Annotated in this window: 52 protein-coding genes and 2 pseudogenes (2 of these 54 running past the window's edge); 17 read left to right on the plus strand and 37 right to left on the minus strand. The window is 38.3% G+C overall.

The window, feature by feature from the left end; translation table 11 throughout:
• A protein-coding gene (locus tag J7W16_RS07130; RefSeq protein WP_210596579.1) for a YcdB/YcdC domain-containing protein crosses the window boundary here: on the minus strand, nt 1-713 show its 5' portion. The gene continues 709 nt to the left of window position 1, outside the view; only the first 713 of its 1,422 coding nucleotides appear in the window; the start codon lies at nt 711-713; its stop codon lies off the left edge, out of view.
• A gap of 259 nt (nt 714-972) precedes the next feature.
• Here J7W16_RS07130 and J7W16_RS22395 point away from each other — a divergent pair, with 259 nt between their 5' ends.
• The 3 genes and pseudogenes from J7W16_RS22395 (at nt 973) to J7W16_RS07140 (ending at nt 3,313) form a co-directional block, all read left to right on the plus strand.
• Nucleotides 973-1,101, plus strand: a complete 129-nt coding sequence (locus J7W16_RS22395; RefSeq protein WP_419095818.1) for a 50S ribosomal protein L34 — start codon at nt 973-975, stop codon at nt 1,099-1,101.
• Nucleotides 1,047-2,162: pseudogene (locus tag J7W16_RS07135) on the plus strand (DUF4085 family protein); the annotation flags it as partial. The gene J7W16_RS22395 and the pseudogene J7W16_RS07135, both read left to right, overlap by 55 nt.
• A gap of 122 nt (nt 2,163-2,284) precedes the next feature.
• The gene (locus J7W16_RS07140; RefSeq protein WP_210596581.1) at nt 2,285-3,313 is read left to right on the plus strand and encodes a GGDEF domain-containing protein; all 1,029 of its coding nucleotides are present in this window, start codon (nt 2,285-2,287) and stop codon (nt 3,311-3,313) included.
• A gap of 306 nt (nt 3,314-3,619) precedes the next feature.
• Here the strand turns inward: J7W16_RS07140 and J7W16_RS07145 are convergent, their stop codons facing one another.
• Nucleotides 3,620-3,970 (minus strand): hypothetical protein, encoded by a 351-nt coding sequence (locus tag J7W16_RS07145; RefSeq protein WP_210596582.1) that lies wholly within the window; start codon nt 3,968-3,970, stop codon nt 3,620-3,622.
• Between the two features lie 229 nt (nt 3,971-4,199).
• Here J7W16_RS07145 and J7W16_RS07150 point away from each other — a divergent pair, with 229 nt between their 5' ends.
• A complete protein-coding gene (locus J7W16_RS07150) occupies nt 4,200-5,360 on the plus strand; it encodes a DUF4317 domain-containing protein (protein WP_210596583.1) in 1,161 nt (386 codons plus the stop codon).
• Nucleotides 5,361-5,598: 238 nt separating this feature from the next.
• On the opposite strand, the gene J7W16_RS07155 is transcribed toward J7W16_RS07150, so the two are convergent.
• Nucleotides 5,599-6,399: a metallophosphoesterase gene (locus J7W16_RS07155; protein ID WP_246879912.1), complete on the minus strand. Its 801-nt coding sequence runs from the start codon at nt 6,397-6,399 to the stop codon at nt 5,599-5,601.
• A gap of 573 nt (nt 6,400-6,972) precedes the next feature.
• Between J7W16_RS07155 and J7W16_RS07160 the strand changes: the two genes are divergently transcribed.
• Nucleotides 6,973-7,575, plus strand: a complete 603-nt coding sequence (locus J7W16_RS07160; protein ID WP_210596584.1) for a hypothetical protein — start codon at nt 6,973-6,975, stop codon at nt 7,573-7,575.
• A gap of 128 nt (nt 7,576-7,703) precedes the next feature.
• Here J7W16_RS07160 and J7W16_RS07165 read toward each other — a convergent pair whose 3' ends face one another.
• The 3 genes from J7W16_RS07165 to J7W16_RS07175 form a co-directional block, all read right to left on the minus strand.
• The gene (locus J7W16_RS07165) at nt 7,704-8,021 is read right to left on the minus strand and encodes a hypothetical protein (RefSeq protein WP_210596585.1); all 318 of its coding nucleotides are present in this window, start codon (nt 8,019-8,021) and stop codon (nt 7,704-7,706) included.
• A gap of 12 nt (nt 8,022-8,033) precedes the next feature.
• The gene (locus J7W16_RS07170) at nt 8,034-8,507 is read right to left on the minus strand and encodes an SRPBCC family protein (RefSeq protein ID WP_210596586.1); all 474 of its coding nucleotides are present in this window, start codon (nt 8,505-8,507) and stop codon (nt 8,034-8,036) included.
• A 61-nt stretch (nt 8,508-8,568) separates the two neighbouring features.
• Nucleotides 8,569-9,123, minus strand: a complete 555-nt coding sequence (locus tag J7W16_RS07175) for a GNAT family N-acetyltransferase (protein ID WP_210596587.1) — start codon at nt 9,121-9,123, stop codon at nt 8,569-8,571.
• 215 nt (nt 9,124-9,338) lie between these two features.
• On the opposite strand from J7W16_RS07175, the gene J7W16_RS07180 reads away from it, so the two are divergent.
• Entirely contained in the window at nt 9,339-9,752 is a 414-nt protein-coding gene (locus tag J7W16_RS07180; protein WP_210596588.1) for a hypothetical protein, read from the plus strand.
• A gap of 120 nt (nt 9,753-9,872) precedes the next feature.
• Here J7W16_RS07180 and J7W16_RS07185 read toward each other — a convergent pair whose 3' ends face one another.
• The gene (locus J7W16_RS07185) at nt 9,873-10,289 is read right to left on the minus strand and encodes a hypothetical protein (protein WP_210596589.1); all 417 of its coding nucleotides are present in this window, start codon (nt 10,287-10,289) and stop codon (nt 9,873-9,875) included.
• A 337-nt stretch (nt 10,290-10,626) separates the two neighbouring features.
• On the opposite strand from J7W16_RS07185, the gene J7W16_RS07190 reads away from it, so the two are divergent.
• The 4 genes from J7W16_RS07190 to J7W16_RS07205 all read left to right on the plus strand — a co-directional run bounded on the left by J7W16_RS07190 (nt 10,627) and on the right by J7W16_RS07205 (nt 15,157).
• Nucleotides 10,627-11,298: a response regulator transcription factor gene (locus J7W16_RS07190; protein WP_210596590.1), complete on the plus strand. Its 672-nt coding sequence runs from the start codon at nt 10,627-10,629 to the stop codon at nt 11,296-11,298.
• A 2-nt stretch (nt 11,299-11,300) separates the two neighbouring features.
• On the plus strand, nt 11,301-12,305 hold the full coding sequence (locus J7W16_RS07195) for a sensor histidine kinase (protein ID WP_246879879.1): 1,005 nt from the start codon (nt 11,301-11,303) through the stop codon (nt 12,303-12,305).
• Between the two features lie 118 nt (nt 12,306-12,423).
• The gene (locus J7W16_RS07200; protein WP_210596592.1) at nt 12,424-13,191 is read left to right on the plus strand and encodes an ABC transporter ATP-binding protein; all 768 of its coding nucleotides are present in this window, start codon (nt 12,424-12,426) and stop codon (nt 13,189-13,191) included.
• Nucleotides 13,184-15,157 (plus strand): ABC transporter permease, encoded by a 1,974-nt coding sequence (locus tag J7W16_RS07205; RefSeq protein ID WP_210596593.1) that lies wholly within the window; start codon nt 13,184-13,186, stop codon nt 15,155-15,157. Before J7W16_RS07200 ends, J7W16_RS07205 begins: the two co-directional genes overlap by 8 nt.
• Nucleotides 15,158-15,489: 332 nt before the next feature.
• On the opposite strand, the gene J7W16_RS07210 is transcribed toward J7W16_RS07205, so the two are convergent.
• The 4 genes from J7W16_RS07210 to J7W16_RS22270 form a co-directional block, all read right to left on the minus strand.
• Nucleotides 15,490-17,076, minus strand: a complete 1,587-nt coding sequence (locus J7W16_RS07210; RefSeq protein WP_210596594.1) for a sensor domain-containing diguanylate cyclase — start codon at nt 17,074-17,076, stop codon at nt 15,490-15,492.
• Nucleotides 17,077-17,309: 233 nt separating this feature from the next.
• Nucleotides 17,310-18,317, minus strand: coding sequence for a DUF3231 family protein (locus J7W16_RS07215; RefSeq protein ID WP_210596595.1), 1,008 nt, complete (start codon nt 18,315-18,317; stop codon nt 17,310-17,312).
• A gap of 150 nt (nt 18,318-18,467) precedes the next feature.
• Nucleotides 18,468-20,177: an ATP-binding protein gene (locus tag J7W16_RS22610; RefSeq protein WP_210596596.1), complete on the minus strand. Its 1,710-nt coding sequence runs from the start codon at nt 20,175-20,177 to the stop codon at nt 18,468-18,470.
• 369 nt (nt 20,178-20,546) lie between these two features.
• Nucleotides 20,547-22,265, minus strand: coding sequence for a phosphotransferase (locus tag J7W16_RS22270; RefSeq protein WP_210596597.1), 1,719 nt, complete (start codon nt 22,263-22,265; stop codon nt 20,547-20,549).
• A gap of 267 nt (nt 22,266-22,532) precedes the next feature.
• On the opposite strand from J7W16_RS22270, the gene J7W16_RS07230 reads away from it, so the two are divergent.
• Complete coding sequence (locus J7W16_RS07230; protein ID WP_210596598.1) at nt 22,533-23,735, plus strand: S8 family peptidase; 1,203 nt, start codon at nt 22,533-22,535, stop codon at nt 23,733-23,735.
• 96 nt (nt 23,736-23,831) lie between these two features.
• Here the strand turns inward: J7W16_RS07230 and J7W16_RS07235 are convergent, their stop codons facing one another.
• Together J7W16_RS07235 and J7W16_RS07240 are read right to left on the minus strand one after the other, a co-directional pair.
• On the minus strand, nt 23,832-25,181 hold the full coding sequence (locus tag J7W16_RS07235; protein ID WP_210596599.1) for a jacalin-like lectin: 1,350 nt from the start codon (nt 25,179-25,181) through the stop codon (nt 23,832-23,834).
• 390 nt (nt 25,182-25,571) lie between these two features.
• Nucleotides 25,572-26,519 (minus strand): helix-turn-helix transcriptional regulator, encoded by a 948-nt coding sequence (locus J7W16_RS07240; RefSeq protein WP_210596600.1) that lies wholly within the window; start codon nt 26,517-26,519, stop codon nt 25,572-25,574.
• A 166-nt stretch (nt 26,520-26,685) separates the two neighbouring features.
• Here J7W16_RS07240 and melA (J7W16_RS07245) point away from each other — a divergent pair, with 166 nt between their 5' ends.
• Nucleotides 26,686-27,990, plus strand: a complete 1,305-nt coding sequence (melA, locus tag J7W16_RS07245) for an alpha-glucosidase/alpha-galactosidase (protein ID WP_210596601.1) — start codon at nt 26,686-26,688, stop codon at nt 27,988-27,990.
• Nucleotides 27,991-28,269: 279 nt separating this feature from the next.
• Complete coding sequence (locus J7W16_RS07250; protein WP_210596602.1) at nt 28,270-28,500, plus strand: hypothetical protein; 231 nt, start codon at nt 28,270-28,272, stop codon at nt 28,498-28,500.
• 482 nt (nt 28,501-28,982) lie between these two features.
• Here J7W16_RS07250 and J7W16_RS07255 read toward each other — a convergent pair whose 3' ends face one another.
• On the minus strand, nt 28,983-30,392 hold the full coding sequence (locus J7W16_RS07255) for a family 43 glycosylhydrolase (protein ID WP_210596603.1): 1,410 nt from the start codon (nt 30,390-30,392) through the stop codon (nt 28,983-28,985).
• Between the two features lie 430 nt (nt 30,393-30,822).
• On the opposite strand from J7W16_RS07255, the gene J7W16_RS07260 reads away from it, so the two are divergent.
• Nucleotides 30,823-31,656 carry a protein-glutamine gamma-glutamyltransferase gene (locus J7W16_RS07260; RefSeq protein WP_210596604.1) on the plus strand — a complete coding sequence of 278 codons (834 nt, stop codon included), beginning with the start codon at nt 30,823-30,825 and terminating at the stop codon, nt 31,654-31,656.
• Nucleotides 31,657-31,761: 105 nt separating this feature from the next.
• On the plus strand, nt 31,762-32,001 hold the full coding sequence (locus J7W16_RS22615) for a YjcZ family sporulation protein (RefSeq protein ID WP_472924496.1): 240 nt from the start codon (nt 31,762-31,764) through the stop codon (nt 31,999-32,001).
• A gap of 436 nt (nt 32,002-32,437) precedes the next feature.
• Here J7W16_RS22615 and J7W16_RS07270 read toward each other — a convergent pair whose 3' ends face one another.
• The 11 genes from J7W16_RS07270 to J7W16_RS07320 form a co-directional block, all read right to left on the minus strand.
• Nucleotides 32,438-32,920, minus strand: coding sequence for a hypothetical protein (locus J7W16_RS07270; RefSeq protein ID WP_419095820.1), 483 nt, complete (start codon nt 32,918-32,920; stop codon nt 32,438-32,440).
• An 854-nt stretch (nt 32,921-33,774) separates the two neighbouring features.
• Complete coding sequence (locus tag J7W16_RS07275; RefSeq protein ID WP_210596605.1) at nt 33,775-34,791, minus strand: SDR family oxidoreductase; 1,017 nt, start codon at nt 34,789-34,791, stop codon at nt 33,775-33,777.
• A gap of 90 nt (nt 34,792-34,881) precedes the next feature.
• Nucleotides 34,882-35,376, minus strand: coding sequence for a L,D-transpeptidase family protein (locus J7W16_RS07280; RefSeq protein WP_210596606.1), 495 nt, complete (start codon nt 35,374-35,376; stop codon nt 34,882-34,884).
• Nucleotides 35,377-36,405: 1,029 nt separating this feature from the next.
• Nucleotides 36,406-37,674: an FAD-binding protein gene (locus tag J7W16_RS07285; RefSeq protein WP_210596607.1), complete on the minus strand. Its 1,269-nt coding sequence runs from the start codon at nt 37,672-37,674 to the stop codon at nt 36,406-36,408.
• 205 nt (nt 37,675-37,879) lie between these two features.
• Complete coding sequence (locus J7W16_RS07290; RefSeq protein WP_210596608.1) at nt 37,880-39,187, minus strand: glycoside hydrolase family 27 protein; 1,308 nt, start codon at nt 39,185-39,187, stop codon at nt 37,880-37,882.
• A gap of 114 nt (nt 39,188-39,301) precedes the next feature.
• Nucleotides 39,302-40,186 (minus strand): helix-turn-helix domain-containing protein, encoded by an 885-nt coding sequence (locus J7W16_RS07295; RefSeq protein ID WP_210596609.1) that lies wholly within the window; start codon nt 40,184-40,186, stop codon nt 39,302-39,304.
• A gap of 324 nt (nt 40,187-40,510) precedes the next feature.
• Nucleotides 40,511-42,022: an alpha-glucosidase/alpha-galactosidase gene (melA, locus tag J7W16_RS07300; protein ID WP_210596610.1), complete on the minus strand. Its 1,512-nt coding sequence runs from the start codon at nt 42,020-42,022 to the stop codon at nt 40,511-40,513.
• A 124-nt stretch (nt 42,023-42,146) separates the two neighbouring features.
• Nucleotides 42,147-42,962 carry a carbohydrate ABC transporter permease gene (locus tag J7W16_RS07305; protein ID WP_210596668.1) on the minus strand — a complete coding sequence of 272 codons (816 nt, stop codon included), beginning with the start codon at nt 42,960-42,962 and terminating at the stop codon, nt 42,147-42,149.
• A gap of 55 nt (nt 42,963-43,017) precedes the next feature.
• Nucleotides 43,018-43,887 (minus strand): carbohydrate ABC transporter permease, encoded by an 870-nt coding sequence (locus J7W16_RS07310; RefSeq protein WP_210596611.1) that lies wholly within the window; start codon nt 43,885-43,887, stop codon nt 43,018-43,020.
• Between the two features lie 166 nt (nt 43,888-44,053).
• Nucleotides 44,054-45,388 carry an ABC transporter substrate-binding protein gene (locus J7W16_RS07315; protein WP_210596612.1) on the minus strand — a complete coding sequence of 445 codons (1,335 nt, stop codon included), beginning with the start codon at nt 45,386-45,388 and terminating at the stop codon, nt 44,054-44,056.
• Nucleotides 45,389-45,616: 228 nt separating this feature from the next.
• The gene (locus tag J7W16_RS07320) at nt 45,617-46,510 is read right to left on the minus strand and encodes an AraC family transcriptional regulator (RefSeq protein WP_210596613.1); all 894 of its coding nucleotides are present in this window, start codon (nt 46,508-46,510) and stop codon (nt 45,617-45,619) included.
• 547 nt (nt 46,511-47,057) lie between these two features.
• Here J7W16_RS07320 and J7W16_RS07325 point away from each other — a divergent pair.
• The gene (locus tag J7W16_RS07325; protein WP_210596614.1) at nt 47,058-48,590 is read left to right on the plus strand and encodes a BCCT family transporter; all 1,533 of its coding nucleotides are present in this window, start codon (nt 47,058-47,060) and stop codon (nt 48,588-48,590) included.
• A gap of 289 nt (nt 48,591-48,879) precedes the next feature.
• Here J7W16_RS07325 and J7W16_RS07330 read toward each other — a convergent pair whose 3' ends face one another.
• From J7W16_RS07330 to J7W16_RS07370, 9 genes and pseudogenes are all read right to left on the minus strand, one after another.
• The gene (locus J7W16_RS07330) at nt 48,880-49,593 is read right to left on the minus strand and encodes a rhamnogalacturonan acetylesterase (protein ID WP_210596669.1); all 714 of its coding nucleotides are present in this window, start codon (nt 49,591-49,593) and stop codon (nt 48,880-48,882) included.
• Nucleotides 49,594-49,638: 45 nt separating this feature from the next.
• Nucleotides 49,639-50,001, minus strand: a pseudogene (locus J7W16_RS22150) (pectinesterase family protein); the annotation flags it as partial.
• Nucleotides 49,899-50,513 carry a pectinesterase family protein gene (locus tag J7W16_RS07340; protein ID WP_210596615.1) on the minus strand — a complete coding sequence of 205 codons (615 nt, stop codon included), beginning with the start codon at nt 50,511-50,513 and terminating at the stop codon, nt 49,899-49,901. The pseudogene J7W16_RS22150 and the gene J7W16_RS07340, both read right to left, overlap by 103 nt.
• Nucleotides 50,514-50,525: 12 nt before the next feature.
• The gene (locus J7W16_RS07345) at nt 50,526-51,431 is read right to left on the minus strand and encodes a dienelactone hydrolase family protein (protein ID WP_210596616.1); all 906 of its coding nucleotides are present in this window, start codon (nt 51,429-51,431) and stop codon (nt 50,526-50,528) included.
• Nucleotides 51,432-51,842: 411 nt separating this feature from the next.
• A complete protein-coding gene (locus J7W16_RS07350) occupies nt 51,843-52,580 on the minus strand; it encodes a TspO/MBR family protein (protein ID WP_210596617.1) in 738 nt (245 codons plus the stop codon).
• Between the two features lie 116 nt (nt 52,581-52,696).
• Nucleotides 52,697-53,257, minus strand: coding sequence for a nucleotidyltransferase family protein (locus J7W16_RS07355; protein WP_210596618.1), 561 nt, complete (start codon nt 53,255-53,257; stop codon nt 52,697-52,699).
• A 107-nt stretch (nt 53,258-53,364) separates the two neighbouring features.
• Nucleotides 53,365-53,589, minus strand: a complete 225-nt coding sequence (locus J7W16_RS07360; RefSeq protein WP_210596619.1) for a hypothetical protein — start codon at nt 53,587-53,589, stop codon at nt 53,365-53,367.
• Between the two features lie 102 nt (nt 53,590-53,691).
• The gene (locus J7W16_RS07365; protein ID WP_210596620.1) at nt 53,692-54,180 is read right to left on the minus strand and encodes a hypothetical protein; all 489 of its coding nucleotides are present in this window, start codon (nt 54,178-54,180) and stop codon (nt 53,692-53,694) included.
• A gap of 158 nt (nt 54,181-54,338) precedes the next feature.
• Nucleotides 54,339-54,824 carry a GNAT family N-acetyltransferase gene (locus J7W16_RS07370; RefSeq protein ID WP_210596621.1) on the minus strand — a complete coding sequence of 162 codons (486 nt, stop codon included), beginning with the start codon at nt 54,822-54,824 and terminating at the stop codon, nt 54,339-54,341.
• A 245-nt stretch (nt 54,825-55,069) separates the two neighbouring features.
• Here J7W16_RS07370 and J7W16_RS07375 point away from each other — a divergent pair, with 245 nt between their 5' ends.
• The gene (locus tag J7W16_RS07375; protein WP_210596670.1) at nt 55,070-55,330 is read left to right on the plus strand and encodes a spore coat protein; all 261 of its coding nucleotides are present in this window, start codon (nt 55,070-55,072) and stop codon (nt 55,328-55,330) included.
• A 72-nt stretch (nt 55,331-55,402) separates the two neighbouring features.
• Here the strand turns inward: J7W16_RS07375 and J7W16_RS07380 are convergent, their stop codons facing one another.
• The 3 genes from J7W16_RS07380 to J7W16_RS07390 all read right to left on the minus strand — a co-directional run.
• Nucleotides 55,403-55,834 carry a DMP19 family protein gene (locus J7W16_RS07380; protein ID WP_210596622.1) on the minus strand — a complete coding sequence of 144 codons (432 nt, stop codon included), beginning with the start codon at nt 55,832-55,834 and terminating at the stop codon, nt 55,403-55,405.
• Between the two features lie 51 nt (nt 55,835-55,885).
• Nucleotides 55,886-56,758, minus strand: coding sequence for an SMP-30/gluconolactonase/LRE family protein (locus J7W16_RS07385; protein WP_210596623.1), 873 nt, complete (start codon nt 56,756-56,758; stop codon nt 55,886-55,888).
• A gap of 223 nt (nt 56,759-56,981) precedes the next feature.
• Nucleotides 56,982-57,671 carry the 3' portion of a hypothetical protein gene (locus J7W16_RS07390; RefSeq protein ID WP_210596624.1) on the minus strand. 453 nt of this gene lie beyond the right edge of the window, so only the last 690 of its 1,143 coding nucleotides appear in the window; its start codon lies off the right edge, out of view; its stop codon occupies nt 56,982-56,984.

A 57,671-nucleotide genomic window follows, 5' to 3' on the forward strand; every position in this document is an offset into this window, starting at 1 on the left:
ATCGCCTTATAAGAAGGAGACGAAAGTGGGATCGTTTTTTCTGAAACTTCATCGTCATGAATGATGCTCAACGTCGGTTCCAAGGCATTAGCCCTAAATGACATAAAAAATGGCTCTGGCTCATAAACGACACGAAGCCTCCCCTCTACCGAATCCCCACTCGAATAATGGTTTACAATCTGCAGCTGAAAATTAAGTTGGTTTTTAATATATTCAATTAGTTGTTCTTTAGTAATTAATGTTGTTGGTATTTCAGGAAGGTCTCTCAGCTTTGTATACGAGAATCCAACAATGACTCCATTTGAATCGACATTAATCATGCAACCAGCATGTCGTAGAGGTAAACCCATGACAAGCCGCTCATAGTAAAAGCGATAGAAATGACTTAGTTCCTTCCCTTCATAAAAGGTCAAATCTTCTAAGGCATCCGGATAGAATTTTAATAAGAATTGCTCCGCTCGTTCTCGTCTCTCTGCTATGTCTAAAGGAACGAGTTCGCAAGCATCATGATTGAGCTCCACCGATAACTTGATTAAATTCCCCTCTAAATCCAATTCTATTGAAATTCCCTCATCGCTTTCTTCTTTCACCCAAAAAAATAATGCCGCACCTTCTCCATTCTCTCCCTCAATATATTCTTCAATGAGCGGTTTAAAATCAGGTGGGATAGTGACGATTGCTAATGCCCGTCTTCTTAAATCTTCCTTTAACATACTATATAGGCACCTCCACAAGATAATAGTTATCCACTAAAAGATAGAATTTTGTCCCTCCTACTAGTCGACTTTATTAGGAACTGTTGCTTCGGCTTAAACTTGCTACGATTGCGTTTCTAATAATAGGTTTCTAAAGTTGATGCCATCGCTACTGCTCAGAATCTGTTCTCACCCATCTTGGGTAATTACACTATTTATCGAATCAAATATAGTATACTATTTTTACCAACTACATTGAGGTGAAAAATTATGTGGAATATCACGAAAGAAGCAAAAGATACATTCGTCAAAAATAATCTTCTTCCGATTCACGAATCAGACGACGAATGGGAAGGTGCTTTCAAAGAGGCGGAAGAAGAAGGAGAAGATCTTGTCAGCCGTTTAGTAGAAGAGCTCAATGAAATCAAATCAGAATTACGTCACGTCCTGCCAAGTCGCTTCATCCCATATTTAGAAGATGGTTCATTAAATCAACCGACACTACCCCAAGCCATCCGAGACGATTATCTTCAATGGACGAAAGAATCAGACGAGAAATTTCGTAAAGTGCTGGAGGCTGCGTCTGAACGTACAAATCAAGCTCTATCTTTCTGTCCAGTGACCGTACAAGAAATCTTTGCAGAAAGCTTACATGATTCAACGATTGAGCGAATTGAGCGAGAGCAGGATACACTTCATCTTTACGTTAATACAGACGGTGGATTTTCATCGAAAGCACTTATTCATTTCACTTTTAATGGTGTGATTTCTGAAGAAACGGATGAACCACTTCAGCTCGGACAATGGTTTATTTACGATGAATTACAGAAAACTGATAACGGATTTGCCTTTCGCGTCTTATTCGAATGTCCAGAAAGCCAGTGGACGATTGAGATGAAAGATCTTGACGCCCGTTATTTTTATCACCCAGCGGAATATACGAAATTAAGAGATGAAGAAAAGCTTGATTATATGTCAATGACCGAATACACAGCAAGATTAAATCCAGACTACCTCTACTGGTTTATCACACCAGATGTTGAGTGTGTCATTCAATCAATATCGGGGAGTATGCTGATCGAAAACGGGTCAATTGACTTCCAAGAAAATGAGATGATTGTAACAGTTGGTCGTGAGCATTATTCATATCATTTAAATGAGTATAATCCCATTTCATTTATTTATACGAACGTGTATGAGGACCCATATGAACATCTTAACGAACCTGTGCCCTCCGAAGATCTTGTAAAAGCAGCCTTAAGCAACGATCTTGAATGGCAGGTACGAGCATGGAACACAATGTATGCAAATCCTCATGAACTTGCCGAAAGTATCAATCAAGTATTATCGATATTGGAACTAAAGGAAGAGAATGAATTGATGCTAAGTGTGCATGCAGGGCATTTTCATAAGGAGGGAATCTTAAACGAAACCATTATTAAGAAATATCGAAACATTCTTGAGTAGCTGATTAGTGAAAGTACCTTGCTGAAGTTCAATGTGTGTTTTATACTAGGACTATATCCCGAATAATTCAGGCTGGACCTAGAGTATTTGCCCAATTACACCTGAATGGAAGGAACTAAATTTTGATAAATAAAGCAGATACATTCGACAACATTAAGAGAACCATTTACTTCTTTGCAAGCATCTTTATTTTGATCTATTTAACAGGTAATTTATTTTTAGTGGAAAACAATCAGCACATTGATTTGATCATCATTCTGCTGATTACATATTTTCTCATCAGCTTACTTTTACTAAAAAGCAAACGCTTCATTCGTTATCATGAACTAATCAATATTGCCTTAACAAGCACCTATTTAATCGGGGAGTTTTATCGTGTTATCCATGTGGAATTCCTGCAGCATCAGAACGAGTTGCTCGGGGACTTCATCATTTGGATGCCAGTGTATACAATTTATCTGTTTGTTGTTTTTGGTAAAAAATATGGATTACTCGCATCTTCATTCGTCTTTTTTATTAATTTATTAGTAAGTCTACCCTTTATTAATGAGTTAACAGGACAACAAATCGACTCTGTTATTCTTTATAATATGGCTTGCTTAATCTATATTTTAGTGATTTACTCCTCTCATATTTTTGTATCAAAATATGCTGAATTGCAGGCACTGGAGAAGTATGCATATTATGATACGTTAACAGAAATTGCAAATCGTAGAAAGAGTACACAGGTGTTTGAGCAATTAATTGAAGATGCACAATCAACCCCCAACCCATTTTCTATAATATTCGTAGATATTGATTATTTTAAATTGATCAATGACAAATATGGCCATGATACTGGAGACATTATTTTAAAGGAATTTTCTTCACTTATCCAACAACAGCTGTCAGCTAATGAGTTTGTCGGAAGATGGGGAGGAGAAGAATTCATTATTTTCACACCTACTATACTGCAAGAAGCGATTTATCAAGCTGAACAATTACGTAAAACGATTGAAGTGAATCAGTTCACGAACGTTCCAGCTGTTACTGCAAGTATTGGTGTAGCTAGTTATGCTAATCAAGACAACGTCGATTCTCTATTTAAGCGAGCTGACTCGGCTTTATATGAGGCAAAGAAAACGGGTAGAAATTGTGTGTGTAGTATGTAAATGGTGGTTTTAATGATGGTAGATGATAATGCAATTCTTAAAGGATAGGTATCACAGTATATTTATTGTATCCCTATCCTTCTTCATTTTCATCTGTTAATAATGAGCTTTGTATACAATCACATATATATTTTATTAGCTTTTTTTACCTCGCGTTTATCAATCTTTGTACTTACTAGTTTGTTCTTTCCTTTACTTCACCGTTATTTGATGTTCAGCAGCCCATTCAAGTGCGATCTCCTTTCCCACGAATCACATTGAGAAAAAGTTGTTGGGTAGCTTGATTCTCGATACATGTACCAACCATCATTCGACCTCGACTTGCAGAGAGATCTCTTCATCACTAGACTCTTGATAATTCTCAATCCATTTCTCTTTTCTATCAAATATAAAAATAAATAAGACAAGTTCACCAGCTACCATTAAGCCAACACCTAATACAAAACCCGCAATTAAAACAAACAAGCCCATGCCCCAGGCAAACGAAAACCAACAGAAAAATGCAAGGACACTTAGTCCCACATGCATGAAACCTGCAATGGTTGAGTGTATATCAAACTGTCCCGTTTCCCTTGTCATAAAGGAAGCATACAAAATACTACCATAGGTGGCTAATCCCATAAAAATGATATATAGTACAATTGCCAAAGCGATCATGTTCACGTCCTCCTTCTAGTTTTCATCGATTCATTCTTCTTAATCGGAAAAGCCCTTTGATCATTCATACGTATCTTTAATTAAGACAATAACTAAAAAAGAGAAATAATTGACTGTTAAACGTAATTCCACTCAACTCACACTGAATCTAGATAGAGCTTGTGTTAGAATAATAGAGGATATTTACGAACAATAAGCAAACCATGACAGCTTTAGGAGCGAATCATTCATGAACAAAAAAGATATTGGGCATTTCCGAAAACAATTTAAACTAGACAATGATTTACTTACGATTAATGAGATCTTTAATGTGTACATCATGAAGGAAACAAGCGAGGTGTATCATCACCAGAGTTTGCCGTTTGAGATGGTCGACCAAGATCAGCAAGAGCTATTTCTCAACAACTTCAAGAAGCTACTTACTGGGCAAATTGATGAAAAGTTATTTGAGCTCCGCTTCAAACGAGATGCTGAAAATAGCAGTCAGCTCATCCTCCATCAAGGCTTGCTAACTGATGTAGAGGGCTGGAAGCAGCAAATGCTTATCATCGTCGATAAAATGTTAAAGGATCGACAATTCGAAATGGATATTGTCATTACTTTTATCCGAGGTGAGTATTTCAAACCAACGAAACGAAGCAATGATGAAACCGAGGAAAGTGACCGTGACACGGTGTATTCCCACTCGTTTATTTTATGTAGTCTTAATCAAACACAGGACCCGAAAAAAGAATTGCTGTTTGACTATGTCGAGAAGGAATTTAAATATAATGTAGTTGTTGATCCGGTTATTAATCTGAACGCACCCGTCGGCGGCTTTCTGTTTCCTTGCTTTACTGATAACACATCGGATGTTAATCATATTCTCTACTCGGCTGGAAAAGCACATGAGCCTGACTATCATTTCATTGAAGAGATTTTAAATGCAGAAGAAATTATGACCGCCAAGGAAGATAAGATCGTATTTGAGGAGATCGTCAAAGATGTCACTGGCGATCAGTTAAATACCTCAACACTTGCTAATGTATACGAGGAGATTAATCGAGTCATTGAAGATAATGAAGAAGACGAACCACCGAAGCTCGATTACAGAGACGTCGAACGTGTACTGAAGATGAGCGGAATTGAAGATGTCAATTCCGAAAAGGTCGAGCAAGCATTTAAGAAGGTCATAGACGATGAGAAATATGAGCTAAAAGCAACGAATGTCGTCCCAAAATTTAAAACAAAATCAATTAAAATCAACACCAAGCTAGCCAACATCGCCGTTAGCCCGCAAGATTTAAAATATGTTAAGCAAGTCACCCTACAAGGAAAACGATATTTAATGATTGAGGTCGAAGAAGACACTGTCATTGAAGGATTTACGATGATTCCAGAGGCTTTTTAATAATAAAAGGACCAGCTCAGATTGTTGATGAGCTGGTCTTAATTTCCTTTAGGTTTATTTATTGATAGCTTGGCGTACCTATCGTCCATGGAAAGTTAATTTATGATACCATCTTCATGAAACAATTCTATCCTTTCTTGAACCCACTCATTATTTTCGATATTTCTCCACTCGATTATCATATAAATATTGCTGATGTCATTGATTGTAAGAAACTGGCCGCCTTGATCAGAAATAACTATTCAACACTCCCCAGCTTTACAACCACAATCTCTGGCAAATTAAACAGACGGAATGGAAAGAGGCTGTTCCCTAGGCCACGATTAACAATCATCTTCGTCTGTTCAGCTTCATACACACCAGCCGTATACTCCGGTAGTAGCCCTTGATGTGGTGCAATTAACCCACCTATGAATGGGAATCGAAATTGTCCACCATGTGCATGGCCTGAGAAGACAAGATCAATTCCGTACTCACTATAAAGAGTGAACAATTCAGGACGATGCGACAAAAGAATTTGAAAATGGTCATCATTTTTCTGGTTAGAAATTGCTTCCTGAATCCGTTTCTCTACTGCATCTCGTTCCGACTGCCCTTCTGCATTAGCAGGATCATCAATTCCTATCAACTGAATACTCTCATTACCATTCGTCAACAGCTCTACCGTATTTCTCATCACATGAACACCAATATCCGTTAACGCCGTCTCTAACTGAGCAAACTTCCCCGAATGCCATTCGTGATTGCCTGTCACATAATACACTGGAGCTATCTTAACAAGTTCTTCCATAAGAATTAAGCTAGGTTCCTCATTATATCTTCTAGAGTCAATTACATCACCAGTAAAAACGATCAAATCCGGCTTCGCTTTTTCAACTTTCTCGACAAGTCTTGATTGGCGATCGCCAAACGACTTACTATGTAGGTCTGATAATTGTACAATCGTATAACCATCAAATGCTGCTGGCACTTTTTTTGATTGAATTGAATGTTCACTCGTTACCAAAATATTGTTCTGAGAATATAAAAATAAAGCCATCAATATCACACTACCAACTAAAATAGCAATCCACTTCTTTTTTCTGAGAATCTTCAACTATGTTCACTCCTAACCTTTATAGCTTTTTCATAAAGATGATTGTACTTAAACGCTTTTTCGAAACCTTAGAATCCCGTAGAATAAATAAATCATGATTAAAAGCATGGCAAAAATCAACACCAAAGGATGGCGAATAATAACAATCATCAATACACAGGTCAGTAATACAACCCCCAAGCCTAAAACCAATCTCGTAAGCTCAATAGTCACGTCAGAAAAATCGGGCTCATCATGGTAAGTCCATCTGTACCCTAACAGCCTGAACTTCACTGGATTTTTATAACCCCAAATAAATAAACTATACACCCCAATTAAAAACAACGTAGTGAAAAAAAGTTCCAAACACAACACTCCTAGAATATAACTTAATATACTTAGACTTTGATCAAATAGTTTCGTTTTTTCATACTCTTTTTTAACTGCTGTTAACTCCAATTATTAAATGATTCTCTGCAACTTCCTTTAACATTTCATCAAGATGATGTTAGCATAATAATGAAAGGTGGAATGACAATGGATGGAAGTTCTTCTGAAACCGATAATAAACTAACAATGAAACTCTTAATTCTTTTTATAGGTCTAACAACATTAGGGGGAGCCTATTTAATCAATAGTATTTATCCATTCGGTTCAGAGTATTTATATTTGTACAGTTTGGTTGTTCTTTATGGGATATTAATTATTTTTGCTTTCATAAAACTACCAAAAGATCTATCGAAATATATCATTATTTTATTATTAATCATTATCGGACAACATACCATACGGTACCAGTATAAGAGTGAACAACTAGCTAATTTCACTACAATTTCAAAATGGAAAAGCGAACCTGAACTACAAGTGTATCGTCTATTCGATCTCCTCCAAGAAAACCTCTATCTAGAAAAGTCCCAAGAGGAAATTCAAGAGATCATGGGAGTTCCAAATAAGACGGAATATCAAGACGGAGAAACAGCTTATTCGTATATATATGAAGGCATCTGGGGTTGGAACAAATGGACAACCGTAGTAAGAATATATTTTGGTGAAGATAATATAGCGTATAATCACCGTTACGGAATCATTGATGCTGTAGAGAATCCAAATGACTTAAGACGCCCTCAATATGAAAATTGAGGGCATAGGATCTGATAACAACCTTTTTTATTTACAGACGTATTTATTCTTACTGATGTTCCTCAATATAGTTGTATTCACTTATATCGTTCGGACGACACCTTGTAGTAGTAGCACCCTATGCAAAATTAAAATGGATTTTCTCCTTTAATAAAAGGAACGAGAATGATATAAATTGAGACAATAAATAAGAGCCAAAAAATGTTTGATCTGAGCAATCTTTTATAGAATGTCACTTCCTTAAATAGAAAAACCCCCATGATTATCGTATAGATCACAAAGAGAAAGTACGAAATTCCGAACCAATTAACCCAAATATTCCCCATGAATTCAATCCCATAGCTCCCATAGAAACGCCCAGCAAAATCAGAAGTTAAATAAAGTCCTAATACGAGAAAAAATAATAATTCAATTGACCTTCCTACATCTTTTAAAAAAACGATCAAAAAACACTCACCTTACCCTTCGTCAGTAGATCCAACATTCTTTTCCGCCAGATTCTTCAGCTCTCTTGCTCTTAAAGCAATGAACTCTTTCATATATCTCTCCAAAAATAATTTGTCAGCTATCAAACCAATCATTCCAAACGGTGACTTATATTCGAAGATATCATTCATAACTGTACCGTCTCTATCTTTTAGAAATTGATGTGTGTGTGTAAATGATGCAAATGCTCCTTTTACCATAATATCAACAAACTGTATAGGCTTTTCCATTTGGATTACTTTTGCAGTTAGCCTTTGTTTTATGCCGAAATGAATTGCCTCCCAAGTAACCGTGTCACCCTTCTCTAGTAGTCCCCTCGTAACTCCATCAACAGCTCTTTCCTGGGTATTAGCTGTAGTTTTGATGTGTACGTCTACATTTCTTGCAAGGTCAAAGCAAACCTCTACAGGTGCCTTGATATATTCTTTATGAACTATAATAGGCAAGTGAACTCTCCTTTTAACGGCTGTAAGTGTAATAGCTTAACTCCTAACTTACAATTACGTGCTACTGATTTGAACTACCTTTAAAGGATAGTCTATGAAATGTATTAAGATATCTAAACAGCTCTTCTCCCGTTGTCTCCCTTAGTTGAGAAGTTAATGGGAAATACATTGCTTGATAGGCTTCCGGTACCCAAATATATTGATGGACATAATCTGTGAGAAGAAAGCCACATGATTGCCAGAAATGAATTCTTTTTTTGTTATTAGGTGTATCCTCTGCCTCTGTCTCAATCAGTAGATTACGATACCCTTCAGCCAAGGCCTTTTTTTGAATATCCTTTACAAATTGTTGTCCAAGTCCCTGCCCACGCTCATCTTTAGAAACTGCCAAATAATCAATAATCATCACACGATTAGTTGATAGTTTCCCTGTCAGAGCCATACCAACCGCTGTATTTCCTTTATAGCAGACATGTAAATCTGCAATTCCTTGGTCTAACATATGTTTAATAACCTTAACTGGCTTTGCTCCCCTATCTCCAAAAGCTTGGAAATAAAGTGGACCCACATCGTTCCAGATTTCTTCGTCGAACCTACTAAACGTTTTAATATTCATACGGATGTGCTCCTGTCTATCCTAGCTTGTTGCATGCTAAAAACACTGACCTATCGCTTTGAGTAAGCTGATCTCTCTCATAGTACTCTATATTAAGTTTCGAACCCAACAACTTATTTTTCTATATCACTTGCAATTTTAACAATAATTCCCTTATTGTTAAAGGAACTATTTTTATACATTGAGAACTATATCTTTGATCTGGACGAAATTCATTGAATACCAAACGTAAATTCATCTTAATTCTTGCGGTATTTTTAGTAATTGTAGTGGTTCATAACATCCTACCTAAGAACGAAGCTCCTACGCCTACAGTGGAAACCGAAGATAATAGTAGTGAGTTATATGGTTTTTGGGTCGCATTAGATTCATACATAGTCATTTCTGGAAAGGAAATGTTTCTAACAGAATACATTCGTAATGAAAGCCAAATTGATCACGGCAGGTTCACACTAACCTCCATTAATGAAAATCTGTTTCAAGCTGAATTCTTAGAATCTGGCAAAGCGTTTTCCTTGGAACTAACTGAGAATGGAAAGAAACTCACTATAGCTAATGACAAGAAAACAATAACTTACAAATACACCGAAGTAACCCCAGACGAGTATGTCTCACGTTATAACCAATAAAAGCACCCCAGACCGGGATGCTTTTTTCACGTGTGTTGTTATAACTATTTCAAAGTTAGTCATGCCAATAATAGCAAACAGCAAGGGTTTTTAGCAGAAATAGAATAAAGTATATCCAATCTAACCTTCAATCTGATCTATTAATTTGTCTTTTACACTTACACACTTCTTGTCACTGCATATAACAGCATGATCTATATCTAAAAATAAAGTAGCTTCCTTCTGCCCATCCACTAAATCATTTTCTTCAGACACTAGCTTGATCAAATAATCGCTTTCATAATTTCCGGTCTGATCAATCGGAGTTGAGTCTTCCAAGTATACGAGAAAGTCTTCTGCACTCTCGATATGAAGTAACGTAGAATCCTTATAAATCGCAACGCTCTTAAGATAGTCAAACTCCGTTGCGAACATATTATTATAACTAACTTCTAACTGAGATTTCACTGAACTTCCATCAACTAGAACACAGCCAACTAATAAGGGAGCATATAATAGAATAATGAGAAAACAAATCACTCTTTTTAAATAGGCCAATGAAAATTAACTCCCTTCTCTAGAAACAAGATCTTCGTACCTGTACTAACTCAATTCATTATTACTTGTTTACATCATTTCTCAATCTAGATAATACTTCCATCTTACTCTATTCTTAGGAGTATGTCTTTATAGTCACAGCGTCAATTACAAATTATTGCTCTCTTGCAGATAGATAGCTATGAACGTAGGATGTAACAAAACAAAATTCTTGATACACTACTGGAAAAACTTGTAGTTGTTTCTGCTATAATAATTTTGATTAAACTTCGAACGTTCATTTTACGGCTATACAGCTATTATTTACATACTTAAACTCACAGGAGATGTAAAATCCATGTATAAAATACTAATTGTTGAAGACGATGAGATTATTGCTAAGTCTATCAAAAATCACTTACAGTCATGGGGATACGCCGTTGAGTGTGTCGAAGAGTTTAAAGAGGTCATGACTCATTTTGTTGAATATGGTCCTCAGCTTGTGCTACTAGATATTTCATTAACCTCTTATAATGGCTTTCATTGGTGTAGCGAGATTCGGAAAGTTTCTAAGGTGCCGATTATTTTTATTTCCTCTGCTGCTGATAATATGAATCTTGTTATGGCCATTAATATGGGTGGTGATGACTTTATCCCGAAGCCATTTGATCTTACTATCCTTACTACGAAAGTACAGGCACTGCTAAGGCGTACGTATGAGTTTTCAACAAACAGTCAGCTTCTAGAGCATAAAGGGGCGATACTTAATATAAGTGATTCGACACTTATCTATCAGCAAAATAAAATAGAACTATCAAAAAATGATTTTAAAATCCTTCATATTCTACTTGAAAATAAAGGGAAAACAGTCACTAGAGATGCTCTAATGACTAAACTATGGGAAACCGATCATTTTATTGATGATAACACCCTTACGGTAAATATGACTCGTCTCCGTAAGAAGCTTGAAGATTTCGACTTAACTGGCTTTATAAAAACGAAGAAAGGCATAGGCTATTTGGTGGATTAATGATGAAACAATTGATTCTCTCCTATCTTAAACGTCAACTAGCAAACTATTCTCTATTCTTTCTGTTTGCAGGTGTTTTTGCCATTGTTTTTTCATTATATACCCTGCCAGTTGAACCAGTGCTTTATGCGACAATCATCTGTGCCTATATTGGTCTCATCTTTAGTTTGATCGACTTTTCAAAATATTACAAGCGTCATAGGCAATTAAATGATCTACAAAAAACGATCACATTGCATGTCGACACCCTTCCTTTTGCTAGAGACCAAATTGAACAAGATTATCTTGATTTACTTAAACGACTCCATGATGAAAAAGTATATGTGGTATCGAAAGCCGATCAAACTCAAACGAATTTAATCGAATATTTTACGCTATGGGTTCATCAAATTAAGACACCAATTGCTGCGATGGATTTATTAATTCAATCTCAGGAAAATGAAAAAGAGCATAATCCAGAATTATCTATCGAACTATTTAAGATTGAACAATATGTCGAGATGGTCCTACAATATTTGCGACTTGATCACATGTCCTCCGATTTATTACTAAAAAAATATTCACTCGATGATTTAGTTAAACAATCGATTCGTAAATATGCGAAGTTGTTCATCCGTAAAAAGATCCGCCTTTCTCTATCTGAGCTGAACTGTACCGTCTTAACAGATGAAAAATGGCTCGGATTTGTAATTGAACAATTACTATCAAATGCCATTAAATATACAAAAGAGGGCACAATTTCAATCTATATGGACACGAAGGCTGAACAAACATTGGTCATTGAGGATACTGGAATTGGTATAGAACTCGAAGATCTTCCTCGTGTGTTTGAGAAAGGATTTACAGGATACAATGGACGCTCTGATAAAAAGTCAACCGGGATTGGGCTCTACCTCTGTAAGGAAATTGCAACTAAGCTTTCCCACAAGATTAGTATCCAATCTGATGTTGGAAAAGGTACTAAGGTGCTCATTGATCTACAGCTGAATGAAATTAGGGTCGAATAAGAGACTTCCAACCTTACAACAATGCAAGGTTAACGATGTAAATGTAAGCTAAAGTTATGTTTGCTCGGTACCCTCCTTTTGTATACTTAACTTGAAATGAATGACGGAGGGTGAAAAGATGTTTATATTAGAAGCGAATAATGTAAAGAAGGTATATACTTCACGATTTGGCGGTAATCAAGTTCAAGCATTAGCGGATGTGAACTTTTCAGTTGAGAAAGGTGAGTATGTCGCAATAATGGGTGAATCTGGCTCAGGGAAAACAACCCTACTAAATATCCTAGCTGCACTTGATAAACCAACGAGCGGTGAGGTTTTGTTAAATGGTAAAAGCATTGTCTCTATTAAGGAAAAAGATATCTCCATGTTTCGTCGTGAAAACCTTGGCTTTGTTTTTCAGGACTTTAATCTACTTGATACCTTTTCGATCCAGGACAATATCTTTCTACCACTCGTTCTCTCTGGCAAGGCCTACCCTGAAATGAATACTCGGCTTACTCCAATCGCAAAAAAGCTTGGAATTGAAGCAATTATGCAGAAATTCCCTTATGAGGTGTCAGGTGGACAAAAACAGCGAGCTGCTGTCGCAAGAGCATTAATTACAAATCCTCAACTAATCCTTGCAGATGAACCAACAGGGGCTCTCGATTCTCATTCAACTGAAGGGTTGCTTCGAATTTTTACTGAGATTAATGACGAAGGCCAAACAATCCTAATGGTCACTCACAGTACAAAAGCTGCCAGTCACGCCAATCGTGTTCTTTTCATTAAGGATGGCAAGGTGTTTCATCAACTTTATAAAGGAAGCAAAACCACTGATGAAATGTACCAAATGGTTTCAAATACGTTGAACATCATCGCAACTGGTGGTGCTCGAAATGAGTAGATTTTTCTATGCCAAGCTAGCCATTACCAATATTCAAAAGAATGGAAAAACCTATTACCCATATATTTTCACGTGCATCGGAACGATCGCGATGTATTATATTATGCATTTTATCTCAATCAATGACGGTTTGAACAATATGTCAGGAGGAGATTCGCTAAAAATCATCTTGAACTTAGGAACCTATGTGATTGCGATTTTTTCAGTCATCTTCCTCTTTTATACGAATAGCTTTCTGATCAAACGTCGCAAAAAGGAATTTGGTCTATTTAATATCCTTGGTATGGAGAAAAAGCATATTGCTAGAGTGATGCTATGGGAAGCGTTCTTTGTTACCGTTACTAGCTTACTTTTCGGCTTGGTCACTGGTGTGTTGGCAAGTAAATTGATGTTTCTGTTACTACTGAAAATCCTCAATTTTACTGTCCCTTTTGGATTTGTAATCTCAGAGAAGTCCCTTTTAACTACGGTAGCTATATTTTTAGGGATATTCGTGCTAACACTGTTAAACAACCTTAGACAAATTCATCTAGCGAACCCAATTGAGCTCATTAAAGGCGGAGAGGTTGGAGAGAGAGAACCGAAAACAAAATGGCTGATGACACTTATCGGCATGATCTGCCTTGCAATCGGTTATTATATTGCTCTTACAACAGAATCACCATTATCTGCATTAAACATGTTTTTCTTAGCAGTGATTCTTGTGATTGTCGGTACATTTGCTCTATTTATTGCTGGCACGATCACCCTACTGAAAATGCTCCGCAAAAACAAAGCATTTTATTACAAGACAAAGCACTTTATTAGTATCTCTGGAATGATCTATCGAATGAAACAAAACGCAGCTGGACTGGCAAGTATTTGTATTCTTTCTACTGCAGTGCTTGTGATGCTTTCTTCAACCGTTTCTTTGTATGTTGGAATGGAGGATCTTCTGGATCAAAGATATCCAAAAGATATTACGATTTCTGCTAATAATCTATCGGAAGAGGCTTCAGAAGAATTGCGTAGTATTGTATTTGCCGAAGCTGAAACACAGGTTGATCTGAAGAATCCGGTTCATTATCGTTATCATTCCTTAGGTGCCTTTCAAAATGGTCATTCTTTTTTACTAAGTAATGATGAAACATCAATTAATAAGATGTCTCTTTTACATCTCATACCTCTAAGTGAATATAATCGCATGGAAAATCGATCGGTGAATCTAGAACCGAATGAAGTTTTGCTTGCAACACTTGATGGTAAAATAGCTGGTAACTCGATAACTATTGCAGACAGTACTTTTCAAATAAAAGAACGCGTCAATAACCTTACAATAGATGGATTAGGTCAATTTATGTTAGTTAATACGTACGTAATTATTATGCCAGATCCTGAAACCGTTCTTACTCTAAGTCAGTCTGCTGATGACTCTATAATTACAACTACAGACCTTTCTTACTATCTAGGATTTGATGCGAACGGTAATGTAGCTAACGAAATTGAATTAACAACAAGTATTAATAGCATTCTAAAAGAGAACTCTATCAATGGCCGTGCAGAAGGACTTGAAAGCTCAAAAGAATCTTTCTATTCTGTCTATGGTGGACTTTTCTTTCTTGGAATTTTCCTAGGCGGACTCTTCATTATGGCCACTGTCCTCATCATCTATTACAAACAAATCTCTGAAGGATTCGATGATAAGCACAGATATGAAATCATGAAAAAGGTTGGTCTCTCTAATGCCGAAATAAAGAAAACGATTCGAAGCCAAGTAGTCGTCGTCTTCTTCCTACCTTTGATCATGGCAGTTATCCATATCGCATTTGCATTTAAAATAATTGCTAAGCTACTCGCTTTATTAAATTTGACCAATGTTTCATTATTTGCGATTTCGACCGCAGGAACCATTATCGTCTTTGCCATCCTATATGCAATCGTCTATGTTCTAACGGCTCGAGTGTATTACCGGATTGTTAGCTCGTGAATTAAGTTAGAGAGCAGCTTTATTCATATCACTAATATAGTTAATAATCAAAAAAAGAGGCTGGGACAAAAGTGATTTAACTAATAGAAAATCCGAACAATGGTGGTTGGCAGACGTAAACCGCTCCTGAAATATACTTCGCTTTCCGCGGGAAGCCGGTGAGCCTCCTCGTGCTTCGCACTGCGGGGTCTCACCTTTGGCTTTTAGGTCCCGCAGGAGTCTACGTATATTTCATCCGCTACGTGATTGCATTATTCGGTAATTCAGTTAGGCACTTTAGTAATGTCCCAGCCTCTTTTTGCTAGTTAAGCTACACTAGTTAAGGTTATGATTTAGTTAGATGAATAATCTAAAGAACATATAGTCGTCTGATTTCTACCATTTGATTTAGATTCGTATAATGCTTTGTCAGCACATGAAAATACGTCAGTTGTACAGGTAGAATGTATGGAGGATTCTGAAATACCCAGCGATATTGTAATCGACTTTCCTACTGGGCTAATTCGCTGCTCTATTGTCTTTCGGATTCTTTCGGCAAAATGGTAGGCTTCTGAAGACTTTATATTTGGCATAACCAAAACAAACTCTTCCCCACCATAACGAAACAACGAATCTTGTCTTCTTATAACTGATTGAACCGTTACAGCCAAATCAACTAAAACCTCATCACCGGCTTGATGCCCGTAAGTATCGTTAATCAATTTAAAATGATCTATATCCAATACGACTAAAGAAAATAATTGTCCCTCTTTTTCAAAATCAGACATCATTTCATTTAGTTTTCTTCTATTCGCTAAGCCTGTAAGAGGATCTGTCGTTGCGGCTTCTACAAGTTCACTGTTATTTTTATTTATTGTTTTTATCGCAATCCTCACACTTTTACTTAGAAGATCGACCTCCCGATTCCAATGGGATTTAATAATGGGTGGCTGAACTTCCTTATCAGAACCTAAATCATTCACAGTATTCGCTAGCACAATAAATGGTTCAGCAAGCTTTTTAGCAAACGCTAACGATATTAAAAGCAATAATACAATAGGAAAAAGAATGGTAATGATAAGATCTTTAGTACGTTCTTGCAATGCTGCATCAATATACGAAGCAGGTGTTTGCTGGACAACTCCCCAACCTATTTCTGGAATATAATTATAAGCTGCATACATTGCTACGCCTTGACTATTTATCACAAACTGCTTTCCACTTTGTCCGAGTAGAATCCTTTCAATTATCGGATTTTCATTTACATCATCACCAATACGATCACTGTTAGGATGAAATAATAATTTCCCTTCTGGTCCGACTACATAATAATAGGACCCATTCTCGTCAACTATGTCATTACCAAGAATATCATTAAGAATGTTTGGTTCTTGTAAATAGATCGATCCTCCAATAATCCCCCTATATATTCCATTTGCGTCATAAATCGGTTCACTCATTAGAACAATCATACGACCAGTAGGTGCTCTATATGGGACAGTTAAGGTCGGACGTTTCAAATCAACTACATCCTTTGTAATTCCGGTCACCTTATCTCCTTTCAGACCAACACTAATTGGGGCAATACTGCGAACCAATGACGTTTCATCTATCCAAACTAATGAATTAAAGAATCTATTACTATTCCTTAATAGCACCAGCTGTTCCTGAATTTCTTCATCCGTCATTTCAGGATGCTCTGAAAGAAAATTAGCCGTCTCTTGCAAGCTTATTCTCATTGATTTAAATAAGGAATTCACTGAGCTACTGATTTTTTCAGACTTTGAAGAATTAAGTGCCAAATGTGTATCAATCAATGTATTTCTTTCAGCTTGATGTGATACGAATACTAAGATCGTTGTAATCAGTACGACAGATATTGAAATGAGAGTCATTAACAATGTGGTAAGTTTATATTTTCGGTTTAATAATATTTTCATTATAGATTCCAATCCTAATTAAAAATGTATTTCCTTCCTTCTTTATTATACACGGAAAATAAATATGACTTTTATAAAATTGATCATTTTTCTTGAATTCTTTTAACATAATCCGCAAAAGGACACGATTACCCCTTTTTTATATAATACTTACTTCTCTAAGAAAAAGACGAGAACATATATATGTTCTCGTCTAACTAGATTATTATTGCTGTTCGTTCGCTATACAAGCATTAACTCGGCTTCGTAATTTCCTGACGATCAACAGTATGTGGTGGCTTCTCCATCCATCCATTTGTGATCATGAGTTCTGCACCATCAGTTGCATAATTTCCTACCTCACCAATAAATCGAATATAATGTAGACCGATATCTCTTCTTGGACTTCCACCTAATGAAGAACCATAATTACCTAGAGATAAAGCATTCATTGTCAATGTTTGATACATCATCAATTTGTCGGAAAACGGAGATACAGTAGATCCGGTTACGGTACCATCCCATGTTTGCGGTGAAGACGTATTATCATCTTTTAACACCTTTGTTAAGATATCAATTTGTTTTTTTCCGATCTCGAATCCCCTTGAAAAGTATTTTTTTACTTCTTTCATTTGAGCGACCTGTGCAAACCCCATTAACATTGACGTCCCTACTGAATTCGATTCAACATTTGTGGCAATATGAGCGATTTCAATCGAAGTCAAAGTCCTTTTTTCACCAAAGAATCCTGTCAAAAAACTCTCTTTATGGACATATTCATTGTTTGTGGGATACGCAATATATGGCGAACGAACAAATATACCTTTTTTCAACATAACTTCTGCTGCTTTATCAAAGAGTGCAGCAGATGAAAAGAGGCACGACCTAAAAAAATCTCTAATATCTTTTCTTGCAGACGTTCCATGTGCAAGCGAATAGGTTACCTCGCCGTTTCTCCCCATGAATTCAAGATATCTACACAAAAAAGCATCAGAGTATAAACGAGGAGCGTCAACATTAACATCTGAATCAGAAAAACCATAAGGAACCGGAATTTTTTCTTGTTCAAAAATTCCTTTTATCTTTGCGATATTTTTTTCCGAAGTAGCTAATCCAAGTTCAATTACTCCTTGAATTTCTGAGTCTTTTACAATCGACAAGCTATACTTTAATATACATTTTGCCATTGTATTCTCTATATACCCGCTCCATAACATTGCTAACTCGGTGGATGTTAGTTGCTGTGAATTCTCTACCATCATTTACAAATTCCCTTCCTTTTTAAACTATCAGTAGTATTCACAAAGGAAATAGGATATATGTAAAAAACTGTAATTCGATTGACTATGGGTGTATTTTTGTAAAGATACACTTGTACATTTAGTTTCTAGATAGGATCTTCATTCACTCAATTAACTCTCCACTAATCCAACCCTTGTCTTAGGCAATGTTATAGTAAACGTCGTTCCAAGATTAACCTCACTTTGTACATCTATTGTCCCTTGGTGATTTTCAATAATTTGATAACAGACCATAAGGCCGATGCCTGTCCCTTTTTCTTTCGTTGTGTAAAAGGCTTCCCCAATTCGCTCCAACAACTCTCTCGGCATACCTGTTCCTTGATCAATAACCTGGATTTCAATATCACTGCAAAGTTCTTTGATCTTAAGAAAGATCGTACCACCATTTCCCATAGAATCGATTGCATTTTTGATCAAGTTGATGAAAACTTGCTTAATCTTATGACTGTCACAGGTTATATTTAATTCTGCCGAATCCGTTTCGAGTAAAATACGAATATTATTCATGTTCGTTTGCGAGGTAAGTAGTAGCTTCACTTCTTCAATAAGCCGAACGGCATTGTGTTCTTTCCAATTATCTATATGAGGCTTTGCTAGGGAGAGTAGCTCACTTGCGATTTGCTCAATACGCGAAAGCTCATCATCAATGATCGTATAATACAAATCCATCTTTTCATTTGTCGTCTTCATCATCTGAAAAAAGCCTTTTACCGAAGTTAGAGGGTTCCGTAATTCGTGGGCAATACTTGCTGCAAGCTCCCCAACAATCGCCATTTTTTCAGATCGTATGAGGAGCTTCTCATTCTCTTTCTCCTGTGATAAATCAACAAACGAGTGCATCACTGCTTGTTCGTCTTCATACATTAAATCAATTGAATACACGACATAGTAGTGGATTGAATCAATCAAAAGTGGCTGTTCTGATAAATTCCCTTCTGAATGTTGATGATCATAGTTTTCAAAAAACTGTAACACTTCTTTGTGATGATTCGTTAGCAGAAATTGTTCCTTTGCTTCATTATTAGAAAAGATAACACCTGTCTTGTTCCTTATGATAATAGGGATTGGAAGTTCATTAATGATCATTCTAAGTTTTTGTTCACTTTGTTCAATTGCCTCTTTTTTTAATTTGACTAAATTATTTTCATATTCCAAACGGTGGTTAACGTCTTTGAGATTGTTGAATTTCTTTTCTAGTCTTTGAAGCCTCTGCACCTCATGTACAGACAGTGGTTTATGGTCACCGTTATCGAACAAAGGCGAAATCGAAAATGATTCATCCGTCATAAAATGGGTATGTGTTTTGAATAATTCATTCTGCAAAAAGGCCGGGATTGTTAGTGCATTATAAGCACATACTGAAGTCATTCTTTCTTTAGAAATAAAGACATCACAATCACATTCATACGTTCGAACTCGGTCAAATGTCGATTCATGATTAGGAAGAGGCACCGCTCCCCACGTACGAACAGCATGGCCTTGATCGAGTAATGGTCGCATTAGACCTGTTAGCTCGTTTCCAGCTCTCTCAACATCAAGTTCTCCTTCATTAAGATAAAACTCATGTGAACTCATATAAATAAAATTAGTTTTGTAATCATCCTCAAGTTCAAATTCATCTAACCTATTAACAATTTGATTAATAACATCCTTTTCCTCAACAAATAACACCTTTTCTCCTTTTATTAGACCCTGATAGATGTAATCTACCGCATTTTCTATGTATTTATCTAACTCATTAAACATGTACAAAATATGCCCAGTACTTTTAACCACTGCTGCGTCGTTAAGCATAGATATGATTGGATGGATCCTTTTCATGTCCGTTTCTCCTACTTTTAATATGGCTTAAAACTATCGTATCAATTGTGCTGGTGCATGTCACTATCGAAAACAGTATTTTCCTTTTATGTGGTTCTATTTCAAAAATAAAATTGGTTGGTCCAGCATGATCAGGACCACTTGGCTTGTAAAATGGTTACATAGGACAGTAAATTTATTAATCAGGCTAGTAAAGTGCCTGAATCGGCTAGTAAACGAATAAATTACGCCAGACACCTAAGATATTCACAAAAACGCGGGTAACAAACAAGACTTGGCTCAATTAATAAAGTAAGTACTCTCCTCAAACGAATTCCAATAAAAGAAACCGAGTCAGGATTCTTATCCGCGACTCGGTTATTACACTATTTACATACAACTCGCTCTACTCCATTCAGATTCCAATTCTAATAGGGACTGATGGCGCTTGTCTCTATTATCGCTGACCGCTTTTAACGCCACTTTGAACAATCCCTCGCCTAATCGCCACTTTTCAATCGTTCTATCTGTTTCATCACCAAAGAGGGCAAACGCAGTGGCTCCCATTAGATACACATTTGTTCTCTCATCAATTACTGCACCTAACGTATATTCTTCAGGTGCCATAAATCGTGAGGAACCCCACATTCTTCCTATCGTATTGAGATATGGGCTTTTCGAATAAAAATCGATATCACAAATATGCGTCTTTTTAGAGTTGAAATCATACATGATACTTCCATCGTAAAAATCAATGGCTACATACCCCTTTTTGATAACATGAATATGAAAGGCCACTATATCTTCAAACACTTCAAGCTTCGTATTGTCAGGCATCTGCATAAACTTTTCTCTAGACGCCGGATACATTTTTCCCATACACTCTCCATCAGTCCATTCAAAAATAACAGCGAAGCCATTTCCCACTTCTTGTGCCCTAATAAAAGTAATCAAAGTGGGATGGGCTAAGTCTTGGTAAATCAGGACGGACGCTTTTAGCTTTTCAATTGCCTCTTCAGGCTTTCCGGAATACCGCTCTGTTGGTGCACCCGCAAATTTAACAAAATATTTCCTTCCAGCGTTTTCTACTCCGAAGCAGATATTGCCTGAATCTTGATCATCAAAAACCTTAAAAACCTTCCCATATTGTCCAATAAACGAGAAATCAAAAGGAGCTTTCAATTTGTATGGAATCGTATCTATGCATTGAATATAAAAATCTGCTAAATACCAAGTCGGTAGAGGATTCTTCATGCCATCAAACCAAGCAAGAACAGCTTTTGCTTGATCTTTCATAACATTAATCTCATCTTCACCGAATGGAATGGCCCAAGGGATTGACGATAGCATATTGCTACTTATATAAAAAGCCAGTAGCTTAAAGAACTGCATAGGTGGATTCCCATTAAAGTAACCGTTAATCTGCCCTGTTGCAAAGTGTGGACTAGCCGCCGCACTCCACACAATACGATTAAACTCCTCCCACGGATCTCCATAATCATTACGGTTGAAATCAATGATTTTCAGTTCTCCCTCTGCTGAAATGACCATATTACCTACATGATAGTCGCCATGTTGAAAAGATTGCGGCCTATTTTCAAGGAGATGTCTGTTCTCCTTGAGATAAGTAATGACTTTATCATCACCATCTATTTTAATCCCACAATTATGATAGTTTTTTATTTTAGTATCCGTTTTTCGGTTGAACCGAGTTCCCCATTCCTCTTGTCCATTCGGTGCAGGGATATTGTGAATCTCTCTTAGTATTTGCCCTGCTTTAATACCTAGTACGTATTGCTCGGTCTCTGTCTTTCTAGGCAAAACAATATCAGCATCTTCGCCTTCACACCAGGTAAAAAGCGAGTAGACTTTCCTACCGTTGTCGCATATCCCAAAGTCAATAGGCTCTGACATTGGTATACCGTCCTTAGCTAGTTCTCTCATCATCTCGAACTCACTCTTTTTCTTCTCGTATTCTGAAATATCAGCTAATCGAAGAAGTCGTTTTTCTTTCTTTATGGTCTCAATATAATACTTCTTGTCACTTGACCACCCTTTGTTAATTGGTTCAATTGTTTCAAACGTATTATAATTTTTGATATCGAACATGATGGTACCCTCCGGATCTACTATAAAAATTCACACTCAAGTCAATTAGCCATACACTTTTTTAAAATTTCTAGTTTTCTTATCTTATCTAGAAGATACTTTAACACAAAATGACAATTAATCGATTGTAAGGAGAGCTTTCTAAGCACATTATGTAAAAAGTGAGTCTTTGCCTCAATTTATCTCTTTCTAGTACATCTACCTTTTCACTTGTCACTCTTGTGAATAGGATACGATATCTTTTGAAAGAGGAGTCGATGTGTTTATATGACAACAACGAAACAACTAATTGTTTGCTTCAAACCTGGAACGAAGAGAACGAGTTGCATGCATGTGCATGATAAGTCAAAAGCGAAATTGGTTAAGGAACTTAAGGATATGGATATACATGTTGTAAATGTCTCTACCGAAGAACTATCCTCCTGTCTATCAGGATATACGGCCTCTGAGGATGTTCAATATGTCGAGGAAGATTATCGTATTCAAGTAGAACCAATTGAAGAGATGAGAGAGCTGTCTTCAGTTGAACCAATAAGGACGACTGCTTCAACGACCGATCCGCTATTTGCGAGGCAATGGGGGCTAGAGAACATCAATGCACAAGCTGCATGGGAGCTTGCACGGACTTCTACTCGCTCAGCAAAGATAGCGATTTTGGATACGGGTGTTAATCAGATTCATCCGGACTTAAGAGGCAAGGTTATTCATCAGACAAATTTATCGGATGCACTGACAGCTGAAGACGTTCACGGTCACGGAACGCATGTAGCAGGAATTGCCGCAGCAATAACGAACAATGGCAAAGGAATTTCGGGGATAAGCTATAATGCAGCTAGTATTATGAATATAAAAGTATTGGATGACACAGGTGGCGGGTCATCAAGCGATGTGGCACAAGGAATTATTTACGCCACTAATCGTGGTGCCAATATTATCAATTTGAGTTTAGGGTCTGAAATGAGTAACGAAACACTACGAAATGCGGTTCGATATGCAGCCAGCAATGGTGTGCTACTAGTTGGGGCAGCTGGTAATAATGGTTCTGATAAGATGAACTTTCCAGCAGCTTACGATGACGTACTCGCAGTAACCGCCACAAATCGAAACAATGAACTCGCCGAATTCTCTAACTATGGCTCTTGGGTAGACGTTGCTGCACCTGGTGAAGATATTCTGTCAACCTTCTCAGGAGAGTTGTCTCAATCATCAAGCCTGTACCGAGTCGTATCCGGGACCTCACAAGCGACCCCGTTCATAAGTGGCTTAGCAGGATTATTGAAGGCGTCGAACCCAGCGTTAACAAAAGGACAAATCCGAGCCGTTATTCAACGTTCATCGATCCCAGTATCTCCAGGTACAATTCGATTTGGTAAGGTTGATGCAATGAAAGCAATAGAACTTTCCCAAAATGCGGTAAGAAGTTTACCAGGTAAACTTCCTCCCGTTTGGTGGTTTCATAGAAACAGGTAGAAACTATTATTATTGTTAAAAACACTTCGTCCGGATGGTGTACACATAATAGAAGTGAACAGCATCCGGACGTTTTTATTTTAATCAGTATAGGTCTTATTGTGATAACACTTTAGAAATAACTCCAATTTGATCAATATTATCCTTTGCTCTGCCAAAGAACCCTGCAATATAATGACCTGAAGGAGCTGTGATCGTCATTGCTTCTCCTGTCTTGGTACCGCCTGAGATCACACGACCGGTGTTTGTTTTAAATTCCGCATAAAAGATACGATTATCTCCATTATAGTTTTTCTTGTAAAACGTAGCTTCAGTTAGATACTCATTAGCCGCTAATTGCAATGTCTTTACAGTTCCACCTGTGCCACCTTGTCGTAATACGGTCCCATTCTTATAATTCATAGACAATCCATCTACACGTGCGCCTGCATTTATCGTTAATGAGGTTGGTTTAGAGTTAACTACTGCTTCATTTGATAAGAAATTAAATGCATTTCCACCAGAACCACCCCAAGCAGTGCTCATATCAATAGTAAGATTCTTTTTATATTCGAATGTAACAGCTATAGGATAATGATCCGAAAGTTGTTGTCCATTACTATCAACAAAGATTGAATCTTCTAATCTATAGGATAATGCGGTTAAATCTAGTGACGGACTACTTCTATAGAATACTTTGTCAACAACCTCGAAGTTCACACCATTCTTATTACTACCATCCATTAAAGCTTCTCCATCAGCAGGTACCATCCCGTTTCTTACAAGATCAACCCACGGATCCCGCAAACCGGTAGCCTCAAGTAATACTTCTTCAAAATTGTCATCGCCTCTCGTATAACGAGAGTTGGTATCCCCTAGAACAATCACTGCGTTGCCCGCTGAATGGGTGTTAATATATTCAGCCAATTGAATCATATTATCTCTTCTAGCTGCAAGTGACCCGCTATCTCCTCCTGCATCTGTATGCACTGTATAAACATCAACATATACACCTGGCTCTACCATCATCTGTGAATACATAAATCCTTTTGGTGTTAACTGATCATCACCATTGCCTAGGAAGCCATGTCTTTGTCTCCACGTTATTCTTTTAGTATCCTTAATCGGAAATTTAGATAGGAAGTTCATTCCGTCCCCAAATGGAACGTTCCCAGAATGTGCGGTTAAATAAGGATGTGTCGTCTCTCTAATCAAATCGTTATGATAAGCAAAGTCCTCCTGCACCGCTACAAGGTCATATCGATTCAATAATGGGCTTATTTTACTCGTGTTCACCTGCGGATTTTCACCAGTTAATATATCTGGTAGACCTGCTACATTATACGTCGAAACGCTAAATGTTTTTGTGCTTGCGCTAGCAGACAACGGCTCTTTGTTCACGACCACCAATAGCAACAATATGATTCCTACTACTAACCCTGCTTTTTTACATTTACTCAAAAACAATTTAACCACTCCTCTGATATAGTATTAAATTTGAATTTGAACTGTAACTTGCCTAGCTGCTAATAGAAAGTATAACTACTAATTGTTAATAGAATTCTATGAATAAGAAAAGGTTATGTAAATTTTACCATTTAGGTGCTTAGGAATACCGTTCTAATCTACCAATTCACTCACTAGCCTTTCCTGTCAAAAAATGCTGAATCATATTATTTTTCAAGAAATAATTTGAAATTGTCACTACGAACAAAACGATATTCCCCATAAAAAAATGCCTGACCACTATGGACAGACACTTAGTTATTATCATCGTTTTCTCTCTATCAAGTTGCTTATAGTCACGCCTGCCATCAACCACCAGTTCCTTTCACGCATACTTACTCTGTTTCAAGGTTAAACTGACTCCCCCTCATCAGCTAGAGAAGGATAGGAACCCGCTTTATCGATAATTAAATGATCGATTCCGATACTGTGTTTATTATCTCGAAATGCTCCAGCAGAAACCCCCATCGTCTTTCTGAACACTTTGTTGAAGTAGTTCGCGTTTGAAAAGCCAACCTTTTCTGAAATATCGGTTACAGTCGCATCAGTAGAGCGCAACAACCCGACTGCTTTTTGTATTCTGATTTTTGTCAGATATTGCATTGGTGGCATTTTCAGTTTTTGTTTGAATTGCTTAATAAAATAAAACCGCGAGTAACCTGATACAGATGCGATTTCATCAAGTGTGAGTGGTTCATGATAATGTGAGTGAATAAATGAGAGAGCCTTTGTCATTTGTTGGCTGAGGGGATCCTCTGCTTCTTCGATACTACGAACAAAACGATAGCCTTCCATAATAAACTCATACGCCTTTGCAGAAGCATAGTATGGATCTGTGATCTTATCTTCTTTCGTGCTTTGATAGATTTCAAAAACTAGGTCAATTAACTTCGAATCTGGCGGAACCTTTATCACAGGTCCCTGTTGATTTCCGATCAACTCCCAGCATTTCGCAGCTTCATGACCCTCCAATGTTAAGAATACGAAATCCCATCCTTTACTTTCTTCAGGAAAATAATAACGATGCTCACTTGGTACCTTAACGACAAATGCTTCTCCTGGTTCCACTGAATACGTCATACCATCCATATCGATCATTCCAAATCCAGCAATTGTATACTGAAATACATAGGTGTCGACATCTTTTCGTTTTAAACCATGCCAGTCGTATAGATCACCAGGCTTGAGCTCTTCCCGACCCACTACTCTAAGATTAGCTACATGATTAGGACCTGTATCGAAAAAACGAAACCCGTACACTCCGTACTTTGCTTGACCTTCATTAGCTGTCAATCGCACTATTTTACCCTCCAATCACACTAACTTACCGTTGAGAAGAAATTGAAACCGCTTTACTATGATTATATCAAGATAAATCAATAAAGGAGAAGTTGTTTTTCCAATTATTTTTAGAACAATTTCTAGCTTAAGTGTCTCGTTACATTATCATTAGGAGGTAACCCTTATGTCAAAAATAACATTTCTTGGAGCAGGAAGTACGATATTCGCAAAGAACGTCCTCGGTGATTGTATGTTTGTCCCTGCATTAGCAGGCTTCGAGTTTGCACTATTTGATATTGATGAGCAGAGATTAAAAGACTCTGAAAACATGTTAAACAATCTAAAGAAAAGCCTAAATGCAAATGTAAGCATCAAAGCTTATTCTGACCGAAAAGAAGCCCTTCGAGGAGCGAAATATGTGATCAATGCTATTCAAGTAGGTGGATACAAGCCAAGCACTGTCATTGATTTTGAAATCCCTAAAAAATATGGCCTTCGTCAAACGATTGCCGATACAGTTGGAATTGGTGGGATTTTCAGATCACTCCGCACTATTCCAGTTATGATGGACTTTGCAAAGGATATCGAAGAGGTTTGTCCTGACGCCTTATTTTTGAATTACACGAACCCGATGGCAACCTTAACAGGTGCACTTCTCCGTTATACAAATGTAAAGACAATTGGCCTTTGTCACAGTGTGCAAATTTGCACAGAGCATCTCTTCCAGTCGCTAGGAATGGATCACGCCGGAATTGAGGAACGAATTGCCGGCATTAATCATATGGCCTGGTTACTTGAGGTCAAAAAAGATGGGAAGGATTTATATCCTGAAATTAAGCTTCGTGCAAAGGAAAAACAACAGACCAAGCATCATGACATGGTACGTTTTGAGCTAATGGATAAGTTCGGCTATTATGTCACAGAATCCTCCGAGCATAACGCAGAATATCACCCATACTTCATTAAACAAAACGAGCCTGACTTAATTGATCGATTCAATATTCCCCTTGATGAGTATCCTAGACGTTGTATTGAGCAAATTGAGGGCTGGAATAATATGCGTGATCAAGTCGTCAACAACGACAACCTCACACATACACGGTCACATGAATATGGATCACGCATCATTGAAGCGATCGAAACAAACATTCCTTTTAAATTTGGAGGTAATGTCTTAAATAGAGGAAATCTCATTAGTAATCTACCTGAAAAATCAGTCGTCGAAGTTCCTTGTGTTGCCGACCGAAGCGGGATTAACCCGTGCTATGTAGGAGAGCTCCCTGAACAATTAGCTGCATTAAACCGGACAAATATTAATACACAGCTTCTTACAATCGAAGCAGCGATGACACAGAAAAAGGAGCATCTCTATCAAGCCGCCCTACTCGACCCGCACACTGCAGCTGAATTATCAATGGATAAGATTATTGCGATGTGTGATGACTTAATTGAGGCACATGGTGATTGGATTCCGGTGTTTAAAGCCTAAATGGATAGTTAACATGTCAAGTTGGATAGTAAAGTAGCCAACTTCGATAGTAAACTGCTTTCCAAGTTATACAAAAGATACGCAAAACACTAACATTCTTGATAAAACGTTGTCCATCTTATCGCTCCCATGTCCAGAATAAAAAACTAAGAAGGTGCCGTTTTGAGAATGCACCTTCTTTTAGTTCAATGGATTTATGATAAACTAACGCTATAAGACGATCATTGATTGGCTCGGCTCAGCAAAAAGACTAAGTTTAATTAAAAGGAGCGTTACTTGATGTACATGATCATTGTACTACCTATAGCGATATTGATCGGTTTTATTATTTTTGTTCTAGTAAATAATAGTAACAAGTCCGGGATGAAGCTAATGTTACTAGGAATAAGCGTTATTATAGTTGGTGGGATAATATTACTAGATAACGAGTCTAATTGGGGTGGCTTTGAATATCTTTTCGTACTTAATGGCCTCCTATTATCTGTTCTCGGTTTTTCGAAAAACAACTAACCACTTATTGATAGCAACAATCGTGATACATAACCACACCAGTTCGTTCTGTCAAAAGATGTTGAATCATATTATTTTACAAGAAATAATCTAAACACGCTATGGATCATCAGAAAATAACAAGGTATGAAAAACGATAGTCTAACCCTAACGTCTATTTGGTTCTAAATGAAAACGTTTATGTACATATATTGAAGCATTTCATTTAAGATAGATTAAAACACAAAGAAGCTGTGAGATAATTAAAGGATCTAACTGAAATACCGATAAAGCAATCACGTAGCGGATGAAATATACGTAGACTCCTGCGGGACATAAAAGCCAAAGGTGAGACCCCACAGGCGAAGCCGAGGAGGCTCACCGGCTTCCCGCGGAAAGCGAAGTATATTTCAGGAGCGATTTACGCACGCCAACTATTATTGTTCGTTTTTTTTATTAGTTAAATCACTTTTGCTCCAGCCCACGATAGATTCTTATCCCTTTTATTTTAAAGTGAAAGAAGCCAAATTAGCTATTCCAGGTCCTCGATAAGTTAGATACAACGCTTGATCTCCGTTTGGTATATTAATATCCGCAGAATATGTCGTCCACACATTTGTAAATTGAACAGGGATTGTAGCTAAGACTTCACCATCCCAAGCCGTCTTCAATTCAAAAGAACCACTACAATAGCCTCGAACACTTATGCTTATCGATTTGACATCTTGACAGTTAAAATACTTAAATCCAGCCGTTGCAGAGTCCTTCATATTTGAGATATATCCCGTTTCCTCGTCGCCATCTTTTCCATCTTGTGTAATTCTAGGAAACTGGCTATCCATCAATAGTTCACCGGTGTAAACAGACTCATCCTTGCAAAAGAGGTTACACGCTATATAAGCCGGGTATTCCCCCTGTCCCAAAAGTGCCCCAGCATTTGGACCGCATGATGTCACCTCGACTTGCGGAATGGTTCCATCTTCTAAGAATTCTATTTTTTCCAAACATCCCTGCCGACTAAAGCTAGAACCATTCGTATGTCTGTGATAGAAGACATACCAGCTCTCACCGATTTCAACGATACTGCCATGATTATTCCCACCATAATACATCGGCTTATCTGCGGGCTTATACGTATCAATACCGAGATCATTATTACTAATAATCACACCTCTATACACAAAACCTTTCGTAGGATGCTTACTTGTTGCATAGCAAAGCTCATGCATGACAACTGAAGAATAAATCATGTAATACGTATCGCCTACTTTTCTAATAGAAGGTGCTTCAAAAAATTCGTGCCCTTCAAAGCCACTGCCTTTACTATAAGGTTTACTTGGAAGAATAAATGTCGGAGCTTCCACAATCGTTAGCATATCCGGACCAAGAACCGTAGCCATCGCTCCATGTCTCGATGTATCACCCGCTGCACAAAACCCCGTATAGAGATACGTCAGGTCTCCCTCCGTCAAAACACCTGGATCAAATTGAGGTTCATCCCCTTCACGCTCTCCTAAACGAGTTCCATCCTCATAATGGACATATCCATAAAATTCATATGTACCAGCAGGCGCATCACAAATTGCAACCGATACAACAGAAACCTTATCTAACACATAGTACAAGTAGTACCTCCCATCAGGTCCCGCTGTCACATCAGGTGCATACAGACACATATTCCCAGCTTGATTCAGCGGGTCATCAGTTTTTTTATAACTAACACCTTCATATCGCCAATTTCCTAAATCCTGTACTGGTGCCGACCAGCATACATAATCGTTGAGACAAAATACATGACCGTTGAATCGATCGTGTGAACCGTAAACATATACCCGATCGTTAAAAATATATGGTTCACCATCTGGGATGTACTCCCAAGACGGAAGATACGGATTTAGACCTTGTTTTTTCATTAATACCCTCTCCATTTCTATTGATTTGCTAAACAAATAATAGTCAAGAGTTCACCTCGAAGTGTAGCAAACTAGATGAATATGATCCTCCTTCGTGTCGGCAATCTCATTGAACGAATACTTTGTTCGTAATACCTTTACACTGTAGACTTTAGATACCATACCTCTTCGATCTATCAGGTGTATTTAACCTGACAGCATGATATTGATAATTATCAGACCAGTTTTTCTGTGATTGATCATCAATCTTTAAATCCTATAACTTTAGATGAAATCGCTTACATAAATTACAGGTTCAACAAAGGCTTGTTTAATTCCTTCTAAAGGAGGATTATAACTCTCTAGAAAGATGAAACCTCTATAACATCATTAGAATGAATCAAGAATACGATAGATCATACATACATTAAATGTTTAAATGGAGGTATACATGATTCAACTAATGGGAAGACCGTTTCAATTAGATAATTCGACGAACATGAGCAATATGGAAAAAATGATCATACAATCTATGGATCAAGCACCCGACCTCTATTCGTATCATTCCATGGATGAGTTTTCTTTTGAAATCAACATACGCAGAAATCTGATTGAAAGTGCGATTAGCATGAGTGAAGGTCAATCACAATTTACAACCTTCGAACATACTAGTTGTAATCCTAGCTATTGGTATGTGTCGGAAAGTGGCGGGTTCTTATTAAGAAATGACGTCAGGCCATCTGATGGGATTTGGGACATTTATCGTAATAGCTCACTTTATTCCTTTGAATGTGCAACAGCTTGTGTCATTAACTTCTACCATGCCATTCTTCGTCAGATCGGTGATCACTTGTTTAATTTGATCTTTCAAAATCTCTATTTATACAGCTGGCATACCGATTCCGACCTTGAGCTGCAGACCTTTTATGGCGATTTATTGCCTGGTGATGTCGTGTATTTTAGTAATCCTGACGTTAATCCCAATACATTTTGGTATCGAGGAGAAAATGCTGTCTTTCTAGGTAATGATCTTTTTTTTGGACATGGAATTGGCATAAAGTCCGCTGAAGAAATGATCGAAATCTTAAATGAATTTAGACAACCACAGAGTACTCAATCCAGCTATTTGACAAATTTAATTACAAGGCCATCATTTTCAAGACTTTATCAATTCCTCTCCCTGCAAAGAAATGACCGAACCTATAAAAAACAACAGTACCTAATCCATCATAACCATTGCTCGATTTCCTATTTACAACATCTTTATTTTTTATTTAAACGATAAAAGTGACCAAGGACACATACCCATTTTTATAATAGACGGGCTCAACATTAGTCTAGATGCGTAGTATATAGAGATCTTAGACTAACTCGAAAAGGAAGTGTCAACATGCATGCTAACGTTAACGCCCCCTATACAATGGGTGCAAATGTAAATGCTCCATTCACTAATATGGCTGCACCACTAACGATGGGTGCTTATGCTCCAGAACAACCATTTTATACTGCCCCTACTTATGGATATGGAATGCCGCCTGCACCTGTAGCTCAAAACGATTCTTTCACACTTATTGTTGTTTTATTTATCCTGTTAATTATTGTTGGAGCAGCTTACCTGCCTAAATGCTAATCGAGAACCCCTGTACAATACATTGTACAGGGGTTTTTTTATGAAAATAATCTTTTACTTATTATTGCTAAGGGACAGATGCTTATATGACGATACAGCGACTTCATTTTTAGAACAGAAACCAATAGTCCTCAACTTTTCATCAAATTCGTTTAAACTATCAACCTTAACTAAAAAAAGAGGTTGGGACATAACTAAAGTGTCTAACTGAAATGCCGAAAAAAGCAATCACATAGCGGATGAAATATACGTAGACTCCTGCGGGATCTAAAAGCCAAGGGTGAGACCCCACAGGCGTAGACGAGGAGGCTCACCGGCTTCCCGCGGAAAGCGTAGTATATTTCAGGAGCGGTTTATGTCCGCTAACTATTGTTATTCGGATTTTCTACCAGTTAAATCACTTTTGTCCCAACCTCTTCTTTCACCAATTTATTTCTTAAACACAGCTAAAGGATTGAATTCGTTCAAGATCGATACCGAAATAGACCCATCTAAACCCGTTCCAACGATACCCAGCAACAGAGCGGCGTCCCACGTAGGTTGGATAGAACCAGAACTGTTGAAATCTACTTAATCTCACATACGTATATCGATATAAGCAACCTCTAATACTACCTGGATCTACAGCAAATGTACTTACATCTTGTGATTGCGATATTTGCATTGATTGTGGGATCGTTGAAGGCGGCGGGTTCATTGGTGGTCCAGCTTGCGGTCCTTGTCCAGGTGGTCCGAATGGAGGTTCTCCCTGAGGTCCTTGTCCGGGTGGTCCGAATGGAGGCCCTCCTTGCGGCCCTTGTCCAGGCGGTCCGAATGGGGGTGGTGAACTAGGTTGGCCGAATTGGCCTCCTCCTTGTGACGGAAAGAAAGGGAAAAACATTCTATCTTCATATGATACCGTGTCATATCCTTCTGGCATATAAGTAGGGACGTCCGTGAATTGGTTGTGGTAGCCGTTTGAATACATGGAATACACTCCTTTTGTTTAGTCCCCACATTCTATGTTTTAGGCCTTTAACTATCAACTTGTACCCATAAAAATGGGTGATTACCTACCTTTACAGACAAAAAGTAATTCATCCTCGAACTACACTGGTCATAGCTGGGTTAGCTATCTCTTTCTAACCCCGCCCTTTTTATATATTTTTTCAACTGTAATTATCTACAAATATATACTAAATACGGTAAATGAAATTATTAGTTACTCAAATTGATGATCTCATAAGACTTCTATAGGGGAGATTACTTGAGCATGATTTTCTATTCATAGTAATAACGAGACTGGACATAAATAAAGTGTCTAACTGAAATACCGAACAAAACACTTACCTAGTGGATGAAATATACGAAGACTCCTGCGGGATGTAAAAGAGGCCACTGAAAAAGGTATGATTTTCACCTTTTTTTAGGGGCCTTTAAGCAATGAGCGAACCGTTGCATTGTCTTAAGCCTTCTATGAGTGGGTTTCTCATAGAAGGCTTGCAACGTGTGGAGCCATTGCTGCTTCCTCGAACCTGCCCAAAGGGACTTTTTCAGTGGGCTCATGTAAAAGCCAAGGGTGAGACCCCACAGGCGTAGACGAGGAGGCTCACCGGCTTCCCGCGGAAAGCGTAGTATATTTCAGGACCGGTTACGTCCGCCACTTATCATTGTTCGGATTTTCTATTAGTTAAATTACTTTTGTCCCAACCTCTTATTTTACTATTCACTTGACTTACTACAACGATACGTACAGGGGCTGAGAGATAAGAGCACTTGATAGGTAAATCCTTTCTACTTACTAGCTATAGTCGATAAAAACTCCTCGTAGCTAGCAATGGCCTTATCCATTTTAGCATTAAGCTCTTGGTCAATCGTTTGTTTTTCAGGATGCTTTTTAAAATAGTCAATCGATTGTTGTATACCTTCCTCAAATGAGGTTGTTGCCTTAAATTCTGGGACAAAGGCTTTTATTTTACTGTTATCAACGATATAGCTGTTAGCTGCATCACCAAACAAAGGTGCCTTCATTTCAGGAATAAACAATGAAATACACTCTGATGTCATATGGATCATCTTTGGTTCGACTCCAAGAACTTTACCAATGGCCGTTAGATACTGATTCCACGTTTTAACCTCATCAGAAGTGATATGAAATGCTTGTCCAATTGTTTCAGGGTTACCTAACAGACCAACCAATCCCTTGGCGAAATCCGTATTGTGCGTAATCGTCCATAAAGAGGTTCCATCTCCTGGAACAATCATTTTCTTTCCATTAAGAATCCGGTCAATCAAGGTCCATGGATGTGCAGCACTTGTGATCGCAAAAGGGATCGCCGTCTCTCCATATGTATGTGAAGGGCGAACAATGGTCATGGGAAAGTTCTTTTCTTCATATTCCTCTATCAATCTTTTCTCACAAGCTATTTTGTTTGTCGCATAGTCCCATACCGGGTTATGTTGGGTTGTTGTTTCATCGACTATGTAATAACTCGGTGGTCGTTCGTAGGTAGCGACTGTACTAATAAAAATATATTGCTTCGTTTTACCTGTGAAATAGTGAATATCTCTTTCGATTTCCTCTGGAGAAAAGATAATCCAGTTAACGACCACATCAAACGATTGATCCTGTAACAGCGCTTCCATTTCACTCCGGTTATTAATATCGCCTCGAATCACATTTGCTCCTTCTGGTACAAAAGCGTCACGATTTCCACGATTTAAAAGATACAAATCAATTCCTTCCGCAACAGCTAATTGTGAAGCCGCACTACTTATCAGACCTGTTCCACCAATGAATAAGACTTTCATTTAATCCCCTCCTTGTTAGGCTATGTTTTGCTGAGCCTATAGTTAATTTTAACACAGATGAAAATGTGGCTGATCTGCTACCGTAAAACTTTATGGCTGAATTCGAACGGGAGTGCCAATTGGAACCAATTGAGCTAACTCTTCCACATCTCGATTGTACATTCGGATACACCCTTTAGAGACAGCTTGACCGATCGAGCTGGGATTATTCGTGCCATGAATACCATAATGTTGCTTAGACAAGCTCATCCACATTGTGCCAAAGGGGCCTCCAGGGTTCGGTGCTTTATTTATAATGATATAGGTGCCGATCGGTGTTTCATGCAGGATTCTTCCGACAGCGATTGGATATTGTTTTTGTATGACTCCATCCTTTATTAATCGTAACCATCGGTTGTTAATGGATACCTCAATCCGATACGGAATCAAACTGGATGATGGAAATCCTGGGATCACAATCGATTGACCTACAGTGATAACATTCGGGTTGATTGACGGATTAGCACGGATAATCTCATTTAACGGTTTTCGGTAATCTATTGCGATTTGATTTAGGCTTTCACCAGGTTTGACCACATGAACCATTTTCGCCACCTCCAGAATGGGAACATAATTCATTCTATGTAGGATGTGGAAACAGATTCGTTCATTTTATTGATAAGTCGCAGTTATTTGGTGTGACAACTTATTTGGACAGTAAAGTGATTTGGGAGGATAGTAAAGGGCCTTGGATAGATAGTAAAGTGCTTTGGACGGGTAGTAAACCGCTTCTTGGACAGTAATATCGCTTTAGTCGACAGTAAAGCCTCTCATTCGGCGAGTAAAGGGCCTTAGCCCGTTAGTAAACTGCTTCTTGGACAGTAATATCGCTTTAGTCGACAGTAAAGCCTCTCATTCGGCGAGTAAAGGACCTTAGCCGGTTAGTAAACTACTTCTTGGATAGTAATATCGCTTTAGCCGACAGTAAAGCCTCTCATTCGGCGAGTAAAGGACCTTAGCCGGTTAGTAAACCGCTTCTTGGATAGTAATATCGCTTTAGCCGACAGTAAAGCCTCTCATTCGGCGAGTAAAGGACCTTAGCCGGTTAGTAAACCGCTTCTTGGATAGTAATATCGCTTTAGCCGACAGTAAAGCCTCTCGTTCGGCGAGTAAAGGACCTTAGCCGGTTAGTAAACTACTCCTTGGCTAGTAATATCGCCTTGGCCGACAGTAAATCCTCCCGTTTGGCGAGTAAAGGGCCTTAGCCGGTTAGTAAACTACTTCTTGGATAGTAATATCGCTTTAGCCGATAGTAAAACCCTCTATTCGGCGAGTAAAGTGCCTGCTACCGATAGTAAACCCATCTAGCTGAACAAGTAACCCAATTAAGTTCACTAGTAAATCACACCCACACTAACTAATCAACACCCCCTCTTATCATTATTCTCATCTGGACTACCTCATCGTTCCCACGTGAACATAAAAAAAGAAGGAGCTTTTCAAGAAAGCTCCTTCTTCTACTATAATTTCACTTAACATTAGCATAACTGCCCCAAAAATTATGATTCAGACACCATCTCGTTCAAAACCCAAACAATCCGCACATCACCACGATCAACTAATAACGCTCCTAGCCTACTCCTCACCAAATATATACTTCTTCAGAAACTCATTCTGAAACTTCCCCGTTGGGTCATACTGCTTCAGAAGCTTTTGAAAATCTGGTAGCTTTTCATAGAGTGATTGGAGCTTGTCTGGTGCCATCGTAAATAGCTTACCCCAGTGAGGTCGTGCATCGAATTGGGCTAATCGCTCCTCAATCTTTGGTAATACCTTCTGAACCTCTTCCCAGTTATCTTTCCACGTAAAGTGAAAGCCAACCGATTCTCTTTTATAATACGGACTCATCCAAAGCTCATCCTTAGCAATCGTACGTATTTCCGATATTTGCAGAAGCGGTGCAATTTCCTCTTTCAATGGGGCGATCGCTTGTAATGCGGTGTAGGCACGCTCCCTCGCCATGATGTACTCCGTTTGCAGCTCCTTCCCACTACTAGGTAGAAAGTCCATTTTGAAATGAGGTAATCGATCATGCCATTCACCTGCTACTCCCATTTGTTCTGTGCAATTCTCGACGGCTTGCCCTGGTACAGGGTGGACATTAGCTACAGTCGCAGTTGCTTCAAAAAAATCAGGTGCAATTGAACAATCGTTATCAACAACAACTTGCTGCTTGAGCCATACTTGGTTAAAGCTTTCGTTCTTCCAATCTGTAAAAAGACTGACACTATAGGCACTTGACGTAATAGCATCCAATTCATTTTCTAATTGAGACATCGATAGATTCTCATATACGAGCTGCCTAATCTGAAAGGATGGGATCACATCTAATGTCAATTGGGTAACGACCCCCAACCCTCCTAACCCTACTGAAACACCGTCCATAATCTCAGGATCTTCATCACGAGAGAAGCTAACCACATCGCCCTCAGCCGTTACGACTTCCATAGTACGAACTGATGTAGCAAGGCTCTGATTACCATCACCAGATCCGTGTGTTGCAGTTGCACAGGCACCTGCTACAGAAATATGCGGAAGCGAAGCCAAATTTGGCAATGCAAGCCCTTGAAGATGAAGATACTTACTCAAATCTCCATACGTGATTCCACCTTCAACCGTAACCGTTTGCTTGTCACGGTCTAAGCTCACAACCCGGTTTAAACGTTCTAAGGAGATATGATCCTCATTCGTATCGGCAATACTATTAAAAGAATGCCGAGTTCCGACTACCTTTACACTGCTACTCGAAGCAACTATCTTTTGCACTTCTTCTATCGTTTCAGGCACATGCAGCCTTTCTGCATGATACTGATAATTCCCAGCCCAGTTACGGTGATCTTTCATAGTCTCCAACTCCTCTATCTAAAGATGACACTACTAACATTATAAAATAGTTTCAACGAATGCGTGTCCTTTTCCTTTATATTACTCATAATTACAAATAACGTATGGATTTCTCCACTCTCGAAACCCATACGTTTTGCATGCGACTAGTTTGGTTGTGTCTTTGAAATTATCTTATTTGTAACTCTATTAACAATCGAATAGATTAATAGAGTTTAAACAACATCGCTCCGTGTACAGGAATCGTCTGTTCAATCTTATCATTAATCAGACCTACTTCCTCACCCTTCCACAGGTCACGAGCATTCATAGCTGATGTAAGGCCAAGCTCATCCAATGTCACACTTACAGATGTCTCTTCCTCCGATGCGTTAAACAAGGCAACATACGTATTGCCATTATCATCATTAGCCATCCAGACAATTTTATCATCCTGACGTGAGACTAATTTCGCACTATGACTGTTTTGATGCATTGATAGCACCTCGGCATTTGTTAAAAGGGAAAGGGTCCATTCATCATTGTCACGTAACTCACCGCCAAACATTAACGGAGACCGGAAAATACTCCACAATGTCATCATCGTCACTTGCTCGTCTTTTGTGAAACGAGTCCAACGATCACTCCCTCCACCGTCAACAGAGCGAATGCCGATATGCCCTAATGGCAGCATGTCACAATCCGGCCAATTTCCTGGCTGTACATGGGAATACCATCGTTCACAGCGATCAAACATATCATGAAGCAGTTCCCACTTATCCCAGAAGTCGTCAGTCATTCTCCACATATTCGCATTTGCCTTTAATTCCTCGGCATGTTCAACTGGAGCTGGTCCAGGAGAAAGACTTAATACGATGTCACGACCACATTTGTCAATTGCTTTCCGAATAAGCTCGATCTCTGGAAGATGAACATGGTACAATCTAGATGCTGCGATATCATCTACTTTAATAAAGTCAACGCCCCACTCCGCATACATTTGAAATAAGGAATCATAGTATTCCTGTGCCCCTTCCTTAGATGCATCAACGCCGTACATATCTGTATTCCATGGGCAGATAGAATTCGGATGGGCGATATCTCTTGCACGGACATTCGTTCCAAGTAATGCCGTATTTGCATGAACAGCCTGACGTGGAATTCCACGCATAATATGAATTCCAAATTTCAAACCTAGATCGTGTACATATTTAGCTAACTCTTTGAAACCGTTGCCATTTGCAGCTGAAGGAAAACGGTTCGCTGCTGGCATTAGACGTGAATATTCATCCATTTCTAACGGCACGAACGGTCTGTAGAGAGAGGAATTGGCTCCTGGCTCATACCATTGTATATCGACTACGACATAATCCCAGCCGTACTCCTTCAAATGCTGTGCCATATAATCAGCATTTGCCCTCACTTCTTCTTCTTTTACCGCGGCTCCGTAACAATCCCAGCTATTCCAGCCCATTGGTGGTGTTTGGGCAAATGTACGATGGTTTTTATTATTTAATTGTGATCCGTTACTCATTTCATCCATCCCTTTCATTTAACACTTTTTTGCTATATAGATTTATAATAATGTGTATCCGTTTAAGCAATCCACAATAAATATTTGCTATCGGTTGTAATATATTGCTCTTTATTATTCGATCTTTAGCTGGTTAATGGATGTGAGCTGACGTCCAGCACGAAAATCTCCAGGAGAGAAGCCGATCCACTTCCGAAACACCTTGATAAAATAACTACCATTTGCGTACCCTACTGTTCTCGCAATTTCTTCGATGGTCACATCTGTTTCACGTAAGAGTCTCACTGCATGTTCAATACGAATTTTCGTTAAATACTCAATTGGAGTATATCCTGTTGCTTTTGTGAAGCTTCGCGTAAAATGATACTTGGATAATTCTACTGATTGAGCAATATCCTCGAGACTTTGTAGTATTTTATAATGCTGTTCCATTTGTTCAACAGCCATCTGAATTTTCGGAGGCCAGGCTTCTTTTTCTTTTTGGTAGGACGTGCTAAATCTATAGAGCTCCATCATAAATTGATAGACAATGGAGGATGCACGGTACCCATCGGTAATATGCTTCTTACTTGCAGCATGAACAACATCCTGTAATAAAAGAATAACAGAGCTTTCCCTTGGGATTTGAACAACAGGTCCTATTTGCTGATTAAGTTCATGCCATTGCTCTGAAATTGTGTTAGGTCTCATTAACATAAAATAAAACTCCCATGACTCGCTTGACGAAGGCAGATAATAGCGATGAGAACTCGGGATCTCAACCATAAACGCAGCTCCAGGCTCAACCTTATATGTAACCCCATCCACCTCGACATGACCGAAGCCGGAAAGAGTATATTGAAACAAGAAAAGAGGTCCGTCAATTCGCTTAAGTCCATCCCAATCATAATCCTGACTCGTCACCTTATCAAAACCGACCGCATAAAGCTGACAGAATGCACGACCAAGTGTATCTAGAAACCTGAATCCATATGTATCATAGGGCATAGTATTGTTCATATTAGAACTCCTTAGGTGAAAAATAGCTGTTAATATAGCAAATGCTGAGGATACATATGACTATTTTATAACGTTGATCATAATAGTCAACCAAGATGAAATCACGTTTTGTCAAAGTCTCGAGAAGTTTTCATCTGAGCATTTAATTACTACTTTTCTTTACTAGGATGTACAAGGCATTTAATTCGCATTTTATATTCGATAGCGTATTGGTTAATTGTTTTCAACATTTAGAGAAAACACCTGACCTCCATTAAGGCACCGCTGGATGTCAGATGTTTCGTTATGATTACAAATGATCTATTGAAAACAACGATGACACGCTTAGTTTTTTTGCTGTACGGCTGGTCTATCTTTTGCTTTATCTGATTCCGATGCATTTTTTCGAGCGGCTTCTTTATTTTGTGCTAATTCTTCTACGGTTTTCACTTTTAATCTCGCAGCGCCCTCATAATTCTTCGTTTCTAATAGATTTCCAGATTCCAATCTTTCCTTAGCTACTTGAATGGCTTCACTATACTGTGGCAACCATTGCTCCTGAGCGACCAGCATTTCATCGACAAGCTGCCAGATTTCCTTAGGATTACAAACAGCCCCAACGAGAGGATCCATCATCATGGCTTGTCGAAGCAACCGGTCGTCACCATTAACCGCTGCTTCAACGGCTAGTCTTTGAACAGAAATACTCACATTACAAACAGCAGCACAACCAAGTGGCAAATCACCTATATGTGGTATATTAATTCCATTTCGATCAACATAACCAGGAGCTTCGATAACGGCATCTGCTGGTAAGTTTGTAAGCACGCCATTATTAACAACATTAAAATGGCCTCTATACACACGTCCCGTTTCTAATGCTTCAATAATGTAAGAACCATGCTCCTCTCCACGCTCCCCTTGCTTATATTCAAAAGCTGGTTCCTTCAGCCAGTTGGGGAAATCCGTTTTAAACCAATTTCTACCTTCTTTACATACTCGGAGATATCCACCCGTCTCTCCATTAATCCACGTACCTAGATCAATCCAATCCTTTATTTCTTCTGAACGCTTTCGGTACCAAGGTACATACTCACTTAAATGGCCATTAGACTCTGTCGAATAATAGCCAAAGCGTTTGAGCATATCAATTCGGACCTTTTCCGTTTTTGGAAATTCCGGATGGTTCTCAAATGCCTCCAGTACGTTCGCTGTTAATTCCTCGCCGTCATGCTTGACACTGATATACCACGTTTGATGATTGATTCCAGCACATATGATGTCAACATCCTTTTTCTCGAGTCCAAACGCTTCTGCAATCTGCCGATGTCCACCTTGAACGCCATGACAAAGTCCAATAGTCCGAACTCCACCGTATTGATTACACGCCCATGTCACCATCGCCATCGGATTGGCATAGTTCAGCAATAGGCAATTAGGATCCGCTACTTCACGAATATCCTTACAGATGTCTAACATTTCTATAATACCACGCTGTCCATACATAATCCCTCCGGCACAAAGGGTATCTCCTACACATTGATCGATCCCGTATTTCAAAGGAATATCAATATCATATTCAAATGCCTCTAACCCGCCAATTCTCACTACAGAGAAGATATATTTAGCATCACGAAATGCCTCTTTCCGATTTTGTGTGGCATCGATTTGAATATCTAACCCATTTTCATCAATGTCTCTTTGGCAAAGCTGTCTAACCATTTCTAAATTTTCGTGATTAATATCAGTAAAGGCCACCTCAATGTTATGAAACTCAGGGACTGCTAATAAATCACGCAATAAGCCCCTTGTAAAACCAATACTCCCTGCACCAATAAAAGCAATCTTGAATGACATAGAACCAACTCTCCTCACATATAGAAATAGCAACTCCACTATAATAAGATTCATAGAACGTTTTGTTTTCAATCTCCTCACTAGCCTATATAAACCTTGTCACTTATTTTAACTCTATCAATGATTATCCCTTGACCCCTGTAATAGCGATTCCCTCAATAATTTGTTTTTGTGCTATGACATACACAATTAAAACAGGGACGATCGAGATTACAGTTCCAGCCATCATTAACGACCAATCAGCCGTATAAAGTCCCTTAAATTGATTCAATAACAAGGGAACCGTAAAGTTGGTCGGTGAGTTCAAATAAATAAGAGGGTCGATAAAGTTATTCCAAGCACCCATAAACGTAAAAATACCAATTGCCGCTAATGCAGGTCGAATAAGAGGCAGAATGACACTCCAATAGATACGGAAATAACCAGCTCCGTCCATGACCGCTGCTTCTTCTAACTCCTTAGGAATGCCCAGCACAAATTGTCTTAGTAAAAAGACAGCAAATGCATTAAATAATGCTCCAGGAACAATTAACGTTAAGTGAGTATCTAACCATCCTAACCAATCCATCACCAGGTAAAGCGGGATCATAGTAACCTGCTTTGGAATCATCATTGTTGCTAAAAAAAGGATAAAGAGCAGATTAGCTCCTTTAAACTTTATTTTTGCAAAGGCATAGGCAGCCATCGATGCGGTAAACAACGTTGCTACGACAATAATCATCGTGATATAGAAACTGTTAAAGTAAGCCTGAGCAAAAGGCATTGCTTCTAGCGACGAGCGAAAATTATTCCACACGAATGGATCTGGAATCCACTTTGGTGGAATGATAAAGATTTGCGACATATCTTTTAATGAACTGAGTACCGTCCAAATAAAAGGAAAGACCATGACTAACGCTCCAAAAATGAGTAAACCATGGAGAAGGAACTTTGATCCCATTTTCCCTTTTCCTTTTTTACCTACGGTGACCTTAGGAACGGGTGATACGACTACTTTACTGTCCATAATGAACCCACCTATCTTGAAGCTTGAATTGAATGAGTGTGAACGTAAGAATTACTACAAATAGTATCATGGCTGCAGCTGCACTTTTACCCATCGTGAAATCGACAAATGCCTGATCATAAATATGAAAAACCATCGTGTAACTTGCCTTAGCAGGGCCACCATTTGTCATAACAAACGCCTGATCAAATACTTGAAACGATGATATAATCGTCATAATTGTGACAAAGAATGTCGTTGGTGTAAGTAAAGGTAACGTGATATGCCTAAAACGTTGGAACGTATTGGCTCCATCAATTTCTGCTGCTTCATAATAACTTCTTGAAATCCCTTGTAGACCAGCGAGGAAAATGACCATGTTATACCCTAGGCCCCACCATATACTTAGTAGTGCAATAGAGGGAATAACCCATTTTGTATCAGTTAGCCAATGTGGGCCGTCAATTCCGATCTTTTCAAGCATTTGGTTTAAGATCCCAAAATCCCCGTTAAGAATCCACATGAATATAATACCGACTGATACCGAACTCGTCACAACTGGCATAAAAAAGAAAACTCTATAAAACTCTTTTCCTTTCACTTTATTTAAAGCAACCGCTAGTATAAGAGCGAGTGCAATACCAATAGGAACCACTAATATCATGTAGTAGACTGTATTGACAATCGCTTTTCCGAAGTCGGGGTTCGTGAACTGTTCGATGTAATTTGAAAGCCCAACAAAGTTAGACGACCCAAAGCCATTCCAATCTGTAAAACTTAACCATAGAGCGTACCCTAAAGGAATAAGCGAAAAAATAAGTAAGCCTATAAGTTGTGGTCCAATTAATAGAAAACCCCACAAGTTTTTCCGTCTATTCATATACTCACCTCATTGAATGGAGGCCGGGACCTATCTAAACTGTTAAACTGAAATGACGAACCGTCATAGCATAGTGAAGTATAGTTTAGAAGCGACTGCATTTACACTATCTATAGTTGATCGTATTTCCATTTGTTCTAACATGTTAGCCCCGGCCATATTTTTCTTATTGAGTAGCCTCTTCCCGTTCTTTGATCAATTCAACAATATGATCGATTGTCGTTTCAGCATCTTGCTTGCCTAAAAACATAAGATCCATCTCTTCTTCAATATCTGCACTTAATCCAGGGTATTGTGCATCATAAGCTAAGTTTGAACCATGCGTAAATCCATTATTTCTAGCATCTAGGAAATAGTTGAAATGTTTAGTTGAATCTGTAGCTGCAAGAGTAGCGTTATCCGCATCAGGGTGAGATGGCATGGCACTACCACCTTCTCCTGTTCTCAACTCTTGGCCTTGTTGTCCGACATAATAGGAAACAAACTTCATTGCCGCTTCCTTATTCTTGCTAGATCCATTTACAGCCATATAAGCAACTGGCACTCCCACCGGATTTTGGATTTGATCTGTATTACTAGGTAAATAGATGTAATCATAGTCTAAATTTGGATTCTGATCAAATTGAGGTGTAAACCATCTTCCACCTGAAATCATCCCTACCTGATTCGACATAAACATGGCATCTACACCTTGACCTTGTGGTAAGGACCCCGCATAGATCGCATTTCCATTTTGAACTAATTGATCCATGAACTTGATTCCTTCTTGTCCTTTTTCATTTTCATGTAAGACAAGTTTTCCGTTCTCATCAAAGATTTGACCACCATTTGACCAAATCCAGCTATACCAATGCCCCCACCAATTTTCTAACACAAATCCTTTTTTATCAGCAGCCATTAACTGACTCGTCACTTCTTCAAAGGTGTCCCAGTTCCAATTACCCTCATCATAATATTCTTGTGGTGTCTTAACTCCCGCTTCTTCAAAAACCCCTTTGTTATAGTAAATAACCATCGGATTCACATCCGGTGTTACCCCATAATACTGACCATCTTTTTTAGCTGGTCCGTATAATCCCTCTGGAAAATCCTCAAGTTTTGAATAACTATCTTCAGTAGCAAAGAAATCATTAAGAGGTTCAACAATACCTGCTTCAATCATTTTTGCCATGGTCGGCTCATGTGCATAGAACACATCTGGACCACTGCTACCTTGTAATGATGTTAAAAGCTTCTGTTCATACTGTTCTCCAGGAGAAGGTACCATTTCCACTGTAATGTTCGGGTTTTCTTCCATAAACGCATCTACTGCTCGATTATACACTTCAATTTCTGCCGGGTTTCCCCAGGCTTGAAACGTAATTTTCACCTTTTCATCCTTGTTCGTCGTTTCGGAATCCTCATTTTGACTATCAGTTGACGTATCTTCACTATTACATGCAGCTAAAAAGACAACACTCATGACAACTAACAATAGTAGAAACTTTAAAATATTTTTCATGATTGCCCCCCGAGAAATAGAATTTTAGAACAGTTCACACTATATTCCAAATATTCCTCCTTTGTATTTGATTTCAATTGCTTACTTCAACATTACCAAAAGATCATTGTAAACGTTTTCAAAGATGTAACCTAAATGTTAAAATTTTGTATAATATTTTAACTTCTTTTAAAACTAACAAAAAAAGAGCAACAATTAGTTGCCCCGTTATCTTCTTAAAATTTCAGCTTATTCGCTATGTTTAAGTATGTTTTGTTCGACTAATTTTCGGTATTGGTGTGGTGAATACTGCGTATGTTTTTTAAACAGTAAGCTAAAGTATTGACGGCTATTAATACCCACAAAGGAAGAAATTTCGATAATAGGAATGTCAGTATCAGCTAATAGCATTTTGGCTTTTTCTATCCGTAAATTAGTTAAGTATTCCATAACCGTCATATTGAAGTGCTTTTTAAAAATTCGATGAAGATAACCAGGATGAAGATTGACAGCCTCCCCTATCTCCTTCATCTTCAGATCACAATCATAATGATGGTGAATAAACTCGATGACCTTCTTTAAATAGACGTTCGTCTGCTGATGTTCAATTTGTTTCTCCTTTTCATCAATAATGATTCTGCAAATCTGTATTAACAACTGAGACAGATGTAGTTGAACCATCATATCTCTTTCCTCTTCCTTCTTATCTAGTTCAAGGACAAGATTTTTCAACGTATGGAAGATTTCATTTGAATCCTTTAATACAAGATAGGACTGACTGAATGTCGACAATTCACTTAAGCGCTTACTTTTACTAGCTAGTTCTTTTATGGAAGGAAACATTCCTTGCTTTTCAACAAATGATAGTTCGATGTTTAACATCCGGCAAGGAGCATGTTGTTCGACAACCAATTGGTGCTCTAAATTGGCATCAAGTAAGACGAAATCGCCTTTTTTCATTGAAATGAGTTTGTCCCTAATTAAAACTGTACATTTCCCCTCAATCACATACATAATTTCTAAGTCATCATGAGTGTGATAATCCATTTGAAAGGTTTCCCATGTCTTAAAGTAATAGGCAGAAACAGTTGGGTGGTACTCCTTTTGTAACAATTCCCGTTGATACAAACGATAAGAACCCATTATAACCTCCTAATACAAGCATGTTGTTTTCATTCTTCTATTCTAATCCCTATTTGTTTTAATTATATTCTATGTAAATCATTAAGATGCTTTTCCTAAAACCTTTTCCACCTCAGAAATAAAAAAGCCGGCGAAATTTTCAACTGTCAAAAACTCAGGAAGTGTCTGCTCGTGCATGTCGAGCATACTTCTCGCTTAATATGCTCACGAAGTACCTCAAGTACCCGCATATTATCCCTTAGCAGTATTATCAACGCTTAACCATTCTTTAACTGCTTTCCATAATATAAACTCACTTACAATATAAAGTTATTTGACTGAGATTAATTTTATCACTATAATATTAATCTATTACATTCATCTAATGAAGAGATTAAACTAAATATAAGAAATAGAGAGGTAGGTGAAATTATCTTAGACGATTATAGTAGGTGCATCCGGTTTAGAAAGACAGCAAGTGGCCCCTCCGTTCCGTAGTCTTTTCCTCAAGAAGCTAGGTTAAAAAAAAGAACGAACTCGCTTCGTTATAATTTCTAGGAGGAAAAGAATGAATATAAGAAAGAATGTAAAAACAGATTGGACGACATTTGCTGTTAGTGGAGGATTTTTATTCCTCTTTGTCATTATTTCACTAATTGATATTGGGAAGGTTGAGGGGTGGGTAACTGAATCCTTCAATTGGTCAGTTACCTTTTTTGGTGCGTATTGGCAGTTATTATTACTAGGAAACTTTGTGATCGGTATTATTTTAGCTTTTTCAAAATACGGTAATCTGAAACTAGGTAAAATGGAGAAACCTGAGAATGGTTATTTCCGTTGGATTTCGATGATTCTATGTACACTTCTAGCTAGTGGTGGTGTATTTTGGGCTGCATCAGAGCCAATCTATCACTTTGTTACAACGCCACCGTTGTTTGAAAGCGATGGGATGACACCGCTAGAGGCGATCATACCGGCTTTAGCCCAAAGCTTTGTACACTGGGGCTTTCTAGCTTGGGCTTGTTTAGGTACATTAACAACCATTGTCCTCATGTATGCACATTATCATAAGGGATATCCACTTAAACCACGTGCCATTTTATATCCTATTTTCGGTGAGAAAATATTTCATAAAAGTATTATCGGTTCAACAGCCGATATCGTTTCAATTATTGCAGTAGCTGCAGGAACAATGGGACCGATCGGATTTTTAGGTCTGCAAATTGGGTATGGTCTGCATTTTTTATTCGGTATTCCAAATACGCTAGCAACAAATATGATCGTTGTTGGAGCCCTCATTCTTATTGCTGCTATATCCGTAGCAAGTGGTGTGGACAAAGGGATTCAGTTCTTAAGTCGTTTAAATATTATATTCGTTGTGTTATTAGCAGCAATCATTCTCATCATTGGCCCAACGATGTTTTTAATAGACTCTTTCATTGGTGCCCAAGCTTTTCAACTACAGCATTTTTTCGAAATGAATTTATATCGTGCAGATCAAGCTTGGCTTGGTTATTGGACTGTATTTTTCTGGGGCTGGTTCCTTGGGTATGCTCCAATGATGGCGATTTTCATAAGCAAAATATCGCGAGGTCGTACAGTTAGAGAGCTTATTGTAGCGGTATCTATTATCGCTCCGTTGGTTAGTAATTTCTGGTTTGCCATTGTTGGCGGTACTGGGTTATCTCATGAGCTCAAAAATCCTGGTTCCATTTCAGGTCCATTAGCTGATGGCGGAATGCCCGCGACCGTAATGGCAATTATGGACCAACTACCAATGGGATTATGGATGGCTGTTGGGTTCTTAATCGTTAGTATCGTGTTTGTCTCGACAACCGTTGATTCCATCTCCTATACAGTAGCAGTCACCTTACAAGGAACAGAACATCCACAAAAATGGATGAGAGTTTTCTGGGTCGTATTATTTGGTATGTTAACGGTCGTACTACTAACAATTGGTGAAGGAAGTATACAGGCATTGCAGAACTTCATTGTCGTCACGGCAGTACCTGTTTCAATATTGCTCCTACCACCACTATGGAGTGCACCGAAAATAGTGAAGCAGATGGCTAAAGAGCTTTCTGTTGAATCTAGGAAATAAGTGTTAGTAAAGATAAGAGCCTGGGACAAAAGTGATTTAACTAAAATAAAATCCGAACTCTCTTAGATGGCGGACGTAAATCGCTCCTGAAATATACTTCGCTTTCCGCGGGAAGCCGGTGAGCCTCCTCGCACGCTTCGCTACTGCGGGGTCTCACCTTTGGCTTTATCATCCCGCAGGAGTCTACGTATATTTCATCCGCTGCGTGATTGCTTTGTTCGGTATTTCAGTTAGACACTCTATTTCCCAGTCTCTTTTTTTTGTAAAAAAAGCTAGACAAACCTCATTCTTACCTAACAATATAATCAGATAAATCCAAACCTAATTCATCTATCCCCTCTACAACAAGCTCCGCTATCTTCAACGCACCATACTCGCTAAAATGAGTATTATCAGGCGGTGTTGTTTCGCCGGTTCGTTGATACCAGGCAAAGAGCTGTTTTGTCTTTTCTTCCCCTAACTCGGTATAGAGTTCGCGTGATTTTTCCAGCAGATCAATTAGTGGGACCTCTAATTTTTTAGCAAGTTCTTTCATCGCATTAGGGTACTCACCCAGTGTCCGAACGAGTTCACCATCAGCAAAAAACCTGCGACTTACAGGGGTAATAAGAATTGGTTTCGCACCTTGTTTTTGTGCTGTTTCAATATACAATGTCAGGTTCGTTTGATACATACCCCATGGCTCAGTTCCTCTTGTTGGGTCTTCTAACTTTTGATCATTATGTCCGAATTGAATAAAGAGATAATCATCTTTGCTAAGGGCATGCTCAAGCTCCAGTAATCTTCCTTCATCAATAAAGCTTTTCGTACTGCGACCACCTTTTGCTTTATTTATTACGTTCACTTCACTAGAGAAAAATTGTGGTAGTTGCTGTCCCCAGCCTTGATGATTTCCTAATTCTTCTGCAACATCTTCAACTGTTGAATCGCCAGCTAAGTAGATCTTGATCGTCGCACTATTATCTCCGGCTCGTTTACTTTGATTATTAATAAATTCCTTCATCATATCAATTTCAACCTCTTCCTCAGTTAGTTGCCGAGCCCACTTCACTCTATTTTCCTTATGTCCACCAGGACCATAACTGTCAACTTCCGCATAAAATGCTGTCGTTTCCGCTTCCGGCTTTCCCCAATTATGCCAGCCTTCCTTTTTGATATGCTCCCCCATCCAGCAATTCAAGAAAACAGTTTTTGCAAAATCACGCCATGGTCTTCCTAAATAAACGGTATTTGCTGCTGCTGTGCTCGTTAACCGGCAATTATAAAAAACGAACCCAAACGGATCACTCTCTAGCGTTGAGGCTGCGGTTATGTAGCCATTTGGATCTGCATCCCGGTTAAGGCTAACAATATTACATTCCTCAAACAGAGCGGTTCCCGAACCGAAAATGAAATCGACATCACCCTCAATGTAACAGTTGTAAAAATACTTCTTCTCACTTTACCCTCAAGTCCATCACGAGGACCACCGAATGACTCTCCTTTTAGTGGCTTTGGTGGTAAAGGTGCAAGAAAAAGTGTATCTTGCTGCCCTAAAAATGAACAATTTTCAAATGTCATTTGATCCGCATCTACATACGCAGCAACCGCTTGACCGACAATGGACCCACTCCCTGCTGAGTTTTCAAATATGATGTTCTTGGCAGTAAAATCGTTACCAATGAACAAGGCGGTTGCCGTTGCAAAAGTTCCGATTGGTCTGCCATTCTCATCCTTCATTAACGCATAATCATCATATGTTATTTTCACTTTATCTCTTGCTGTTCCTTCTAACGTGAGGTTCGAGCGATCAATCACTACCTTTTCCTTGTAAACTCCTGCTTTTACAAAGATATGGACAGGATCAGAACTGTCCTTCGGTAACGAATTGACCGCTGCTTGAATCGTTCGAAAGTCTCCACTACCGTCCTTTGCGACAATCATTTCAGGACCCTCCTATACATATGCTTGTAAAAAGGAACAAACCTCCGCCCGCATTTCTGCTGTCTCAATATGCCCGCATCCAAACCGAAGCATTTTCCACTTCTCAGAATGACCTATTTCTTGATAGTACTTTGACAACTGCTCGTCAATGCGAAGAAAACCTTCAACAGGAGTGAGGCGGTCATGGTTACCGACTAAACTTAAATGTGGACGGGGAGTTATACATTGTTGAATATCTGCTGTTTGAAAATAGTTTAGTAGCTTCGGAACATAGGAATACAATCCATGAAAATCTAATCCCCGTGCCCGGATTAACGAGTCTGCGTCAACTTGTGCACAAATATCGATACAAACACCCACTCGCTCATCAAGTGCAGCTAACCACCAAGCCATTAACCCACCCATTGACATACCAACAGTGGCTAATCTAGTTGAATCAACATCCTCTCTTGTATGGAGATAGTCCACCACACGCATGCTATCGTACACCATCATGCCCCACATTACTTGCCCATTCCAAAGCATTTCCTTAAATAGTTCACTTTCGCTCTTTCCTCGACGATCACCAAATCCCCACGCATCGATACAGATCACACCATACCCTAAGTCTGTTAACTGTTTTGCATAAGACACAGATTGAAGATAGTCACTACTTTTCACTAACTCTGTTTTACCAATGTGAAATTGTCCTCCGTGCGAATGGTTAAATATCACCGTAGGTAATTCTTTTTCGCAGTTAGCAGGTTTTACAAAATAGGCTGGCACTTGTTCTAGACCATTCAAGTCCAACACTAATTCCTCAAGAACATAGGAGTCAATGAGCTGGTCGTTTATTTTCCTTGCTTGGATATCACGAGTACGATCTGGTACATCACCTAGCAATTCGAAGAGCTTTTTTCGGCGAGAATGTATGTCCATAGTGGGGTTATCATCCTTCCATATCTATAATTAACTTTTCAGATTCGGCTATGAACTGTAACTTGATTATGTCGACTAGCCCCATAATTTAAAACGCTTACATTACCTACTATTATAAGAATTTTTTCTAATTTATGTCAATAAAGCATTCAACCTACCATTTAGGACAAGGCGCTCATAAGAAGGTCTTTTTAAACTGACAGTTGTTCATATTCTTGCTCGTTTAATTATTGAAAAGCATCAAAAGAAGCATCCCTTGTTAAAGGAATGCTAGTCATTTAAATAAGAAAAGAGAACTTTACTTATTCTCTGAAAAACTAATTGTCTCATCGTATTCACCTAGATTTGTTACCCACGTAAGAGAAATTGTCACATTAGAACTTCAACCCGTTCCCATCCTATTGAATTACTTTACTCTTTTACTAATCGTTTCTTAATCAATCGGATAATCCATACAATGATAATCAATGCTATCATTGCCCAAGCAGTATAGACGATAATAGGATATTCTGAACGTTCGACCGCAATGCCGATTAAGGCCCAAATAAACACTAGTGGATAGACGAGATCACGATTAAAGATCATAAACCAAATCGCTAATGCTGCAGCAACAATCAAAAGGAAGGCAGTCCAAATTTCCGGTGCGATACCAAATGTACTAACCTCATTCACGGTTAAGACAATCCCGACATTAACAATCGTGGCGACTGACACCCAACCAAGATAGACGGAGAAAGGCAGTCTAAATAATGAAGGACCTGTCATCCTATCAATCCGTATATAAATAACAATTAAGCTCAGTAATAGTCCGATCATCGCAATAAGTGTTAAATTAAAATACTCATAATGGAATAAAAGCAGCCAAGCAATGTTAAGGGTACAGCTAATGACAAACCAATAGCTGACTCGCTCATAAATGGGATTGTTTTTTGTTTTCGAGAAAAATTGTGCACCTACCCAAACGATGAGTAATAGGTAAACAAGTCCCCATATTGCAAAAACATAACCAGCAGGTGTAAACATCACTCCAAGACGATCCGAGATCTCCCCAGCTGTTTGTCCGTTGATTGGTATTGTATTTGATAAATAGTTCACGATTAAGACTGCAACAAGTGCAATGGCATTAATGATCGCTAAACGACGATTCATGATAAACACTCCTTTTTTATCTATAATTATCCTATTCCTCCCTCTACCCGATTATTTAGGAGATTATGTTATCAATTTGAACATACGTCGACGCTTCTCACAGAAAATGTTATAAATTACGTTCTTTTATGGTAGCTTAGCAAGCTTGCTGCTCTTTCTTTCACTTCAATAGGTAACGACTGTTTCAGTGCTTCCTCTAACAATTGCGGATACTCTATTCCATTAGTCCTCAAATACCTTTCAATGAGCAACGCTTTTTCTTGTTTGCTTGGAATTAACCAATAGAGGATATACCAATCTTCTAGTGAACACAAAGGAATATCCACTCCATTTATTTTTTTGTGAGTTACAATAGATTCCTGTTGTAGCGAGAGCATATAAATCCCTTCTTCATGTTGTATTGCAAAACCAGCCATGACATCAATATCAGTTTCATTAATTTTATACTTAGAGAAACTCTTGGTTCGAAATGGATCAGAACTTAATGCCTCTTTCGGTTTCCCGATTGATGACATTATTGCATTTAGCTTGATTGCATTTCTTTCATCTACCAAAATATCTATATCGTTAGGTTTATCAATGATGTTATAGAAACTAAGTAGAAGTGAACCACCAACTCCCCAAGTGATATTGTTATTATTTATTCTCTCGCCGATTATAGATAATGTTTTTAGCATAGTAATCCCCTGCCATTTCGTTGATATTAGCTGAAAAAGGGTTGTCAATATGACAAACCCTAATTGTGCACTTGCAAATCTTCTGTGTATTGAATCGCTCTCAATACTTAATTTCTTAACCGTTTAGTTGCGATATTAATAGAAAATGAAATAATGACTTTGGTTAGATAGTAAAATAAGATGATAAATAACAAAACCATTAAAGAAGAAAGAAAGATATGATCTAAATCAATTGTCAAACCTAAAACGTCTCTCCCTAGATATCGAGCAAAAATAACTGATATTAGCAATGCAATTAAATCATCGTATTTCGTCGCTTTTTTCAAAACCACAGTCTCACCCCCGAATCTATTTTTTTAGAAAACCCTTAAATATTCATGTTTCAACAAAAGATAACTAGTGTGTGGACACCGCTCCGGAAATACTTTTTATACTTACTCCACAATAGGAATCATTTTATCAGAATCAACAGGAAGGTCATTAACGCTATAAAATAAACGAGAGTTATCAGTTATTCTTAGTATTTTTTCATTGTTCCCACCAGGTATTCTTATTTTGGTGATATTATGATCAAACGCCTTTCCTGCTAGAATAGGCACCTTTGTCCCCTGCTTCGTCTCGCTCTCAAATCTAGCAGTTGAATAAGAACTATCACTCTCAAAACCGGTTAGTGGTTGGTCTCTATACCAACTAAACCCCTTTTCACTATCTGTGATACTAGCAACACCTAACGCTTGATCTTGTTCAAAGAAAACGATCGTTTCATCTTTATATTCTTCAACAGCTAACAAAATCGAATTTGAACTCTCTTGCTCCAATCCATATTTAATCGCATCTTCCTTCGTTTTATACCATTGAGGATTATCCTGGGTGCATCCCACCATAAGAAAAATTAGAGAAACTAATAAAAAGAAGTCCTTCAAAACATATCACCCCTAAAAGAGTTTCCTTAATAAATAAAACCACCGTTTTATTTTAACATTAATTTCCATTAAATTAACATAAAAAAACATCCCTTGCTGAAGGAATGTTGATTTAAATTGACGTTTTCACGTTTTGATTCAACTAAGGATGTGAGGCGTTAATCATTTGTTAATTTCTTTAAATACCACGCATCCATTGCATTGTGCTCTGAACCATCTAAGGCTCGGTCAAGTTTCTGGAAACCTAATTTGCCGTAGAGGTGATTCGCCACTTCTAGTTTCGTTAACGTTTCTAAATAACAATGGGTATAATACCTTTTAGCGTAATCGAGGGCTACTCGCATCAGCTCCTTCGACAGACCTATCCCTTGTACCTCAGGGGTGATGTACAGTTTTTGTAGCTCGCATATCCCCGCCATTTCTCCAAATGGTGCAATTCCGACACCGCCTACTACGATATCCTGTTCATTCACTGCTACCCAGTAATTTGCATTTGATTGTTGGTGATAAAATTCGGATAAACAGCTCAATTGTGGGTCAAAATAGGCTGTTCCTGGAATGTCTAAATCAAATGATTCTAAGGAGCGTTTAATAATTTGCTCCATAGTTTTGTTATCTTTTTCTTCTATTTCACGAATACGCATGAGTATCCTCCAATTTCTTCTAAGTATGTATACGGTGACAGTTTGCAAATGTCATAAAATCAGCTTTGACCTAATGCTTGCTCACCACTTCCAATTATAACAAAACATTAAACAATCAAAGCAAATGATGTATGTGAATAAATGCCCTACTTTTTTTACAACCATTAGTCATATGCCCAAGAACATTCACCTAAGCCTGCATATACTTCAGTATCATGAAGTGAGGAGGAGAAGCAGTGTATTCAATAAACAATCAAGATCACGTATCAACAGATCAGCGATTCGGATTAGGTTATGGTGCAGGGTTTGGCCGTCCTGGTTTCGGTCGTCCTGGTTTCGGTCGCCCCGGTTTTGGTCGCCCTGGCTATGGTAATCGTTATCCATTTGGTTTGCCTTTTTTAACAGGTTTAGCTGCAGGAGCATTATTAACTCCAAGACCAGTCTATGGCTATCCATATCCACCATATCCGTACCCTTATCCTTATCCTTATTATCCTTATTACTAATAAGTTTTAAAAATAGAGCACTGAAGATGAACTCTTCAGTGCTCTACTACGTATTTTAGTTTTCTCTACATTCTACTGCTTTAAATACATAACGTATATCTGAGAAAAATACGCTTCAAGCCGTTTTTCTAGCTTACCTTCTAAGGCATAGTAGGCTTCATCTGCTTTTTGAATTACTTCATAGAATGCATCTTCCTTTTTTTCATCCGCTTCCAATGCCTTAAAAAGCTTCCACAATTGTTCACCGTATGTCCTCTCAATTACAGCGTATTCACTAGCATCTATCTTCTCAAGATACTGACTTAAGTCTTCAAAATACTTAGTGCTTCCAACCTTCTCAATGTAATCTGACAACCAATTCAAGAGACCCTCATGTCCGCCACTTTCCACCTCTGAATAGAAATGATAGACAAGGGCTGCTTCATGGTCCTTCTCATTTGCTGACATTAGATCTACTTGACTTAAAGTCTCAACCATGAAATTCCAAATCTCTACCTTATTCATCGGCTCACCTCACCAATTCAGCTTCATATCCTTCATTTAAGTCATATCCGATCAACCTTTAAAATGGTTACTCCTAAGTCCTCTAACATTCGTCCGTACTTTAAACAATCCGCCAGCAAGCGGAAACTGTAATGCTTGATCGTCCGTCATACCTACACTCGCTGTTGTAATATAAAGTTCGTCTAAATCGGGACCTCCAAAAGCACAGGAAGTAATATTCAAGGCTGGTACTTCAATCTCGGATAGCTTCGTTCCGGTATGAGGGTTCCATCTTGAAACCTTTGATCCTGCCCAATGTGCAATCCAAAGCATCCCTTCAGCATCAATCGTCATCCCATCTGGCATGCCTTTTTCTTGTTCAAAATCTATAATATCCGTTCGGTTAGAAATGGTTCCCGTTTCGATCTCATAATCAAACCGAGCAACCTTTTTCGTTAACGTATCAATATAGAAGAATTTCGTCTGGTCAATCGACCAATCGAGACCGTTTGAGATGCCTACGTTGTCTAGCTTCTTCGAAAGCTTTCCGTCTGTGTCTAAGCAATAGAGTGCAGCTTGTTTGTCTTTGCCATCCTTCTCCATTGTTCCTGCCCAAAAACGTCCGAACGGGTCACATTTCCCGTCATTAAAGCGGTTCGTCGGTATGTCAGCTTCGACATGTTTCAGTAATGAAAGCTCCTCGGTTTCAACATCCAACAAATAAAAACCATCCTCTAACACGATAATCGCTTCGGTTTCTGTCCTTGGAACAATGGCACTGACGGCTTGCTCAAACTGTATTTTCCTGTGACTCTTTGTTTCTGGGTTATATATACAAACCTGTTTGCTCTTAATATCAACCCAATACAGTTGATTGTTTGTCCAGCATGGGCCTTCGCCTAGCAACGCTTTGTTATCTAAGACTAGCTCAACTTTTCCAATCATATGATCACTCCGATTATATAGTTAGTTTCCAGATAAGGACCTTCATTTTTTAAATAATTACTACTGTAAACATTCTTCGTTTCTGAATTAATTCCTCTTTTATACATCAAAGCATTAAAACTAACCAATGCTCCCACTTTGTTATCAACTCTTCTCTTAGAAAAATAAAGTGCCTGACCCCCTTAACAGTTACTGATAACTAGGGTCAGGCTCAATTTTTAAATTATAATATAATATCCTTTTCCTTTTCACGCTTCCAAAGAAAGCATATCAAGAAGAAACTAGTTCCTATTATAAAACAATACATAGCTGGTATAAACCATTGCTGCAGTCTAATATCAATGATGTTCGCAAGCAAATAGACAAGTCCATATGTAATCAATCCCATCACGATAGGTATTTGAACACCGATTAATGTAATATAATTCGGCATTAGGCTTGAAAACGCCATCGCTAATAGAGCGAACACCATCGCAATCACATAGATACCAACAACAGTTAAAACGATATAGTGAAAAAACGTGACATCATACCAATTCATCACAGCAATAAAGGCTTGAGTCGGCAGTTGAAAATACATCTCTGTATTGTTAAACGAATAGAGTCCTAAATAAATACTCATCAACACCGTGATCACAATAAAAGCACTAATAATTGCGGCGGCTGCTTTGATTTTGAAAATCCTTCTTCCTATTTGGGAACTATATTGTAAATGAACAACTTGATTAGAGCGATCTTTAAGATAGACTGGCGATATGATGAAGACGACACTCAAGATCACCGCGATGGCGACATTTATTATATATTCTTCATAATTCGAATATACGACTTCGGGATAAGCATCGTAATTCCCTGAACTAATAATAGCTTGAAAACGTGCTTCCTGAGAAGAGTCTGCGAATCCATCTAAATA

This window comes from Halalkalibacter suaedae (assembly GCF_017939705.1).
Taxonomy (GTDB): Bacteria; Bacillota; Bacilli; order Bacillales; family Bacillaceae_D; genus Halalkalibacter; species Halalkalibacter suaedae.

What these genes read in the sequence shown, in the direction of transcription:
- J7W16_RS07145 (WP_210596582.1), bottom strand. Translation starts at nt 3,970, where the DNA reads ATGATCGCTTTGGCAATTGTACTATATATCATTTTTATGGGATTAGCC.
- J7W16_RS07150 (WP_210596583.1), top strand. Translation starts at nt 4,200, where the DNA reads ATGAACAAAAAAGATATTGGGCATTTCCGAAAACAATTTAAACTAGAC.
- J7W16_RS07155 (WP_246879912.1), bottom strand. Translation starts at nt 6,399, where the DNA reads ATGGCTTTATTTTTATATTCTCAGAACAATATTTTGGTAACGAGTGAA.
- J7W16_RS07160 (WP_210596584.1), top strand. Translation starts at nt 6,973, where the DNA reads ATGGATGGAAGTTCTTCTGAAACCGATAATAAACTAACAATGAAACTC.
- J7W16_RS07175 (WP_210596587.1), bottom strand. Translation starts at nt 9,123, where the DNA reads ATGAATATTAAAACGTTTAGTAGGTTCGACGAAGAAATCTGGAACGAT.
- J7W16_RS07190 (WP_210596590.1), top strand. Translation starts at nt 10,627, where the DNA reads ATGTATAAAATACTAATTGTTGAAGACGATGAGATTATTGCTAAGTCT.
- J7W16_RS07195 (WP_246879879.1), top strand. Translation starts at nt 11,301, where the DNA reads ATGAAACAATTGATTCTCTCCTATCTTAAACGTCAACTAGCAAACTAT.
- J7W16_RS07200 (WP_210596592.1), top strand. Translation starts at nt 12,424, where the DNA reads ATGTTTATATTAGAAGCGAATAATGTAAAGAAGGTATATACTTCACGA.
- J7W16_RS07205 (WP_210596593.1), top strand. Translation starts at nt 13,184, where the DNA reads ATGAGTAGATTTTTCTATGCCAAGCTAGCCATTACCAATATTCAAAAG.
- J7W16_RS07210 (WP_210596594.1), bottom strand. Translation starts at nt 17,076, where the DNA reads ATGAAAATATTATTAAACCGAAAATATAAACTTACCACATTGTTAATG.
- J7W16_RS07215 (WP_210596595.1), bottom strand. Translation starts at nt 18,317, where the DNA reads ATGATGGTAGAGAATTCACAGCAACTAACATCCACCGAGTTAGCAATG.
- J7W16_RS22610 (WP_210596596.1), bottom strand. Translation starts at nt 20,177, where the DNA reads ATGAAAAGGATCCATCCAATCATATCTATGCTTAACGACGCAGCAGTG.
- J7W16_RS22270 (WP_210596597.1), bottom strand. Translation starts at nt 22,265, where the DNA reads ATGTTCGATATCAAAAATTATAATACGTTTGAAACAATTGAACCAATT.
- J7W16_RS07230 (WP_210596598.1), top strand. Translation starts at nt 22,533, where the DNA reads ATGACAACAACGAAACAACTAATTGTTTGCTTCAAACCTGGAACGAAG.
- melA (WP_210596601.1), top strand. Translation starts at nt 26,686, where the DNA reads ATGTCAAAAATAACATTTCTTGGAGCAGGAAGTACGATATTCGCAAAG.
- J7W16_RS07250 (WP_210596602.1), top strand. Translation starts at nt 28,270, where the DNA reads ATGTACATGATCATTGTACTACCTATAGCGATATTGATCGGTTTTATT.
- J7W16_RS07255 (WP_210596603.1), bottom strand. Translation starts at nt 30,392, where the DNA reads ATGAAAAAACAAGGTCTAAATCCGTATCTTCCGTCTTGGGAGTACATC.
- J7W16_RS07260 (WP_210596604.1), top strand. Translation starts at nt 30,823, where the DNA reads ATGATTCAACTAATGGGAAGACCGTTTCAATTAGATAATTCGACGAAC.
- J7W16_RS22615 (WP_472924496.1), top strand. Translation starts at nt 31,762, where the DNA reads ATGCATGCTAACGTTAACGCCCCCTATACAATGGGTGCAAATGTAAAT.
- J7W16_RS07270 (WP_419095820.1), bottom strand. Translation starts at nt 32,920, where the DNA reads ATGCCAGAAGGATATGACACGGTATCATATGAAGATAGAATGTTTTTC.
- J7W16_RS07275 (WP_210596605.1), bottom strand. Translation starts at nt 34,791, where the DNA reads ATGAAAGTCTTATTCATTGGTGGAACAGGTCTGATAAGTAGTGCGGCT.
- J7W16_RS07280 (WP_210596606.1), bottom strand. Translation starts at nt 35,376, where the DNA reads ATGGTTCATGTGGTCAAACCTGGTGAAAGCCTAAATCAAATCGCAATA.
- J7W16_RS07285 (WP_210596607.1), bottom strand. Translation starts at nt 37,674, where the DNA reads ATGAAAGATCACCGTAACTGGGCTGGGAATTATCAGTATCATGCAGAA.
- J7W16_RS07290 (WP_210596608.1), bottom strand. Translation starts at nt 39,187, where the DNA reads ATGAGTAACGGATCACAATTAAATAATAAAAACCATCGTACATTTGCC.
- J7W16_RS07295 (WP_210596609.1), bottom strand. Translation starts at nt 40,186, where the DNA reads ATGAACAATACTATGCCCTATGATACATATGGATTCAGGTTTCTAGAT.
- melA (WP_210596610.1), bottom strand. Translation starts at nt 42,022, where the DNA reads ATGTCATTCAAGATTGCTTTTATTGGTGCAGGGAGTATTGGTTTTACA.
- J7W16_RS07305 (WP_210596668.1), bottom strand. Translation starts at nt 42,962, where the DNA reads ATGGGATCAAAGTTCCTTCTCCATGGTTTACTCATTTTTGGAGCGTTA.
- J7W16_RS07310 (WP_210596611.1), bottom strand. Translation starts at nt 43,887, where the DNA reads ATGAATAGACGGAAAAACTTGTGGGGTTTTCTATTAATTGGACCACAA.
- J7W16_RS07315 (WP_210596612.1), bottom strand. Translation starts at nt 45,388, where the DNA reads ATGAAAAATATTTTAAAGTTTCTACTATTGTTAGTTGTCATGAGTGTT.
- J7W16_RS07320 (WP_210596613.1), bottom strand. Translation starts at nt 46,510, where the DNA reads ATGGGTTCTTATCGTTTGTATCAACGGGAATTGTTACAAAAGGAGTAC.
- J7W16_RS07325 (WP_210596614.1), top strand. Translation starts at nt 47,058, where the DNA reads ATGAATATAAGAAAGAATGTAAAAACAGATTGGACGACATTTGCTGTT.
- J7W16_RS07330 (WP_210596669.1), bottom strand. Translation starts at nt 49,593, where the DNA reads ATGAAGGAATTTATTAATAATCAAAGTAAACGAGCCGGAGATAATAGT.
- J7W16_RS07340 (WP_210596615.1), bottom strand. Translation starts at nt 50,513, where the DNA reads ATGATTGTCGCAAAGGACGGTAGTGGAGACTTTCGAACGATTCAAGCA.
- J7W16_RS07345 (WP_210596616.1), bottom strand. Translation starts at nt 51,431, where the DNA reads ATGGACATACATTCTCGCCGAAAAAAGCTCTTCGAATTGCTAGGTGAT.
- J7W16_RS07350 (WP_210596617.1), bottom strand. Translation starts at nt 52,580, where the DNA reads ATGAATCGTCGTTTAGCGATCATTAATGCCATTGCACTTGTTGCAGTC.
- J7W16_RS07355 (WP_210596618.1), bottom strand. Translation starts at nt 53,257, where the DNA reads ATGCTAAAAACATTATCTATAATCGGCGAGAGAATAAATAATAACAAT.
- J7W16_RS07370 (WP_210596621.1), bottom strand. Translation starts at nt 54,824, where the DNA reads ATGCGTATTCGTGAAATAGAAGAAAAAGATAACAAAACTATGGAGCAA.
- J7W16_RS07380 (WP_210596622.1), bottom strand. Translation starts at nt 55,834, where the DNA reads ATGAATAAGGTAGAGATTTGGAATTTCATGGTTGAGACTTTAAGTCAA.
- J7W16_RS07385 (WP_210596623.1), bottom strand. Translation starts at nt 56,758, where the DNA reads ATGATTGGAAAAGTTGAGCTAGTCTTAGATAACAAAGCGTTGCTAGGC.